Annotated in this window: 46 protein-coding genes and 1 pseudogene (1 of these 47 running past the window's edge); 33 read left to right on the forward strand and 14 right to left on the reverse strand. The window is 57.8% G+C overall.

The window, feature by feature from the left end; translation table 11 throughout:
- From GDA65_18290 to GDA65_18310, 5 genes are all read right to left on the reverse strand, one after another.
- Nucleotides 1-3,038, reverse strand: a 3,038-nt coding sequence (locus GDA65_18290) for a hypothetical protein (protein ID MBA5864634.1), incomplete at its 3' end; no start/stop codon positions are given.
- Complete coding sequence (locus GDA65_18295) at nucleotides 3,035-5,461, reverse strand: S8 family serine peptidase (protein ID MBA5864635.1); 2,427 nt, start codon at nucleotides 5,459-5,461, stop codon at nucleotides 3,035-3,037. The genes GDA65_18290 and GDA65_18295, both read right to left, overlap by 4 nt.
- Nucleotides 5,462-5,474: 13 nt before the next feature.
- A complete protein-coding gene (locus GDA65_18300) occupies nucleotides 5,475-8,795 on the reverse strand; it encodes a hypothetical protein (protein MBA5864636.1) in 3,321 nt (1,106 codons plus the stop codon).
- The gene (locus GDA65_18305; GenBank protein ID MBA5864637.1) at nucleotides 8,780-11,038 is read right to left on the reverse strand and encodes a hypothetical protein; all 2,259 of its coding nucleotides are present in this window, start codon (nucleotides 11,036-11,038) and stop codon (nucleotides 8,780-8,782) included. The genes GDA65_18300 and GDA65_18305 overlap by 16 nt, the downstream gene beginning before the upstream one ends.
- Nucleotides 11,039-11,231: 193 nt before the next feature.
- Nucleotides 11,232-11,708 carry a DUF3015 domain-containing protein gene (locus GDA65_18310; protein MBA5864638.1) on the reverse strand — a complete coding sequence of 159 codons (477 nt, stop codon included), beginning with the start codon at nucleotides 11,706-11,708 and terminating at the stop codon, nucleotides 11,232-11,234.
- Between the two features lie 541 nt (nucleotides 11,709-12,249).
- Between GDA65_18310 and GDA65_18315 the strand changes: the two genes are divergently transcribed.
- The 5 genes from GDA65_18315 to GDA65_18335 all read left to right on the forward strand — a co-directional run bounded on the left by GDA65_18315 (nucleotide 12,250) and on the right by GDA65_18335 (nucleotide 16,662).
- Nucleotides 12,250-12,483 carry a hypothetical protein gene (locus GDA65_18315; protein ID MBA5864639.1) on the forward strand — a complete coding sequence of 78 codons (234 nt, stop codon included), beginning with the start codon at nucleotides 12,250-12,252 and terminating at the stop codon, nucleotides 12,481-12,483.
- Nucleotides 12,484-12,525: 42 nt separating this feature from the next.
- Complete coding sequence (locus GDA65_18320; protein MBA5864640.1) at nucleotides 12,526-14,358, forward strand: glycoside hydrolase family 15 protein; 1,833 nt, start codon at nucleotides 12,526-12,528, stop codon at nucleotides 14,356-14,358.
- Between the two features lie 141 nt (nucleotides 14,359-14,499).
- Complete coding sequence (locus GDA65_18325; protein ID MBA5864641.1) at nucleotides 14,500-15,279, forward strand: TetR family transcriptional regulator; 780 nt, start codon at nucleotides 14,500-14,502, stop codon at nucleotides 15,277-15,279.
- An 89-nt stretch (nucleotides 15,280-15,368) separates the two neighbouring features.
- Nucleotides 15,369-15,815: a DUF5069 domain-containing protein gene (locus GDA65_18330; protein MBA5864642.1), complete on the forward strand. Its 447-nt coding sequence runs from the start codon at nucleotides 15,369-15,371 to the stop codon at nucleotides 15,813-15,815.
- Nucleotides 15,816-16,062: 247 nt separating this feature from the next.
- Nucleotides 16,063-16,662 (forward strand): phosphatase PAP2 family protein, encoded by a 600-nt coding sequence (locus tag GDA65_18335; protein MBA5864643.1) that lies wholly within the window; start codon nucleotides 16,063-16,065, stop codon nucleotides 16,660-16,662.
- 4 nt (nucleotides 16,663-16,666) lie between these two features.
- Here GDA65_18335 and GDA65_18340 read toward each other — a convergent pair whose 3' ends face one another.
- The 7 genes from GDA65_18340 to GDA65_18370 all read right to left on the reverse strand — a co-directional run bounded on the left by GDA65_18340 (nucleotide 16,667) and on the right by GDA65_18370 (nucleotide 25,503).
- Nucleotides 16,667-17,677: a hypothetical protein gene (locus GDA65_18340; GenBank protein ID MBA5864644.1), complete on the reverse strand. Its 1,011-nt coding sequence runs from the start codon at nucleotides 17,675-17,677 to the stop codon at nucleotides 16,667-16,669.
- A gap of 182 nt (nucleotides 17,678-17,859) precedes the next feature.
- On the reverse strand, nucleotides 17,860-18,801 hold the full coding sequence (locus GDA65_18345; GenBank protein ID MBA5864645.1) for a cation diffusion facilitator family transporter: 942 nt from the start codon (nucleotides 18,799-18,801) through the stop codon (nucleotides 17,860-17,862).
- 133 nt (nucleotides 18,802-18,934) lie between these two features.
- Nucleotides 18,935-20,719: an ATP-dependent zinc metalloprotease FtsH gene (hflB, locus tag GDA65_18350; GenBank protein ID MBA5864646.1), complete on the reverse strand. Its 1,785-nt coding sequence runs from the start codon at nucleotides 20,717-20,719 to the stop codon at nucleotides 18,935-18,937.
- A 115-nt stretch (nucleotides 20,720-20,834) separates the two neighbouring features.
- Entirely contained in the window at nucleotides 20,835-21,701 is an 867-nt protein-coding gene (locus tag GDA65_18355; protein ID MBA5864647.1) for a hypothetical protein, read from the reverse strand.
- Entirely contained in the window at nucleotides 21,698-23,701 is a 2,004-nt protein-coding gene (gene metG / locus GDA65_18360) for a methionine--tRNA ligase (GenBank protein ID MBA5864648.1), read from the reverse strand. The genes GDA65_18355 and metG overlap by 4 nt, the downstream gene beginning before the upstream one ends.
- Before the next feature lie 61 nt (nucleotides 23,702-23,762).
- Nucleotides 23,763-24,794: a DNA polymerase III subunit delta' gene (gene holB, locus GDA65_18365; protein MBA5864649.1), complete on the reverse strand. Its 1,032-nt coding sequence runs from the start codon at nucleotides 24,792-24,794 to the stop codon at nucleotides 23,763-23,765.
- Nucleotides 24,781-25,503, reverse strand: a complete 723-nt coding sequence (locus GDA65_18370) for a dTMP kinase (protein ID MBA5864650.1) — start codon at nucleotides 25,501-25,503, stop codon at nucleotides 24,781-24,783. The genes holB and GDA65_18370 overlap by 14 nt, the downstream gene beginning before the upstream one ends.
- A 135-nt stretch (nucleotides 25,504-25,638) precedes the next feature.
- On the opposite strand from GDA65_18370, the gene GDA65_18375 reads away from it, so the two are divergent.
- The 17 genes from GDA65_18375 to glgA all read left to right on the forward strand — a co-directional run bounded on the left by GDA65_18375 (nucleotide 25,639) and on the right by glgA (nucleotide 41,656).
- A complete protein-coding gene (locus GDA65_18375) occupies nucleotides 25,639-26,313 on the forward strand; it encodes a DUF502 domain-containing protein (protein ID MBA5864651.1) in 675 nt (224 codons plus the stop codon).
- Nucleotides 26,314-26,364: 51 nt separating this feature from the next.
- Nucleotides 26,365-28,005, forward strand: a complete 1,641-nt coding sequence (gene glmU, locus GDA65_18380; protein ID MBA5864652.1) for a UDP-N-acetylglucosamine diphosphorylase/glucosamine-1-phosphate N-acetyltransferase — start codon at nucleotides 26,365-26,367, stop codon at nucleotides 28,003-28,005.
- Nucleotides 28,006-28,014: 9 nt separating this feature from the next.
- Complete coding sequence (glmS, locus tag GDA65_18385) at nucleotides 28,015-29,847, forward strand: glutamine--fructose-6-phosphate transaminase (isomerizing) (GenBank protein ID MBA5864653.1); 1,833 nt, start codon at nucleotides 28,015-28,017, stop codon at nucleotides 29,845-29,847.
- Nucleotides 29,848-29,990: 143 nt separating this feature from the next.
- Nucleotides 29,991-30,284 (forward strand): Asp-tRNA(Asn)/Glu-tRNA(Gln) amidotransferase subunit GatC, encoded by a 294-nt coding sequence (gatC, locus tag GDA65_18390; protein MBA5864654.1) that lies wholly within the window; start codon nucleotides 29,991-29,993, stop codon nucleotides 30,282-30,284.
- Nucleotides 30,285-30,309: 25 nt separating this feature from the next.
- On the forward strand, nucleotides 30,310-30,675 hold the full coding sequence (locus GDA65_18395; protein MBA5864655.1) for an aspartate 1-decarboxylase: 366 nt from the start codon (nucleotides 30,310-30,312) through the stop codon (nucleotides 30,673-30,675).
- Nucleotides 30,675-32,150 (forward strand): Asp-tRNA(Asn)/Glu-tRNA(Gln) amidotransferase subunit GatA, encoded by a 1,476-nt coding sequence (gene gatA, locus GDA65_18400; protein MBA5864656.1) that lies wholly within the window; start codon nucleotides 30,675-30,677, stop codon nucleotides 32,148-32,150. Before GDA65_18395 ends, gatA begins: the two co-directional genes overlap by 1 nt.
- 18 nt (nucleotides 32,151-32,168) lie before the next feature.
- Nucleotides 32,169-32,570, forward strand: coding sequence for a DUF948 domain-containing protein (locus tag GDA65_18405; GenBank protein ID MBA5864657.1), 402 nt, complete (start codon nucleotides 32,169-32,171; stop codon nucleotides 32,568-32,570).
- A complete protein-coding gene (locus tag GDA65_18410; GenBank protein MBA5864658.1) occupies nucleotides 32,560-32,880 on the forward strand; it encodes a YtxH domain-containing protein in 321 nt (106 codons plus the stop codon). The genes GDA65_18405 and GDA65_18410 overlap by 11 nt, the downstream gene beginning before the upstream one ends.
- Nucleotides 32,881-32,882: 2 nt before the next feature.
- Nucleotides 32,883-34,310 carry an Asp-tRNA(Asn)/Glu-tRNA(Gln) amidotransferase subunit GatB gene (gene gatB / locus GDA65_18415; GenBank protein ID MBA5864659.1) on the forward strand — a complete coding sequence of 476 codons (1,428 nt, stop codon included), beginning with the start codon at nucleotides 32,883-32,885 and terminating at the stop codon, nucleotides 34,308-34,310.
- An 81-nt stretch (nucleotides 34,311-34,391) separates the two neighbouring features.
- Nucleotides 34,392-35,678 carry a phosphopyruvate hydratase gene (locus GDA65_18420; GenBank protein ID MBA5864660.1) on the forward strand — a complete coding sequence of 429 codons (1,287 nt, stop codon included), beginning with the start codon at nucleotides 34,392-34,394 and terminating at the stop codon, nucleotides 35,676-35,678.
- A gap of 5 nt (nucleotides 35,679-35,683) precedes the next feature.
- A complete protein-coding gene (locus GDA65_18425) occupies nucleotides 35,684-36,046 on the forward strand; it encodes a hypothetical protein (protein ID MBA5864661.1) in 363 nt (120 codons plus the stop codon).
- Nucleotides 36,043-36,927 (forward strand): GTPase Era, encoded by an 885-nt coding sequence (locus GDA65_18430; GenBank protein ID MBA5864662.1) that lies wholly within the window; start codon nucleotides 36,043-36,045, stop codon nucleotides 36,925-36,927. The genes GDA65_18425 and GDA65_18430 overlap by 4 nt, the downstream gene beginning before the upstream one ends.
- A gap of 106 nt (nucleotides 36,928-37,033) precedes the next feature.
- The gene (mgtE, locus tag GDA65_18435; protein MBA5864663.1) at nucleotides 37,034-38,371 is read left to right on the forward strand and encodes a magnesium transporter; all 1,338 of its coding nucleotides are present in this window, start codon (nucleotides 37,034-37,036) and stop codon (nucleotides 38,369-38,371) included.
- A gap of 27 nt (nucleotides 38,372-38,398) precedes the next feature.
- Entirely contained in the window at nucleotides 38,399-39,184 is a 786-nt protein-coding gene (recO, locus tag GDA65_18440) for a DNA repair protein RecO (GenBank protein MBA5864664.1), read from the forward strand.
- 58 nt (nucleotides 39,185-39,242) lie between these two features.
- Nucleotides 39,243-39,599: a DUF971 domain-containing protein gene (locus tag GDA65_18445; GenBank protein MBA5864665.1), complete on the forward strand. Its 357-nt coding sequence runs from the start codon at nucleotides 39,243-39,245 to the stop codon at nucleotides 39,597-39,599.
- A gap of 47 nt (nucleotides 39,600-39,646) precedes the next feature.
- Nucleotides 39,647-40,108, forward strand: a complete 462-nt coding sequence (locus GDA65_18450) for a hypothetical protein (GenBank protein ID MBA5864666.1) — start codon at nucleotides 39,647-39,649, stop codon at nucleotides 40,106-40,108.
- An 18-nt stretch (nucleotides 40,109-40,126) separates the two neighbouring features.
- Complete coding sequence (glgA, locus tag GDA65_18455) at nucleotides 40,127-41,656, forward strand: glycogen synthase GlgA (GenBank protein MBA5864667.1); 1,530 nt, start codon at nucleotides 40,127-40,129, stop codon at nucleotides 41,654-41,656.
- Between the two features lie 32 nt (nucleotides 41,657-41,688).
- Here glgA and GDA65_18460 read toward each other — a convergent pair whose 3' ends face one another.
- A complete protein-coding gene (locus GDA65_18460; GenBank protein MBA5864668.1) occupies nucleotides 41,689-42,177 on the reverse strand; it encodes a hypothetical protein in 489 nt (162 codons plus the stop codon).
- 660 nt (nucleotides 42,178-42,837) lie between these two features.
- Between GDA65_18460 and aepX the strand changes: the two genes are divergently transcribed.
- Nucleotides 42,838-44,472: a phosphoenolpyruvate mutase gene (gene aepX, locus GDA65_18465; GenBank protein MBA5864669.1), complete on the forward strand. Its 1,635-nt coding sequence runs from the start codon at nucleotides 42,838-42,840 to the stop codon at nucleotides 44,470-44,472.
- 112 nt (nucleotides 44,473-44,584) lie between these two features.
- Entirely contained in the window at nucleotides 44,585-45,712 is a 1,128-nt protein-coding gene (aepY, locus tag GDA65_18470; protein MBA5864670.1) for a phosphonopyruvate decarboxylase, read from the forward strand.
- A 213-nt stretch (nucleotides 45,713-45,925) separates the two neighbouring features.
- On the opposite strand, the gene GDA65_18475 is transcribed toward aepY, so the two are convergent.
- Complete coding sequence (locus tag GDA65_18475) at nucleotides 45,926-46,537, reverse strand: hypothetical protein (protein MBA5864671.1); 612 nt, start codon at nucleotides 46,535-46,537, stop codon at nucleotides 45,926-45,928.
- Between the two features lie 483 nt (nucleotides 46,538-47,020).
- Between GDA65_18475 and GDA65_18480 the strand changes: the two genes are divergently transcribed.
- The 9 genes and pseudogenes from GDA65_18480 to lhgO all read left to right on the forward strand — a co-directional run.
- On the forward strand, nucleotides 47,021-47,722 hold the full coding sequence (locus GDA65_18480; protein ID MBA5864672.1) for a polysaccharide export protein: 702 nt from the start codon (nucleotides 47,021-47,023) through the stop codon (nucleotides 47,720-47,722).
- On the forward strand, nucleotides 47,723-48,391 hold the full coding sequence (locus GDA65_18485) for a polysaccharide export protein (protein ID MBA5864673.1): 669 nt from the start codon (nucleotides 47,723-47,725) through the stop codon (nucleotides 48,389-48,391).
- A gap of 13 nt (nucleotides 48,392-48,404) precedes the next feature.
- Nucleotides 48,405-49,973, forward strand: coding sequence for a hypothetical protein (locus GDA65_18490; protein ID MBA5864674.1), 1,569 nt, complete (start codon nucleotides 48,405-48,407; stop codon nucleotides 49,971-49,973).
- Nucleotides 49,970-52,321, forward strand: coding sequence for an AAA family ATPase (locus tag GDA65_18495; GenBank protein MBA5864675.1), 2,352 nt, complete (start codon nucleotides 49,970-49,972; stop codon nucleotides 52,319-52,321). The genes GDA65_18490 and GDA65_18495 overlap by 4 nt, the downstream gene beginning before the upstream one ends.
- A complete protein-coding gene (locus tag GDA65_18500; GenBank protein ID MBA5864676.1) occupies nucleotides 52,305-53,372 on the forward strand; it encodes a TIGR03013 family PEP-CTERM/XrtA system glycosyltransferase in 1,068 nt (355 codons plus the stop codon). Before GDA65_18495 ends, GDA65_18500 begins: the two co-directional genes overlap by 17 nt.
- A 7-nt stretch (nucleotides 53,373-53,379) precedes the next feature.
- Nucleotides 53,380-54,309: a DUF3473 domain-containing protein gene (locus GDA65_18505; protein ID MBA5864677.1), complete on the forward strand. Its 930-nt coding sequence runs from the start codon at nucleotides 53,380-53,382 to the stop codon at nucleotides 54,307-54,309.
- A gap of 501 nt (nucleotides 54,310-54,810) precedes the next feature.
- Nucleotides 54,811-55,704: pseudogene (locus tag GDA65_18510) on the forward strand (ABC transporter ATP-binding protein).
- Nucleotides 55,705-55,881: 177 nt separating this feature from the next.
- The gene (gene rfbF, locus GDA65_18515; protein ID MBA5864678.1) at nucleotides 55,882-56,652 is read left to right on the forward strand and encodes a glucose-1-phosphate cytidylyltransferase; all 771 of its coding nucleotides are present in this window, start codon (nucleotides 55,882-55,884) and stop codon (nucleotides 56,650-56,652) included.
- Between the two features lie 6 nt (nucleotides 56,653-56,658).
- Nucleotides 56,659-57,671, forward strand: partial view of an L-2-hydroxyglutarate oxidase gene (lhgO, locus tag GDA65_18520; protein MBA5864679.1) — the 5' portion only. The gene runs 184 nt beyond the window's last position; 1,013 of the gene's 1,197 nt are visible here — the first part of the coding sequence; its start codon is at nucleotides 56,659-56,661; its stop codon lies beyond the right edge, outside the window.

Genomic DNA, 57,671 nt, shown 5'->3' on the forward strand with positions numbered 1-57,671 from the left:
GGCTGCGCCAACTGCTCATCCTCGCGCAAGTCTTCATACTGGGCCAGGGCGAAGGGCTCCGTCACCGGCGTCGTGCGCCAGGGTTGTGCCCCCGCGCGATCGGTGAGCGAGACCGTCACCGTCGTGGGCCCGCCAATGAGCGGGGCTGTGCCCAACTTCGTGATGGGTCTGTTCAATGGTGCGATCCGCTCGCGTACTGTCAGCTCCGCCCAGGGATGCACGCGCAGGCCGTTGGCCGGGGGCGGCGTCTCCCGGATCGTGACGACCGGCGCGCTGCTGCGGGGCACGGCTCCGCTCCAATTGCGCCGGTCGGCCAACGCAGCCGCGATCAAACCTATGACATCCACGGCCGCCGGCAGCGGCGGGGCGGTCTTGCTGCCGAACGTCCGCGCAAAGTGCACCGACACCGAGAAGAACAGCAGCTTGATCGAGGCCTTGCCCTCCACATGCCAGGGCGTCGGCCCGGCCAATCGCCCCTTAAACGAGATTCCCATCAACAGGCGGCCGTGATACCGCAACGCCAGTGCCGCCCCGACCGCCACCTCGAAGGCTACAGGGGCGAGTTGGAGAATGGCATCGAAGCCGAGCATCCCGTCGAAGCTGAACCCGCCACCGGCCGCATGGAGATCCACCCGGGCGCCGAACTGCACCGTGTTGGAGGTGACGGCCAGATAGGCCTGGCAGCGCAACTGGAGCGAATCGCCATCGGCGAGCTGCAGCGCCAGCCGTTGTAACGCCGGCAGCCCCGGTGGCGGCGCAAAGCGCGGATGGAAGCCGCCGATGGCCAGCACGAATTGCGGCTGACGGCCCCAGCCCGCTCGCAGCGCCATGTCGCCCGTCAGCGTGAATTGCAGAATGCGCGAGTCATAGAGCGTGGCATCCAACGAGACGGTCTCGGCACTGAGATCCAACACGCCCAAAGCATCCATCCGAATCTGCACGAGCGGATGGGTCTGGTTCGGCAACAGGACTTGCAGCCGGCCCAGCACCACCACCCGGATCGGCGCGGGCAGTTCGACCAGCAGGGCCAAGTCGAGCGTGAGCAGGGTGGGGCTCCCCCAGCGCAGTTGCACCATCGGCCCGACGACATGGCGGCCGGCGGTCGGCGGGAAGACCCGGCGCAGGTCGCTGAAGATCTGGGGCGCATTCCGCAAGGGATCGGGTGGAAACAGAATCGCATTCAAGGTCCCGGTCTTGAGCCCTTCGCGGAGCACATCGGTACGGACGGTGCGGTGCAGCGCGACCAACCCCCCGATGCCGGTGAGGGTGAAGCCCAAGCCGATCGGGATCGGCGCGAAGCCTTCGGCGGTCAGGATCACGATCAAGGAATAACCGCGGCTGCCGTCGGGGAGTGTGGTGGTCAGCAGCCCCAGGGCTTTGATGGCCAGGGTCTCGGCCAACTCGAGCTGCACCATGCCGCTGTATTCGGCGCGCTGCGGATCGAAGCCCAGGAAGCCGCCGCCGGTCACCCCCGGCGTCGTCAGCGCCAGGCCGATTCCGGTCGGGGGCTGAAAGCCGAGGGAGAGATCGAGCGGCCCAAGGTTCCCGCCCCCCGGTGGGAGACGGAGGGTCGCAGCGAATCCCACCTGATCGATGGTCGCGGTGACCGGGCCAAGTTTGAGGTTGGCGCTCGTGGCGGCCACGATGTCGATACCTTGGCCGTTGCCGCTGCCGGAGGTCCGGACTGCGAGCCGCAGCAACTCGATCGAAATCATATTGAGCAGGGTGACGTGCAGGGGCAGGGTCGTTTCGAATCCAACTCCCCCTTGCAGCGAGAGCCCGCGACGGAATGACCACTCACCGGCCAGATCGAAAGGAACGGCAAGACCATTCTTTGGGAAAACCTGCGCGAGAAAACCATCAGTGTTGGAGAAATCAACCACCACCTCGCCCTGCTCCACGGCGAAAGCAATCGTCGGGTCGACTGAGGCGCGAGCCGGTGCGCCCGAGTCGACATGCAGGCCCAGTTTCACGGAAGACCGAATGTTCTGCATGGCCAAGCGAGAGCCTTCCGACGAGCCGATCACGACAAAAGGGTCAGCCTCGCCCGTACGGGCGAACTGAGCCCCCACAGTCACGTCTATCGCGGTGCCTGCCGGCAACTGGAAATCGAGATCCAAGGGCGGACGAATGGAAGCGGTCAGATCACTACTGACGCGGACGACCGTGTCGAAGGTCACCTGCCACGCGCTCTCGGCGATGGTGTCGCTGCGCTCGATCGAGGCCGGTGCCCGCAACGTCACGTCGAGGCCGGGCGGCGAGAATGTCGGGTTGACCTCTGCGTTGAATCCGAAGGCTTCCAACAGCGCCGGCTCACCGGCCGGCTGCAGGATCTCAGCGGGAATGCCGAATTTCTCGTTCAGCAACCTCTGCAACATCCTGAACAGCGTCAGGCCGTCGAACGACGGCGCGCCCCAGCCATAGACTTCACGCAACAATCCCGCCGGGTCGGTGAAGAGCTGCAGCAGGCGAGGGAGGTGCAGGGTCTTCCGGACGTAGGGACCTTGAAGCGATCCCTCCGGCAGGCCTGGCTCGTCGACGACCTCGATCGCGCCGGTGCCGAGCAGCAGTAGAGCTACCTGAGGGAATCGGACTTCGAGGTAGTCGGCCACCAAACGGTGCAGGAGGCGTTCCGGGAACAGACGAGCGAAGGCGGCGAGTTCAGTCTTGTGTTGAGGTGAGAGGGCTGCGTCGTTACCCAGTGTTTGGAGGGCCTGCACCACTCTCTCGGTGCCTTGGAGCGTCGCGCGCAGTTGCTGCAGCAAGGCGGCGACGGTGGAGGCGATGGCTGCGCGATCGTCCTGCGTCACAGCTTGGGCCAAGTCGTTGATGAGGGGGTCTAGTTCGGCGGCAGCCGTGGCTGTGGCCGTCAGCGCGTCAGTCAGCGCGGTCGTGTCCGGCTCCATCTCGAAGACGCGCAAGCCCAACCAAGGCAGCATGTCGTCCAGCGTACCGGTTTCGGCACGCTGCACCAGCGGTTCGAATACCCGCGCGAGTTCACCGGCCAATTGTTCGAGCGATCCGACGGCTGTACTCATGGTTGCGACATGGTCCGTGATCCAATCGGGGCCGTGAAATTCTCCGTCAGCAGCATGGACACAAACGAGTGGTACCGGTCGAGGCTCTTCCGCAGCCTTGGACTACCTTGTCTGGCCAGCAGGTCCAGGCAGCGGTCGAGGTATCGCGAGGCCGATTCTTTCTCGATCGGCGGCGGACCGTCAATGGTCCTCGTGCCGTGGATGAGGCGTCGCAGGAGCGCCGGTCCCGCCGCGCGATGCCACATGGTCGCGATGCGCCGGTTGCTGTTGATCAGGCGCCGGGTTTCGCTGAAATGTCGGCTGATGGCGGCGGCGACGTGTTCGCCTTCCGGGTAGTCTTTGAGCCGCTCGCGGAGCGTGTGGAGCCAGGAGGTGAGCGGTGCAGGATTCCCGGTGAAAGCCGAAGCCGTTGGCTCGTGTTGGAACGACTCATCGGAGCCGGACGGCGGAAGGATGCGAGGTATTCCGCCGCCTCCGCCACCTCCACCGCCTCCCGCGGCTGCCGCGCGCACGGCATCGATGGCAGCTTGGATGTTGAGTTTTCCGCCACCCCATGTCGCATCCCATCCGCCGGCCGGTCTTTCGCGCGCTGTTGTCTGTAAGTGGCGCACGATGTCGGCTCTGGTGAGCCGGGGATTTTCCTCCAAGAGCAGCGCGATCGCTCCAGCCACATGGGGAGCGGCCATGCTGGTGCCGGTCAGGTCCTCATAGAGACAGCAGCAGGCATCCGGGCAGCAATCGCAACAGCGGCCGCGCAAGTTGGCGGCATCGGCCTTGGCGGATGTGATTTCTAATCCCGGCGCCGCGATGTCCGGTTTCTGGTTGGTCGCCGTACCTCTGGCGACGGGGCCCCGGCTGGAGGAAGAGACGATCCCGGTTGATGGCCAGCAATCGCAGCGGCTCGTGCGCGAGGCGTGGTTGGCAACCGTGATGACCTGGGACGCGGTGCCTGGAATGCTGAGCGTGGCGTCGAGACTCGCTCGAACCTTCCCGTCGTCAGGAGTTTTGGGCGGAAGAAACCAGGGCGTGTTCGTGCCGCGTTCGATCCAGCAGTGAAACTCGACGGCCCCGGCATTGGGGTTCGCGAGGGTCAGCTTCCACGAACCATCGAGGATGTGTCCGCGCCGGGAACGTGCGATGGTCATGCGAAAGTTATTATTTCGGTCGTGTTCACCGTTGATGGTCCCATCGATCGAGACGCGAGTCTGTCGGTTGGCGGCAGCCGCGGGATTGGCGATAAACGGCGGCGCGGCGGCATTGGCTGGAAGGTCGGTGCCATGGTTCACGACACCGCTGGCGGCGCCGCCTGGCGCGGTGACGGTCAGGTTGAGCGTGCCGGCCCGGTCGTACCAAAGGTCCAGCAGCGCGTCGGACCTGCGACCCTTCGGCATCTCGAATTCAACTTCCAGATTGCCATTCCCCGGCACGCGACCTTGCACATGTCGGAGCATGCCGCCTTCGTTGCCGGCCGATTTGACCACGATCTGCGGATGGTGCAGGAAGTCGCCGGTTTCGACGTGGGCATCGATCGCCAACTCGACGCCGCTCGTACCGTCATGTGGCCCCAGGTTGTCGCCCTGGCTGATGTTGATGACTTTCGGTTTGTCGATGCTGCCGAGAAAACTGAAAATAAAGTCGATCGCTTCGATGAGGCGTTGGTTTTCGCCGATCTCCTCTTCGTCGGTATAGTCGTATCGAACGACGATGAGTTCGGCCTCCGGAGCCACGCCCACATAGGTTTGGCTGACGTGGCAGCAGGTAGGAGGTCTGCCGTTGCCTGCCGCGATGCCTGCGACATGCGTGCCGTGGCCCTCCCGGTTGTTGCTTGCATCGACATCCTTGGTGCGCACCCTGGCCCGGCCCTTGAGTGCGTTGGTGAGTTGCTCCTGGTTATAGACGACGCCGATATTGTTGGGGCCCCTCGTGTCACCCGCTCGGAAAGGCAACATTTGATCCCAAATCGCGAGAATCCTCGATTTCCCGTTCGCATCGACGAACGAGCCGTGTCGCCAATCGATGCCGCTGTCGATGATGCCGACGACGACGCCCTTTCCCTTGCGCGAGGGCACTCCCGTATGCACGGCGGTGGCGCGGATTTCCTTCAAGCTGAAGTTAAGTTCGCGATGCATGCGGCGCGGTCCCTCCACGGTGGTGACGTGGGGGATGGCTGCGAGATCGTCGAGCCGGTCGTAGGCGATGACGCCGGTGGCGATGCTGTAGCCTTTGCGAGGATGACGGACGAGCGTGCGCTGTACGAAGCCGATGGCGGTGAGGTCGTTCACGTTGCCGGTGAACCCGACGATGACGCCCACCTGCTCACTTTTTGCGCGGGCGCGTGTTTTCGGCACGGCTGCGGCTGCCGCACCGGCGGCCTGTTTGGTACGAAGTTTCGACCGTAGTCCGGGATCGAGCTTTTTATTCATCGTGGCATCCTCGTCACCGTTCTATCAGTACGGCAGTCTTCCCCCGCCGCCGTTTACGGGCCGGGGCCTGGCCGGCGGCGCCGAAGCGGGCCACCCGTGCCAGCACCGCCGCCGAGAGCACATAGCCCGGCTTCGGCCGCTCCGGCGGCCGCGTCGGATCCAGCAGCACGGTCTCATAGGCAATCGGCGCGGTGAGGCCGGCCTCGTCGTCCACCGCCAGGTCGTCGGCGGCGACCGTGAGACCCCCGTCTAATGGGACGAAGCTCGGCTGCGCCAACTGCTCATCCTCGCGCAAGTCTTCATACTGGGCCAGGGCGAAGGGCTCCGTCACCGGCGTCGTGCGCCAGGGTTGTGCCCCCGCGCGATCGGTGAGCGAGACCGTCACCGTCGTGGGCCCGCCAATGAGCGGGGCTGTGCCCAACTTCGTGATGGGTCTGTTCAATGGTGCGATCCGCTCGCGTACTGTCAGCTCCGCCCAGGGATGCACGCGCAGGCCGTTGGCCGGGGGCGGCGTCTCCCGGATCGTGACGACCGGCGCGCTGCTGCGGGGCACGGCTCCGCTCCAATTGCGCCGGTCGGCCAACGCAGCCGCGATCAAACCTATGACATCCACGGCCGCCGGCAGCGGCGGGGCGGTCTTGCTGCCGAACGTCCGCGCAAAGTGCACCGACACCGAGAAGAACAGCAGCTTGATCGAGGCCTTGCCCTCCACATGCCAGGGCGTCGGCCCGGCCAATCGCCCCTTAAACGAGATTCCCATCAACAGGCGGCCGTGATACCGCAACGCCAGTGCCGCCCCGACCGCCACCTCGAAGGCTACAGGGGCGAGTTGGAGAATGGCATCGAAGCCGAGCATCCCGTCGAAGCTGAACCCGCCACCGGCCGCATGGAGATCCACCCGGGCGCCGAACTGCACCGTGTTGGAGGTGACGGCCAGATAGGCCTGGCAGCGCAACTGGAGCGAATCGCCATCGGCGAGCTGCAGCGCCAGCCGTTGTAACGCCGGCAGCCCCGGTGGCGGCGCAAAGCGCGGATGGAAGCCGCCGATGGCCAGCACGAATTGCGGCTGACGGCCCCAGCCCGCTCGCAGCGCCATGTCGCCCGTCAGCGTGAATTGCAGAATGCGCGAGTCATAGAGCGTGGCATCCAACGAGACGGTCTCGGCACTGAGATCCAACACGCCCAAAGCATCCATCCGAATCTGCACGAGCGGATGGGTCTGGTTCGGCAACAGGACTTGCAGCCGGCCCAGCACCACCACCCGGATCGGCGCGGGCAGTTCGACCAGCAGGGCCAAGTCGAGCGTGAGCAGGGTGGGGCTCCCCCAGCGCAGTTGCACCATCGGCCCGACGACATGGCGGCCGGCGGTCGGCGGGAAGACCCGGCGCAGGTCGCTGAAGATCTGGGGCGCATTCCGCAAGGGATCGGGTGGAAACAGAATCGCATTCAAGGTCCCGGTCTTGAGCCCTTCGCGGAGCACATCGGTACGGACGGTGCGGTGCAGCGCGACCAACCCCCCGATGCCGGTGAGGGTGAAGCCCAAGCCCACCGGGATCGGTGCGAAGCCGTCGGCGGTCAGGATCACGATCAACGAATAGCCGCGGCTGCCGTCGGGGAGTGTGGTGGTGAGCAGGCCCAGGGCTTTGATGGCCAGGGTCTCGGCCAACTCGAGCTGCACCATGCCGCTGTATTCGGCGCGCTGCGGATCGAAGCCCAGGAAGCCGCCGCCGGTCACGCCCGGCGTCGTGATTGCTAGGCCCAGGCCGGTGGGAGGCTTGAAGCTCGGCGACAGGCCGAAGAGGCCAAGGTTGCCTTCCTGGAAGGACAGGGCGACGGTGACACCGATCCGTTCGACGGTTGCGGTGACGGGGCCAAGCACCAGGCGGGCGTTCACACTGGTTTCCGTGTCGATGCCCTCCTCGCCTACGTCGATGCCGATGTGGGCCGCGTCCAGCTTCAAGGGGCCGATGGCCTGCTGCAACGGCAACGCCACGTGGAGTCCGCCGCTGCCGGAAAACGACAGTCCCTCTCTACTGCTCCAGCGCAACGTGAGGTCGAAGGGGGCCTGGACAGACTGCCCGACCGCGCCTTGGATGAAGTTGTCTGCATCTGCGAGCGAGAGGTCGAAACGGAGCCCCAGTAGCGCAAGTTCCACGAATGTGTCCATGCGGGTGGCCGAGGAGGCATCGAGGCCGCCCGCAACGGAAAATTGCTGATATCGGAGGGCCGAGCCGCCGGGTAACCGAACCAACGGTTTGAACTCGCTGGTTGATTGGCCATGCCGCAGGCCCAGCGTGAACCGGCCGTTGAGGGCATCGGCGATCCCGGCTCCCTTGCGCAGGGTGAGATCCTGCCCTGGCCTAAGGATCACAGCCAGCCGTTTCAGCACCGCCACGTCGCCGGACCATTCGATGCGGGTGTCTTCCAAACGTGGAAAGGGGACCGTGCCATCCGCGCGCCCTTGAATGATGGGGGCGAGGCCGAGTCCGGCATCACTCACACCGGCCGATGTGGGAGCGGCGCCAAAGAGTGAGAGGCCCAATCGCACCCCGAATGCGGCTCCGCGTTCCTCGTGCAGGAAGGTGATGAGTTGTGGCGGTGGGTTGGAACTCGATCCGGCTCGTCCCAGCCAGGCTTCTTGCGCCAGCGGACTCAGGGGTTGGATACGACTCCGTAGCCCCAGCGTTTGCAGCAGCTGGCTTAACCTGGTGAGGAAGGTCATCGACTGGAAGTCGGGCGTGTGCCAGCCGTAGGCTTCGGTAAAGAGCTCATCGGGGCTCGTGATCGCTACCTTGAAGAGGTGATAGTTGATCGTGGCGCGGACGTGTTCGACCTGGAACGTTGTTGGATCCGCGGCGTAGTAAGGATAGTCGATGATGTTCAGCAGGTGGAGGACGGCGTAACTGAGCGGCGAGGCCTGGGCCAGGAAATTCGCGACGAGAAAATCGAAGAGGCGTCTCGGGAGTTCCTTATGGATCTGCGTGCGCTCTACGTAGTCGCCGAAAGCCGCCAGTCTGGCGGGTAGGGTCTGCGCCAAGTCGTGAATCTGCCTCGTGAGGGCTTCGATCGCGAGCGCGAGGTCGGCGATGCGGCCTGCCATGGCCAGGTCGTCGTTCCATTCGGCATCGGACGCGCCGAGGACTGCGTCGAGCTTCGTGAAAAAATCGCCGAGATCGAGTGCGGCCAAGCCGATGTCGTCGAGGCCGGGCGGCAGGTCCCAGCCCAACAGTTTCAGAAACGCGCGCGCCTCCTCGACATCGCCCTGGACGATGTCGAGGTACGACAGCAGTCGCCCGATCCCGGCGGTGGCGTTCTGGACTAGATGATCGGCCACGGGAGCAGATCCTTCTTGTCGTCGACCTTGCAGGTGTTGAAATCGAACTTCTGCGCCTTGTTCCGCAGGGTGGAGGTGCGGATCTTTAGACTGCGGAGATATTCCTTCGGATCGGTTTCAGGCTTCCAGGGCAACAGGTGCGGCGCATGGTCGGCCGGAGGCGCCAAGTCGTTCTTGATGGCCTCCACATGCCGTGTGGCGGCGGCGTCCCAGTCGGCGACCCAGGTCGTGGCGGCGGGATCGGCCGGAAGGTTCTTGAGGTGATCCGGTAGCGAACTGAACCCTAAGTGTTCCTGCCACAACTGATGGCGCAAGGCCTTGACCACGCCGTTCTCCGGCAGGCCGGCAATGCCGCTGTACATGACCACGTTCAGTTCCACGCTGCGCGACGGCTGACGTGAGCGGCCGGGGAGGGCGTGCCGCGCGGTGCGTGTAAAGACGTCGGCAATCAGTTGGGGAATGTCGGCCACGTCGCCCAACGTTTCGCGGATGGTCTCCAGCGTCTCCTTGAAGTCGAAGATCAGTTTGTAGGCGACGAAGAGCAGGATGAGCAATGTCTTGAGATCGAACAGGATCTGTTTGAAGACAAAGAAAAAGAGACGCCAGAACAACTCCCAGAGAAATTTGCCCGGATCATTGATGAGCATCATCTTTTCGATGGCACGGTCGAGGAGGGCGCCGGTGATGATGAGGCCGATCTCGTGGTAGTTCATCGAAGTGCCGTCGAGGTTCGCGCTTCCCACGGTTGCCCATACGTCGTCGATGATGGCGGTCTTGCTGTGCACGTACACCGGCATCACGTCGTAGCGCCGCGGATTCCCCGCGCCGCCGCTGCCTGCTTGCTCCGATCGGCTCCAGAGGGTGTAAACGCCCAGGTGATGCCCCCCAGTTTTTGCGGCGCTGCGGAGTTGGTTGACGTTGTCGATCTGGCGATCCGGGTAGCCCGGCAGGTCGGGGCGCAGGTTCAGGACCAGAATGATCTGCAGGCGCGGCTTGGTGGTGTCCTTCATCCTCGCGATGAGCGCATCGACGATTTCGTGAGAGGTGAAGTATTGGTTCTCGATATAGATGTAGCGCTGAGCATTGGCGATGGCCCGTTCGTAGGCTTCGAGGATGCCGGTTTCGCCGTACGGCAGGTCTTCATCGCTGGGGTGGATGCGTTTGATCGAGCCGCCCGGTAGCGTGCGCAATACTTGCACCGAGGCCACGTCGCCGTCGGGTGTGACCGGCAGGTCGGGAAAGGTCTTCGGCGGAGGGATGAGCATCGGTTTGCCGGTCGCATTCCAGATGCTCGCGAACGTCTTTTCGATGTGGGACACCGCCGGGCCCTTGAGGTCGGTGTTGACGTCGTGCATGAGCGAGCCCTTGTGGCGCGCGTCGCGGATGGCATGGCTGGTGTCGCTGAAGTAGTACTGTTTGAGCGGTGACCCCATGAGGATGGCGTGGTCCCCATCCACCACGATGGCCTTGGCATGCAGCAGGGCGAAGCCCTTGTTGAAGGCATTGGTGCGTACACCCGGCGTCTGCCCGAAGAACTCCGCCACTTCGGTCACGGTGTCCTCCGCGGACAACGGCAGGTTCGTGACCAGAATGTTGACCGGTTTCCCGCCCTTATTCTTGAGTACCTCTTCGAGTGTGGTCTCCGCCGCCTGTTTGCAGCCGGTGGTTGGAGGATTGAGCGGGTTGAAGCTGCTTTTGAACTTGGTGAGGAAGCCGTTGTCGACGTCGAAAAACAGCGTCATCAGATTGATGGATTCAGTGGCGCCCTCGGCGGCATCCGTCACCGCGGGGAACATCTTGGCTCCGTCGATCAGGTGGGTGATGCGATTGTGGTGATAAAGCGCGACCGGGTTTCCGACGGAGGGATTCAACGTGGTGTGGGTGACAAGCCAGCCCTCGATGTTGTTGCGGTGGATGGTGATGGTGCCGACTTCGTGGTTCGAGTCGGTGACATCTGTCGCTTCCTTGGTTTCGTGCAGGAGGCGCGTGCCGACGAGCGCCGGGTCCGTGTGGATGGGGCCGAATATCTGGGCAACGAGGTCGGGATTCCGATCGGCTTTCCAGGTGCGGTAGGCGTCCGGTGAGTAGGAAATGAGAAAGGTGCCGTCGCCTTCTGTCTTGCCGACGCCCAGCACGTCGTCTTCGTTGAAGAAAGGATCGAAGTCGAGCGCGCGAACGGTCAAGCCGGCGATGCCGGCGCCCCGCTCATCGATGACGCGTCCATGGATGCTGATGTTGGCCATAGGTTCCGTCAGGTGACCGAAACCTACGCCGCTCGTGCGAACCTGTCAACCGTCGAGGCACGTGGCAATACGTGTATTTAGGCGGGTGGATACGGGTTGTCTGTCAGGTTGAGGCATCGGTGCAATGAACAGGACCTCGCCTGCGCAGGAGGTGTGAACAGCGCGCCTCCCGGGACACCGGAATCGCAATCACTTACTTGGCGGGGAAGGGCATGCCGTAGCCTTTCGCCCAGGCCAAATCGACGACCAGCTTGGCCGATTGGGATGGCGCTAATTGCTGGTCGAAGAGCGCGGGATAGGAACCGATCATCGTCGCCTGAAAATCTGTCCACCGGTCTGCGGAGACGCCCGTGAGACTGGCTAACGACGCCAAATATTCTCCCTGGCCTCGGGCGATGTCTGTGCGCAAGTTGTCGTGCGTCTGTGTCGCAAAAATAGTGGCCTTTTTCTTGGCTCTCAACATCCGTCCATCCGTCAAGGCGCCCGGCGTCGTGCTGGACGTGAATTCGGTCGTGGGGTCGAGAAATTCCTTGGTCGCGCCAGAGGTGCCGTCGGTGAGTTGTGTCGTGGCGTCGAAGGGCGCCTTGGTCAACTCGACGGTGGCGTCTGTCATACAGCCGCCGAGGATGAGGAGCAATCCAGGAATGAATGTAACGCGTGTGGTGATCATATGAAGCCTCCTCGGTTCGCCCAGAATGTGCAGGTGGTAAGTACCACATTGCGAGCCATGGCCGACCCTAGGAGGAGCCCTAGTTGTGCGAGCCGTTGGCGGACTGGAGGGGCAGTCTGTGCACAGAACGGTGTGGATTTACCTGATGGGACCGCAAGCTTGGCGTAAGTATCTGCCACCGTGGTCCGCGCTCCACACAAAGGCGAGAAAAGTAAAAATTGCTCGTACGGTCCGTTTCGATTTGATGTCGGGCCGTAGTCAACGCAAACATGATGAGGCCAGATCTTGAACTGTGCCAGTTGATGGCGTAGATTCCGCCGCACGGCCTGACCATTGTGCCTGGAATATGCGGAGGCCATTCATCACGTCACGGCCCGCGGCAATGCCCGCCAAGACATCTTCCTCGACGACGAGGACCGACGGCGGTTCTTGAGCATGCTGGAGAAAGGCGTCGTCCGTTGTGATCTCGTACGGCATACCTACTGCCGGATATACAACCACTTCCACCCGCTTGTGGAAATACCTGGTACGGAGATTCCTCTTGGGCAACGCGTTGCTGCCCGTCCGGCTCCGTGCCATCCGTATCCAGCGGGATGCCATCATTCGCCGGACCTCTCCCGGCCATGGGGACAGCCTGGCTGAAATCGGCCTTGGCGCGCATGCACGCGTTGATCATCAGCCGTATCGCGAACGCTGCGACTGGCGGGCGCGCATCACACAAGATTTGACCCGTATGTGTCTCGTAAAGCGCTGGGCGAGATCACGGCAATTTTGATATTGTCGAACGACGTTGAACGGATGATATGAGGGATGTCCCATGGCCTATCAGCCTATTGAGAACTACGGCATCATCGGTAACATGCGCACCGCAGCCCTGGTGGGGCGAGACGGCAGCATTGATTGGCTGTGTTTTCCGCATTTCGATTCCCCCAGTGTCTTCGCGGCCATTCTCGATGACGCCAAAGGCGGACGGTTCAGCATTGCTCCGAAAGCGGCGCGATTCACCATCAAACAATTCTACTGGCCCGAGACCAACGTGCTAATCACGCGCTTTCTTTCCAGCGAAGGCGTCGGGGAAATCGAAGACTTCATGCCGGTCGGTGTCGAGGGGCCCGCCCTGTACCATCAGCTGATTCGGCGGGTCAAAGTGGTCCGAGGGAAGATGACGTTTTGTCTCACCTGTCATCCGGCCTTCGATTATGCGCGGACTCCACACGAAACTCACCTCAACTCAAACGGGGCGGTGTTTTCGACGGCGGCGCTGACGTTGGGATTGGCGACGACCCTTCCGCTCAAACAGGACGAGCAGGGAGTCAGTGCTGAGTTTACATTGCAGCGGGGAGAACATGCGGTCTGTGTCCTGCGGGAAATCGACCAAGGGGACCAGTGCGGGGCCGCACTGTCGGACAGCCACGCCGTCAACATGTTCGAAGCGACGGTGCAGTTTTGGCACGACTGGTTGTCGCAGAGCCGTTACACCGGACGATGGCGCGAAATGGTGTCCCGATCGGCCTTGGCCTTAAAGCTACTGACCTTCGAACCGACCGGCGCGATCGTTGCCGCTCCGACCTGCAGTTTGCCGGAACAGATCGGCGGGGGCCGCAATTGGGACTATCGCTACACCTGGATCAGAGACTCTGCCTTCACCGTCTATGGATTGCTCCGCATCGGTTTTACCCGCGAAGCCGCAGCCTTCATGCACTGGTTGAACGAGCGCACCCGCAACGAGAGCGAAGCGCCGGGTCCGTTGCAAATTGTCTATGGCATCGATGGCCGAACCGATTTGACTGAACTGGTCCTCGACCATCTGGACGGGTACAGGGGATCGAAGCCGGTCAGGATCGGCAACGGGGCCTATCAGCACCTGCAGCTGGATATTTACGGTGAACTGCTGGACTCCATCTACTTGTGCGACAAATACGTATCCCCCATTTCCTACTTGGGATGGTCTCATGTTCGAAGTTCGCTCGATTGGCTCTGCCAGAACTGGACGCGCGAGGACGAGGGCATTTGGGAAGTGCGTGGTGGCCGACGTCACTTCGTCTATTCCAAACTCATGTGTTGGGTGGCGTTGGACCGAGGCTTGCGCCTCTCGCACAAACGTTCGCTGCCGGCTGACCACCGCAAATGGCTGACCATGCGGGATCGCGTGTACGAGGAGATCATGACCAAGGGGTGGGACGAGTCACGTGGCTCCTTTGTGCAGTCGTACGGCAGTGATTCGCTGGATGCGTCCAACCTGATCATGCCACTGGTCCGCTTTATTTCGCCGACCGACCCGCGGATGCTCAGGACACTGGAGGCGATCAACCGTCCGCCGGTCAATGGGGGGCTCGTTTCCGACGGCCTCGTCCATCGCTACGACGCCGCGACAGGTATGGATGGACTCGCGGGGACGGAAGGTACGTTCAACATGTGCAGTTTTTGGTTGGTCGAAGCGCTCACGCGAGCCGGACGAACCGACCGCCGAAAGTTGAATGAGGCGCAGCTGCTGTTCGAGCGGATGCTTGGGTATGCCAACCATTTAGGCCTGTACGCGGAGGAAACCGGAGATAGCGGAGAGGCCCTGGGCAATTTTCCTCAGGCCTTCACGCACCTGGCGCTCATCAGCGCCGCTTTCGATCTAGATCGCGCATTGGATGGGAACTGAGCCTTGTGATGGGTCATTGCTAGGAGTCAGGACTTGCATTGTCTATTGCTCTCCACGTTCCGTACCATTCGCAGCGCTCCATCACGTCATAGCCCGCGATAAGGCCCACCAAGCCATCTCTCTCGACGACAAGGACTGGTGGTGGTTCTTCGACGTGTCGGCTCGATGCCAACGGTGTCTCGCAAGACGCGGTCATTCACCGCGCCCATCTTGGGCATGGGGACAGTCTGTGTGAGATCAGCCGTACGGTGGAGATGCATGAATCGACTGGCAATCGTAAATTTATTCTTGATCGACCGATCAATAATAAAGTATACACCTCCTACGAGTACGTATATGCCACGCCCTAAAGCGTTTAACCCAGAAGAAACCCTTGAGAAAGCGATGCATGTCTTCTGGCACAAGGGGTATGAATCAACATCGATGGAAGACTTGTTGGAGGCTATGGATCTCAACAGCGGGTCGCTTTATGCCGCGTTCGGCAGTAAACGAGAACTGTTCCTCAAGGCCATGGACCACTATTGCAAGGAAGGTGGCGTCGGGGGGCGGTTTTCCATTTTGCAGCAACCGGGCCCTGCATTGCCTTTGATCCGCCGGTTTTTTGAAGCCATGCTGGAGTTTATCCTGTCCGACCCCCTGCGGCGCGGCTGCCTCATCACTAACACGGTTGTGGAAATGGCTCCGCACGAGAAGGAGATCAGAAAGAAACTTTCGAGCAAACTGCATGCGGTCGAAGAGGCACTCTACACGTTGCTGGCACGTGCGAGTCAGGAAGGTGCGCTGGCCAAGGAAAAAGACCCGCGCACGTTGGCACGTCTCCTCGTCACAGTCATGCAAGGCATGCTGGTGATGATTAAAGCCGGCTCGCCAGCTGGAGCGGTACGGCAAACCGGTGCGGCAGCGCTGTTGATTCTGGAGTAACCCGCTTTCTCCTGGGGTCCACGGGCGGCTAACATTTCGGCCCACGGCGGGCGGCCTTAGCCTTACACCATCGATGAAGGAGTGGTGCGATGAGAGTCGAGGGTCTTCGCAGTCCGTATCAAAAAGTCGGCGGGCTTTACCATTTCGCCAGGATGTTGGATAAAATTCGGCTTCACCAGGCAGGACAGCTACCGGCCGACTACCATCCCAACTTTGGGTTGCGCGCAGGACTCGACGGGCATCTGTGTGGCTTGCTCGGGATTGAGCATGCGGACCTTTGTGCGCGAGTGCAGCAGGGCGGCAGCGATGAGGACATTGTGGAATGGTGTTTCCAAAGAGGGTTGCGGCCAAGCAAGATGCAGACGCGCATTTGGAACGAATTTGCGCGTAAGTTCGGGTGGAACGATTTGGCCGGGAAATTCTTGGCCAGAGTCAAGCTAGAGAATGGCCTCGACCATCGCACGGACATCGTGACGGCGTTTGACCTCATCGATGTCCTTGAAGGCAATGACCATGAGAGCCCGAACGAACACTAGAAAAGAACATCGAACCGCAAAGCACGCTCGAAACACCTTTGGCGCTCCGCATCGGCGGCTTCGAGCATTTACCAGGGAGGATTCTCAGCAATCGATCGGAACAAGGGAACTAGGAGCCTTGCTCTTGCGATACGACATTCTCACCTCATCAACGGTGAGGGGCATCTGTGCGATCCTCGGTAATCAAGCGAAGCCACACCAGCCAGAACGGCATTTCCTGAATCGCGAAGTATTTGACTGATTCCTCGTGACCCTTTATCGTCGCGCCATGAGCTTGGACGAGATTCTGTTTCATGGCATCAACGGCATGGCCGGGCAGTCGAGTCTGCTTGATCGGATCGGAGTCGAATTAGCCAGGCCGGGCAATTTGCTCTATCCCATATTGCTGGCCGCGGCCTATTGGGCGTGGGTCAATTGGCGGGAATGTATGATCGGCGGGGCGATGCTGGCCGGGGTAGTCGGCGCGACGGATGCGCTCGGGACTCAGTTAAAGGGCTTGGTTCAACGCCCGCGCCCCTGCGTGACTCTGGCCGATGTGCATCAGTTGCTCGGTTGCGGCGGGGCGTTTTCCTTTCCTTCCAACCATGCCGCCAATACGGCGGCGGCGGCGGCGTTTTTCCAGGTGCTCTATCCAAAGTCAGGCTGGATCGGCTGGCCCCTGGTGGCCGCGATCGGCATTTCACGCGTGTACATCGGGGCGCACTATCTCACAGACGTGATCGGGGGCTGGATCGTGGGAGGACTGGTCGGTGCAACCGTCGCGTACTTCCTGCGCCGCTGGTCTCGCTTCCGCCCGGTTACCGAGTCGGCTTCTCCGGCGCCGGCCCAGGCAGGTTCGATTTCCTGACAGGCTATCCGGCCAGACAAGCGAGGAGGGACGCGCGACAGCGTTCCTGATCGTAGTCGCGTCCGATCAACACCAGGACATGGTCCGGTTCATCGAGCAGCATGACCGGAGCAATGGTGCTGGTGCGAGGGGGAAAGAACTGAAACTCATGTAGCTCCGGTTCTCCTTCAAACCGAAAAAATCCCTTCGCGCGTTCCATTCCCTCCGGTATCGACTTCGTCCATTCCATGAACTTTGTGCGGTTCAGCGGTTTCGGTAGCCGCACGGTGGTCACCATCGGGTGATGTGACGCCCGGGGGTCGCGCCTGCTCTCTGCCGAAGGCAATTTCCCAAACGATACGTTCGTTGGAGTGGTCCGTGTCTGGGGCGCCGCGAGCAGGGCCGCCACGTCGAGCCTGGCGTGATTGGTTTCCCACAGCCGGCCGTACGGATTGAGTCGGGTGATGGTCTCGCGGAACTGTTCCCAATGGCCGGGGATGTAGAGATCCCGTTTATTGAGGATCAGGTCATCGGCGTAACGAATTGCGTTGCGGGTGACCAGCTCCGCCATGCCGGTATCGGGCAGGGGTACAGGGTGCAACATGGCGAAGATCCGTTCAAGTTTTGCGATGCGCGATACGTAGGCATCAGTGACGGCATCGACGACTTCCGCCGGGTCGGCCATGCCCGAGCATTCCAGGACGATGACGGTGGAGTCATAGGCCTGCACCAGCTGGGCGATACTCCAGGCCAGGTCGTCTTTCGTATCGCAGCAGATGCAGCCGCCGGCAAGGTTCAACACCTGTTCCGCAATGGTGCCGGCCCGCGGGCCGTCGATACTCACCTCGCCGGCCTCGTTCATGAGCACGCCGACCTTATGCCCCTGGCTGTTCCAATATTCGAGGAGGCGCATGAGCAGAGTGGTCTTGCCGGCGCCGAGCGAGCCGCAGAGCATGTAAAAGGGGATGGGGAGAGTCTGTGTCATGCGGCCCATTGTAGCCGCTGGAGTCCTGTGGCGGCTAGGTGGCGCTATCATGCGCAGCTTTGGCACAAAGATATCTCGCGATCACAGACAGATGGTTGGGCAGGTTTCCCCGCGGATGGTCAAAAAGTCCGCCAGCGCGGCCGCAGCGAGCGAGGAGGCGAGGCGTACCCTTGCGGTACGTTGAGCCTTTGAGCGATGCGAGAACAATGCTGGGGGATTTTTTCACCATCCGCCTAATGGTGGCTGTGCAGAAATTCCGCATGCGAATGCTGGTCGTGGAGTTTCGAGAGGTCGCAGTGGACGGCGTCGGGATGGCAGCATTCGGTTTCCAGTTGAATGGTCAGATGTTTAATCTTGAATTCACTGGTCACCCGGCTTCGGATCGCCTGGAGAAGGTCGGTTGTGAGGGCCTGGTCGCCGCCGTCGACTTGCACGTGGGTGGTCATCATGATAAGTCGCGGTTCGACGGCCCAGATGTGCAGGTCATGGACGTTCTTCACGCCGGGGATGGATTCGATGGTGGCCGCCACGAGCGCCGGGCTGACGCCGGGCGGGGTGGACTCCAGGAGGACCTCAAGTGATTCTTTAAAGAGCGGCCAGGCGCCGCGAATGATCGCCACGACGACGAACAGGCTCACCAGCGGGTCGAGGACGGACCAGCCGGTCAGCATGATGGCCCCTCCGCTCACGACCACACCCAGCGACACCCATGCGTCTCCCAGCATGTGCCAGAAGGCGCTGCGGATGTTCAGGTCATCCTTCGCGCCATGCTGGAGCAGCAGCGCAATGGAGAGGTTGGCCACGAAGCTGATGAGGGCGATCAGCATGACCCAGCCGCCAGGAACTGGTACGGGGTTCAAGACTCGCTGGGCGCCCATGATCGTAATGCCGGTAGCGGTGAGCAGGAGGATGAATGAATTGAGAAACGCCGCGACGATTCCTGCCCGGTGATACCCGAAGGTGCGACTGTCGGTGGCGGGTCTGGCGGTCAACACATGGGCATAGAGGGCCAAAAAGAGCGAGCCTTGATCCACGAGGTTGTGGCCTGCGTCTCCGATGAGGCCGATGCTGTTCGTGAGAAAGCCTCCGATGAACTCCGCCAGGATGATGACCGCATTGAGGGCGAGGGCGATGCGTAGACGTGAGCGGAGTTCATGATAGGTGTGGGAGAGCATCGACTTCAGTGTCTCATGAGAGACTGATGAGGGCAAGCCGTTGTGTGGTCTTCAAGCGGCCGGCGCGGATCGGTGCGGGGGATCTGTCAGGATCGCCGGGAGCGTGTGGAGGTGTGAATTCTGAGATGAGATGTCACTGGGCTGTGGCGAGGGCTTTGAGTTCTTCGCCGCTGATCGTTTCTTTCTCCAGCAGCACCTGGGCGGCGTGCCGCAACGTGGCCTCCTGGGACTTGATCAGATCACGGGCCCGTTCGTACTGTTCGTCGATCAAGAGTCGAACTTCGTAATCGATCTCCCTGGAGGTCTGTTCGCTGTAGTCCCCCGGTGTTTGGGGCGCACCGGTTTGCAGGAAGATCGACTGCCGGTCCCGCTCTAAGCTGACCTGGCCAAGTTTCTCGCTCATGCCGTAGGCTTTCACCATGCTCTTGGCGATATCAGTGGCCTTGCGCAAGTCGTCTTGTGCGCCGGTGGACACTTCGCCGTAGATGACTTCCTCCGCCGCGCGTCCGCCCAGCAGGATGGCGATGCGGTTTTTCAGCTCGGACATGGTCATGAGAAAGCGGTCTTCGGTCGGGAGCTGCATGGTGTAGCCAAGTGCGGCAATACCTCGAGGAATGATTGAGATTTTGTGGACTGCATCGCCGCCTGGAATGGAGAGGGCCATGAGCGCATGGCCGACCTCGTGGTGGGCAACCCGGGCCCGTTCCATTGTATTCAGCACCCGATTTTTCTTTTCCAACCCGCCGATGACGCGCTCGACGGCTTCCTGCAACTCAGAGAGGCTGACGGTGTCCTTCCCGCGACGCACGGCCAGCAAGGCTGCTTCGTTGAGCAGATTGGCCAAATCGGCTCCGACGAAGCCGGGTGTCATGGCGGCAATGGTGTCGAGATCTGCCTGGTTGGCGAGGGTGATGCTGCGGGCGTGGACTTTCAGGATGGCGAGGCGGCCGATCTTATCGGGCCGGTCCACCAGCACCTGGCGGTCGAACCGGCCGGCTCGAAGCAGCGCGGGGTCCAGAATCTCCGGGCGGTTGGTGGCGGCCACGAGAATGACGCCGGCGCGGGAGTCGAACCCATCCATTTCGACCAACAGTTGGTTGAGTGTCTGTTCCCGTTCTTCGTGAGCCATGGGGCCGACCCCCCGGGCTTTACCCAGTGCGTCAAGCTCGTCGAGGAAGATGATGCAGGGCGCCTTGCCCTTGGCCTGCTCGAAAAGGTCGCGGACACGCGCCGCGCCGACACCGACGAACATCTCCACGAACTCCGACCCGCTGATTGAAAAAAATGGCACGCCGGCTTCCCCAGCCACAGCCTTGGCGAGTAGCGTCTTGCCCGTGCCCGGAGGGCCGACGAGCAGAATACCCTTGGGAATCTTGCCGCCGAGGCGCCGGAACTTCTCCGGCGTCTTGAGGAATTCGATGATCTCTTCCAGTTCCTGCTTCGCCTCGTCGACGCCGGCGACATCGGCGAAGGTCACCTTCACCTCATTCTCGACATACACCTTGGCTTTGCTTTGCCCGACCGTCATGAAGCCTTGGCTCTGGCCCATGCGGCGCAGCAGGAACCACCAGACACCGAAGAACAGCACGATCGGCAGGATCCAGGACAGCACATCCCGGAACAGGGTGCTTTCGATCATGCCCGTGACCTTGACCTGGTGCTGCGCGAGGCTGCGCAGCAGATCCGGGTCTTCGATGCGGATGGTATGAAAGACTTTGTCTTCCTTCATCTTGCCGTGAATGACTTGCGGCGAGACCGTCACCTCGGTGACCTTGCCCGCTTCCACGGCGACTTTGAATTCGCTGTAGGGAATTTCGGTGGGGGTAAACAGGGAGGGAAGAAAGGTCTGGATGAGGATCAGAACCCAGAGGGCAATGAACATGTACCAGATGGAGAATTGTCGTTGTTTAGGGTCCATCGTCAGGCATGTACGATCGAGTGATCAGGAGCGTCGATGGTGAACGGCCAGTCAACGAATTGTGACGGCAGCACCTGGTCAGCACATCACGAAACCACCGATTCAGTCAATGGGGTCAATTTTTCTTGGGTCTCAGGCGTTCGGAGAGCACCGGGTACTGCGCCGAGGCCACGCCGAAGTTCCCGGTCGCGACGTCGGCCACGACCACGCGCAGCGTGATGCCGTCGGGGGCGTCTTTGGACATAGGCACGAAAAACGGCGCTTCGAACCGGCTCTTTTCCCCGGCGTAGAACATCTGCAGCCGCTCGACGATGCGGTCTCCGACCAACAGTTCGGCATAGATATGCATCTTGCGGGAATCCCAATCGCTGTGCGGCCGGACCAGGGCGCCGGACAGTGTCCGCACCGAGGCTCGCAGCATCACATCTTCCTTGGCGATCAAGGGCTCGCCCGGCTTGGGGTGCTCGACTTGTACCAGATAGCCATACAGGGGCAGCACGATGCCGTCGTTGGTCAGGTCGTGGCCGGGTATCAATAAGACGGTGGTGCTCGCCCGCTGCAATGAGCGGGGATAAGCCAACGGCCCCTCGGCTGTGATTTCCACCAGCGTCGGGCGGGACAATTCAAGCGTGGCGCTGAACGCGGCGGCCTGGCGGCTGCTATAGACCGGTTCATCCATGAGGTGGGGTGTGCGCATGATCTGGGTCTGGTCGCCCGGTTCACCCTGCTGTAGGCCCGAGGCCAGCAACTGGCCGGTCGCTACATCAGTAATCGTGACGCGCGCGCCGCCGACGTCATGTCCCAGCACCAGGGATCGGTGTGCGACGACGCGCACGAGCACGGTCGTGGGCAGGGGATCGTTGTAGCGGGTTTTGCTCTCGAGTTCGGATTCGGAAGGCTCCGGCGTAAACGCAGCACTCATGCTGCTCAGCAGCACAAGGAGGCCGGTGCCGATCAGCCTGGTGATGGAGGCGCGAATCATTTCACTTTGGTGCCGGGATCCACGTCTTCGACGAAGGTGGCGAGCCCTCGCACGTCGCTGTCGCCCGCCGCGAGGACCATGCCCTGCGATTCGATGCCCATGAGCTTCGCCGGTTTGAGGTTTGCCACGATGACGATGGTTTTTCCGACCAGGGCTTCCGGTTCGTATTTCTTGCCGATCCCGGCGACGATCTGCCGCTGCTCGGCACCGAGGCTGACTTGGAGCTTGAGCAACTTCTCGGATTTCGGTACGCGCTCTGCCGCCAGCACTTTTGCCGCTTTGAGTTGAATCTTCATGAAGTCGTCAATACTGATCTGGGCCGGCTGCGCGGCGGCCTGGGCGGCAGACGGCGTCACGGTCGGAGCCGGGGATTGTGGCGCCGCGGAGGCTGCGATCGGCTGCGGATTTGCGGGTGTATCACTCACGGCTGTGGCTCCTTGTGGTTTGGATTCAATACGGGGAAACAGTGAGGCGCCTTTTTGAGTGGTGCTGCCGGCCAAAGGCACGTCCCACTGCCCGGCGTTTGCCGCCAGCGGTCGGGATAGGTCCAGCGATAATCCAAGTTGCCGGATCATCTGTGCCGCCGCATTGGGCATGAACGGGTAGAGCAGCACCGCCAGGAGTCGAAGGGCGCGGGCGGAGATATTTAGCACCGTGTGCAACTGCGGCTGTGTCTCCGGCTGCTTCGCCAGTTTCCATGGCGCGCTCTTGTCGATGTATTCATCGCAGAGGCCATTGAGGTCTTCGATTGTGAGCAGCACATCGCGAAACTGGAGAGCATTGAAGCCAGCTTCAGCCTTTCCGGGCAGGCGCTTGGCCAACTCCTCGATCCGCTGTTCCAATTCGGGCAGCACGGCCGGGCCCCGCTCGGGGATCGCGCCGGCGCAGGACCGTTCGATCATGGTGAGCGTGCGGCTCAAGAGGTTGCCGATACCGTTTGCGAGTTTGGCGTTGACGGTCGTCACGAGCGCGCCGTGCGAAAAATCGCCGTCTTGGCCGAACGGCACTTCGCGGAGCAGGAAATAGCGGAAGGCATCGGCGCCGAATTGGTCGACCATCTTGTTCGGGTCAACGACGTTGCCGCGGCTCTTGGACATCTTCTCGCCGTCCACCGTCCACCAACCGTGGGCGAAGATGGTCTTCGGGAGCGGTTGGTCCAGCGCCATCAACATCGTGGACCAGTACACGGCATGGGTGGTGAGAATGTCCTTCCCGACCAGATGGACATCGGCGGGCCAGTAACGCAAGCCGGCCGGTTGTCCCTGGGGCAGGTATTCAAGTGCCGACATGTAATTGACGAGCGCATCGAACCAGACGTAGGTGACATAGTCCTTGTCGAAGGGGAGTTCGATGCCCCAGGAGAGTCGCGATTTGGGTCGTGAGATCGAAAGGTCGCCCAGCTTCTGCGTCTGCAAAAACCCGAGGACCTCGTTGCGCCGCGATTCGGGTCTGATGAAATCCGGATGCTCCAGGATGTGCCGCTGCAGCCGTTCCTGGTACTGGCCCATCTTGAAGAAATAATTATGTTCGCTCAGTTGTTCGATCGGTCGTTTGCAGTCTGGGCAGAGGCCGCCGACCACATCCTTTTCCGTCCAGAACCGTTCGTCGAACGTGCAATACCATCCTGTATAGTCTGCTTTGTAAATCAACTGCTTATCATGCAGCTGTTGAAGGTATCGTTGAACCACTGCTTGATGCGGTTTGTCGGTGGTGCGGATGAAGGCATTATGGGAAATGTTCAACCGTTTCCAGAGGTGTGTGAACTGTGGCGCCAGGCGGTCGCAGTGGGTCTGCGGATCGATGCCGGCCTTCGCGGCGGCCTGCTGCACTTTCTGTCCGTGCTCATCCAGGCCGGTCAGAAAAAATACGTCGCGTCCGCGCAACCGCCAGTACCGCGCAAGTACATCGGCAGCGACGGTGGTGTACGCGTGGCCGATGTGCGGCACGTCGTTGACGTAGTAGATCGGGGTCGTGATGTAGAAGGTCTCGTGTGTTGTCATGTTTGGTCGGATGAGGAGATCGTCGGATGAAGATAGCAAGATGCGGATAGGTAAAGCTAGGTTATCGTGAGCGGTCGGCGGTGCCTGGCGGAGTCAGGAGTTGCCGGACTCGCAAAAGGATGGTTTCGAGTGCGATCTGGACGTTGAGGTTCCGATGCGCCTGGCGTTCCATTTTTTCGAGGTCGCTGATGAGCGCCAAGAGATCGTCGATATTGATCTGTGCGGCCAGCGTCTGCATTCCGGCCCGTTGGTCCAGGTTCAGGATATGGTCCGAGCCGGCTCCGACGGCGATGAGCAGCACGTCGCGCAGCCATCGCAGCAGCCAGTCGAATGCCTCTGGTGCCCGGTCGCCCTTGGCTAGCGTTTCCGCGGCAGCCAGCACGGTGGAGAAAGAGTGCAGCCCTTTGGCTGAGAAGATGGCCGCGAATTCCTTCTGGCTGGTTCTGGCCTGTTCGAGATCGCATTCCAACGCCCGACCTAATTGCCCGTCGCTAAGCAGGGCCAAGAAGTGTGCATCGGCTGGAGGAAGTTCGCGTTTCAAAATCACGGCGGCTTCGACCTGCGTTTGTGCCGGTGCGGTAAGTCGCAGCGCCTGGCAGCGCGAGCGGATTGTCGCCGGCAATGCGTAGGGCCGGCTCGACACCAGAATGAACAGACTGTGGTCGGGCGGTTCTTCCAGCGTTTTGAGCAGGGCGTTGGCGGCGCCGATGGTCATGCGATCCGCCTCGTCGATCAGGCAGATTTTTCTCGTGCCGATTAGCGGGCGATAGATCATCTGATGCTCGATGTCTCGGATGGATTCGATCTTGATTTGGGGATTGGCCATCTCCTGATCCGGTTCGATCACCAGAAAATCGGGATGCGTGCGCGCATCCACCTGCTGGCAGGCCCGGCAGGCGCCGCAGGCGTCCGGCTGCCGGCTGTCGGAAACCGTCTCGCAGAGCAGCGTTTGTGCAAGCCGCAATGCAAGGAGACGTTTGCCAATGCGATCGTCGCCGTGGAAGAGGTATGCATGGGCCACACGGTTTTGCAGGATCGCCGAGCGCAGCAGGGTCTTGGCGTGCTCGTGTCCGATGATGTCAGCGAGCGGCATGGCGGACCTGTGTGTGGTGAGAGGGGGTGCTGCGCGGCGTCGCCGTCTGGGCGTCGGTTCGATGGACCCGGTTCAGTAGCGGTGCGACAATCCGGGCGACTGCACGGGCGACAGCTTCTTTGGATGCGCGCGCGGGAACAACTTTCATGCGCGCGGGATAACGCTTCGCCAGGTCGAGAAAACCGGCCCGAACCTTTTGATGGAACCGGAGCGATTCGCGGTCGAGCCTGTTCGTTTCGCTGGCGGACCGCCGCCGAGCCAGGCCGGTGGAGACGGGAAGGTCGAACAGCAGTGTCAGATTCGGCGTCACGGCGTGAGTCGCGAGGCGATTGAGCCGTTCAAGCAAAGACACATTCAGCCCGCGCGCATAACCCTGATAGGCCAGCGTTGAATCGCTGAAGCGGTCACAGAGCACAATGACGCCGCGCGCGAGAGCCGGCTCGATCACCTGGGCAACATGTTGGCGTCGGGCCGCGAGCACCAGAAATGCTTCGGTTTCGGCCGCTACCGGTTCGTCGGCGCGATCAAGGAGGACCGATCGGACTTTCTCCGCGAGCGGGGTTCCGCCCGGTTCCCGGGTCTCGACGGTGACGTGCCCTTGAGTCCGTAGGTATTCTCCCAGGAGTCTGGCCTGGGTGGATTTTCCACACCCCTCGATGCCCTCCAGCGTAATGAACAGACCTCGGGATGGTCGGCCGCGTTGTCTCATCTTTTGGATCTGGAAAATGTTGGAAGAAAGAAGGTCGGATCCTATTCCAAGTGATTGAAAATAGCAAGAAAAGGCTTGCGACGACTGGCAAAAGACCAGTATCATGACGCTCTACCCAGGACCCCTCAGCCACACATGGTACGAGCTTCATTAAAACGTTATTTTCTCACCGGTTTGCTGGTGATGATCCCCATCTGGGGCACCATCCTGATCCTGAAGACGCTCTTTGTCAGTCTGGATGGGATTCTCGGCGACGCCGCCGCCCGGTTGGTGACTCCAGGGTACTACGTGCCCGGTTTGGGTATTATCGCGCTCATCCTGCTCATTTTCATGACCGGACTGTTCGCGGCGAATTTTATCGGCCGCCAGGTCGTGCGGCAGTGGGAGAGTTTGCTCAATCGCGTGCCGGTCGTCCGCGGGATCTACTCCACGATCAAGTCGATGATGGATATTCTGTCGTTCGCGGAGCGCGAGAGTTATCGCCGCGTGGTGTTGATCCAATTTCCGAAGAACGGTCATTACTGTTTTGCGTTTGTGACCGGCGTGACAAAAGGGGAGATGCAGCAGCTTTCCCCGGACCCGCTCGTGCACGTCTATGTTCCGACCTCACCCAATCCCACATCGGGTTATTTTCTCCTGGTGCCCGAGCGCGAAGTGATCGCCGTGGATATCACGGTTGAGGAGGCCATGAAGCTGATCGTGTCGGGAGGGCTCTATACCCCGGCGCAGCCGTCGGGTGCCGCGTCGCAGGCCGCTGGAAAAACCTGGGCACCGATTAAGCAACCCGATGCAGGCGTACAGGTCGGCTGATCGCGACATCGCCGAGCGAGCCCTGTGTCAATTACGTATGGTGACGAACCCATGACTCACGCATCGCACGACAAGGCCTTGTCTTCCTCCATTCCCGGGCTCGGCGTCATCATCATGGCCGCGGGCCTCGGTAAGCGCATGAAATCGGCGCTGGCCAAAGTGCTCCATCCGGTGGCGGGCCGGCCGATGGTCCTCTACGTGTTGGATATCGCCTGCGGCCTGGCGGAGCAGGGGGTGGCTGTCGTGGTCGGGCACCAGGGCGCCGATGTGCGCAAGGTTGTCGAAGCGATCGGCGGGTGCGTGGCTGTCGCGGAGCAGACGAAGCAGTTGGGGACTGGCCATGCGGTGCTGCAAGCGCGGCCCCTGTTCGGCGATGCGGCGCACCGCAGACCGACCCGCTATCTGATTTTGAACGGCGACACGCCGTTGTTGACGGAAGCGACGGTGCGGGAACTTCTCGCGATGCATGATGCGCAAGGCGCGGCCGTGACGTTGTTGACTGCGGTGCTCGACGATGCGTCCGGCTACGGCCGGGTCATTCGTCAGCGTCGCGAGGAATGGCTGCAGGGAGCCGCTGACAACAGGGTTCAGAGCATCGTAGAAGACAAGGATGCCTCTCCCGCTGAGCGACACGTGCGCGAAATCAACGTCGGGACCTATGTCGTCGACGGGGAGTTTCTCTTTCCAGCGCTCGACAAGCTCGATCCCCGGAATGCACAAGGCGAATATTACCTGACCGACATCGTGCAGATGGCGGTGCAGCAGGGGCGCACGGTTTCGGCGTTGCGTTTACGGGACATCGACGAGGGATTGGGGATCAATAGCCGTGTGCAGTTAGCTGAAGCCGAGCAGGTCATTCGCCGGCGGATTCGGACGCACTGGCTGGAGGCGGGCGTGACGATGCGGGATCCGGCGTCCACGTGGATCGATGCCGACGTGACGATCGAGCGCGACACGGTGCTGTATCCAGGCGTGACCCTCGAAGGCCGGACGGTGATCGGGGAGGGCACCATCGTGCACACCGGGACGCGGATTACCGACTGCGTCATCGGTCAACGGGTGGAGATTCTGGACCACTGCATTTTTCGGGAGTCGCAGGTTGACGACGACTCGCATCTCGGACCGTTCGTACATTTACGGCCTGGTGTCCTGGTGCGGCGCAAGGGGAAGGTCGGCAACTTTGTCGAGATGAAGAAGACGGAGCTTGGCGAGGGATCGAAGGCCAACCATTTGAGTTATCTCGGCGATGCGACGATCGGCAGCGGTGTGAATATCGGCGCCGGGACGATTACGTGCAACTACGACGGATACAAGAAATTTCACACGGCCGTTGGTGACGGCGTGTTCATCGGCAGCGATGTGCAACTGGTCGCGCCGGTGACAATCGGCCAAGGCTCCGTGATCGCGGCCGGCACAACGATCACGCAGGATGTCCCGGCGGATGCCTTGGTGATTTCACGCGTGCCCCAGGTGACGCGTGAAGGGTGGGCGGCGCGGCGGCGCGCATTGCAGAGTGGACAGGTCCCGCCTCCCGCTCCTTCCGTGAAGCGCGTGCTGCCTGTGAACGCTAGGCCGACAAAGAAGCGTGTCAAGGTATCCAAAGGGAAGGCGAAGGCCGCAAAGGCCTCGACATCCGCAACGCGGTCCGCCAAGAAGAAGCAACCGGCAGTTCAACGTTCGAAACGGAGGTAACGACACCCTATGTGTGGCATCGTCGGCTACGTAGGAAATCAGGATGCAGTCCCGATTTTGTTGAATGGGTTGTCGAAGCTGGAATATCGAGGGTACGACTCGGCCGGCGTGGCGATCCAACGTGGGGAAAAGATCGACATTCGGCGCAGTGTCGGGAAGCTGATCAATCTTCAAAAATCGCTGGAACAGAAGGCGATTGCCGGCATGTGTGGGATCGGCCATACGCGCTGGGCGACGCACGGGAAACCCTCTGAGCAGAATGCGCACCCGCATCGCTCCGAGAGCTGCGTGCTGGTGCACAATGGCATCATCGAAAACTACGTCGAGCTCAAGCAGCGTCTCGTCAAGGACGGGTACAAGTTTCAGTCGGAGACGGACACGGAAGTGGTTGCGCACCTGATCGATACCCACATGAAGCATGGCAAGTTGCGCCTGGCTGATGCGGTCCGCGCGACGGCGAAGGAGATTCGCGGCAGTTATGCCATCGCCGTGATTTCCGAGCATGAGCCCGGTTTGCTGGTCGCTGCGCGGTCCGGTTGTCCGCTGGTTATCGGTCGCACCGCGGAGGCGTCCTTTGTCGGGTCGGACGTCATGGCGATGTTGTCTCACACCAGGGACGTGACGTTCCTGGACGAGGGCGACGTCGTCGAGGTCACAGCAGGAGGCGTTGCCTTCACGGACCTCGACGGGAGGGCGGTGACACGCAAGAAAACCAAGGTGACCTGGGACGCGTCCGCGGCTGAAAAAAGCGGATATCCCCATTTCATGTTGAAGGAAATTCACGAACAACCCCAAACGATTCTGGATACGATTCGGGGCCGGTACTCGTATGAGAGCGGCGAGGCGGATCTGCCGGATATCGGCCTGACGCCGAAGCAGTTTGCCGACGTGGGGCGGATCTGGATCGTGGCCTGTGGCACCAGCTGGCATGCAGGGCTGGTGGGAAAATACTTGCTCGAGGAAATGGTTCGTACGCCGGTGCAGGTCGATATCGGCAGCGAATTTCGATATCGCGATCCGTTGATCGAGAAGAACGATCTGTTCATTACGATCTCGCAATCGGGTGAAACCGCGGATACCCTGGCGGCGGCGCGAGAAGCCAAGCAGAAAGGCGCGCGCGTTGTGTCGATCGTCAATGTCGTGGGCAGCACGCTGGCCCGTGAGTCGGACGGCGTGCTGTATACGCACTGCGGCCCTGAGATCGGCGTGGCTTCGACGAAGGCCTTTACCAGTCAGTTGGCGGCGCTCTATATGCTGGCCTTGCATCTCGGCCGGGTACGGGGCGTCTTGAGTGCGGCGGATGGGAAGGCCTGGCTGGACCGCCTGGTCACGGTGCCGGCATTGGTGAAGCATGTGCTGGGCCGGGAAGCAGAGATTCTGGCGATCGCGAAGCGGTACTACAAGAAACCGGACTTCTTGTATCTGGCGCGCGGCATCAATTTTCCGATCGCGCTCGAAGGCGCGCTCAAGCTCAAGGAAATTTCCTATATCCATGCGGAGGGGTATGCCGCCGGAGAAATGAAGCATGGGCCCATCGCCTTGATCGATAAAGACATGCCGGTGGTGGTATTGGCGCCCAGGGACCGGTTATATGAAAAGACGGTCAGTAACCTCATGGAGGTCAAGGCGCGCCGGGCTCCGGTGATTGCTTTCGTGGCGGAAGGCGAGCGCGAGTTGGGCAAGATCGCCGATGCGGTGTTCACCATTCCTGATGTGCATCCGCTGCTGTCGCCCATCCTCTTTACGATTCCACTGCAGTTGCTGGCGTATCACATTGCCGTGCTGCGCGGGGAGGATGTGGATCAGCCTCGCAACCTGGCGAAAAGCGTGACGGTGGAATAGTCGGATGATGAACATGGCTTCCCACTGCGTTCTCGGTCGCCCGGCATCCTGCGACGTACCCCGAGGGTACGCCTCGTCGCCGGGCTTCCTGCGGCCTTGTCGGAAGACCATGTGGATTATCCTCTAAGAGCCGAGAGGGAGTCATGGAGATTACAAAGCAGGAAGTTGAAAAAGTGGCCAAGCTGGCGCGGCTGGCGTTGAGCGAGGCGGAGACCACGGCCTTCTCACAACAGTTGAACCAGATTGTGGCCTATGTCCAGAAGCTCAAAACGTTTTCCACGGAGGACGTGGAGCCGACCTCAACCGTGTTGGGGCAGACCAATGTCTTTCGTCCGGACCAGGTGCAGGCGTCTCTCTCGTCTGAGCAGGCATTAGGCAACGCTCCTGATACGGAGGCGCACTGTTTCCGGGTGCCGAAAATTATTCAAGAGTCGTAAGCGACGTAAGGAGTACGAGCCGATTATGTTTCGACAAATGTTGAGGGCGAAGATACATCGAGCGACGGTGACCGAGGCCTGTCTGGAATATGAAGGTAGTCTCACGGTGGATGAAGAGTTGCTGGAGGCGGCGGGTATTCTGCCGTATGAAGCGATCGTGTGTTCCAATCTCAACAATGGCGAGCGATTCATGACCTACGCCATGAAGGGGAAACGGGGCGGGGGCGAGATCGTGTTGAACGGACCAACTGCGCGCAAGGCTGCGGTGGGGGATCAGATCATTATTTTCTGTTACGAATATTATAGTGACGAAGAGATTCAGCGGCATAAGCCGAAGATCATCCTCGTTGACGGAAAAAATCGAATTGCCCGCAAGGTTAAGAAGCGCTGATGGGATTGACGGTTATACATAAAATGACCCTGGCGGAGTTGCAGCGGAAATTTACCGCGGGCGATGTGACGGCCACGGAAATTGTGCGCGCCTACTTTCTGCGGGTGGGGCATGTCGAGCCTAAGGTCAACGCCTATCTCACGCAATGTAAGGAGGCGGCGGTGGCGCAGGCGGAACGGCTCGATCAGTCGTTGAAGGGCTGGCGCAAAACGTCCCCTCTGATGGCCATGCCTTTGGCGGTGAAGGACAACATCTGTACGGAAGGTGTGCGCACGACCTGCGCCTCCCGGATGTTGGAGACCTTCGTGCCCCCCTATGACGCCACTGTGGTCGCGAAATTGCGTGGGCAGAACTATCTGCTGGTCGGCAAGACGAACCTGGACGAATTTGCGATGGGGTCATCCACCGAAAATTCGGCGTTCGGAGCCAGCCGTAATCCCTGGAGCCTCCAGACTGTTCCTGGCGGGTCGAGCGGCGGGTCAGCGGCTGCTGTTGCGGCGGATGAATGTGTGGCGGCTTTGGGTTCGGATACAGGCGGATCGATTCGTCAGCCGGCGGCGTTTTGCGGCGTCGTCGGGCTGAAGCCCACCTATGGTCGGGTGTCTCGTTATGGGTTGGTGGCTTTCGCCTCGTCCTTGGATCAGATCGGCCCCATCACGAAGGATGTCACGGATGCCGCGATCGTACTCGGCGCGATCGCAGGCCATGATCCTCGTGATTCGACGTCGGCGAACGTGCCGGTTCCCGATTATCTCAGGGCGCTCAAACGGAAAGATTTGAAACGCCTGAAGGTCGGCGTCCCCGCCGAATACTTTGCCGACGGCCTCGATCCTGAAGTGGAGCAGGCCGTTCGCACGGCTATTGAAGGGTTACGGGAGCTTGGCGCCGATATCCGCGAGATCAAACTGCCGACGACGGATGCCGCGGTTGCCGCCTACTATGTCATCGCCACCGCAGAGGCCAGCTCGAATCTAGCCCGTTATGACGGGGTCAAGTTCGGCCTGCGGGCAGGCGACAGCAAAGACTTGCTCGATATGTACCTCAGGACCAGGGCGGAAGGGTTTGGCCAGGAAGTGAAACGCCGGATCATGCTGGGGACCTATGTGTTGAGCGCCGGATACTACGACGCCTACTACGGAAAAGCGCAGGCGGTGCGGACATTGATCCGCCGGGAATTTGAGGCCGCGTTTGAGACGGTCGATCTGATCGTGACGCCGGTGACTCCGACTACGGCCTTCAAGTTCGGAGAAAAGGCGCAGGATCCGTTACAGATGTATTTGTCCGACATCTATACGATTTCGGCGAATCTGGCCGGGCTTCCCGCGATCTCGCTTCCTTGCGGATTCAGTGCAGCGGGGATGCCGATCGGGCTCCAGCTGATCGGCCGGCCGTTTGAGGAGGAAACCCTGTTGCGCGGGGCGAATGCCTATGAGCAGGCGACAAACTGGCGGTCCAAGAAGCCGTTGGTGCGGTAAGCCTGAAAGGGAGTCCTTATGATTGTCGAAGTCGCGGCTATTTTGGTTGCTCTCGCGTTCGCGGTGCTGGTCGGGTATCTGGTTCCGCTGCTGATCCAAGTTCGTAAGACGGTTGCGGAAGCCGAGACGTTGGTGACCAGGCTCAATGCCGACCTTCCGGTCCTGGTAACGGAATTACGGGCAATGAGCCAAAACCTGAACGATCTGACCGAACAGGCACGCGGCGGAGTGGAGCATGCGGCCGTGTTATTGCACGCCGTGGGCGAAGTGGGCGAATCGGTCAATCAGGTGCATAGTTTGGTGCGAGGATCCGGAGGGACGTTGCTGGCCAATGTGGCGAGCGTGGTGGCGGGGCTTCGCGCAGCAAAGCAAGTGGTCACGAAACGTTTGAAAGAAGGAGGACATCACAATGGCGGATAATCACGGTTCATCGTCAGCAGCGGTTCTGTTGGGATTTTTGAGCGGCGCGGCATTAGGCGCGGTGGCGGCGATCTTATTGACGCCACGAACCGGACCAGAATCGCGCGAGATGTTACGCGGGTACGCGCGGCGCGCGGAAGATGAGCTGCGGGATTTAGTCGGAGAAGCGGGCGAACGGTTCGAGGGCGCGGTCGAAGAAGGACGCGACTTCATCGAAACGAAGAAAACCGTTTTGCGCGAGGCCTTTGATGCAGGGCGGGAAGCCATGCGGCGGGAGCGGGAGCAGTTCACCAAGGGAGAGCAGAGTTGAGCGTGGCCTACGAAGTCGTCATCGGCGTGGAGGTGCATGCGCAGTTGCGCACGCAATCCAAGTTGTTCTGTCCTTGCGGGACCACGTTTGGTCGAACAGCCAATTCACAGACCTGCCCTGTCTGTCTGGGTTTGCCCGGAAGCCTGCCGGTCATCAATGAAACAGCCGTGGAGATGGCCGTGCGCGCAGGACTGGCGATGAACGGGACGATCGGAGCGCGCAATCGCTTCGCCAGGAAGAACTATTTTTATCCCGACTTGCCCAAGGGCTATCAGATTTCCCAGTACGAAGCGCCGATTTGCGAGCACGGGTGGATCGAAATTGCCGCCGGGGGGACCCGGAAACGCGTGCGTATCAGGCGCGCTCATTTGGAAGAAGATGCCGGAAAGAATCTGCATGAAGCCGGCAGCGGCATGAGCCTCGTGGATTTGAATCGCGCGGGGACCCCGCTGCTCGAGATCGTGACCGAACCGGATTTAAGTTCGTCCGAAGAGGTGGTGGCGTACTTGAAGGCCTTGCGCGAGCTCCTGATGTATCTCGATGTCTGCGACGGAAATATGGAAGAGGGAAGTTTTCGATGCGAACCGAATCTCTCGCTCCGTCCCGAAGGGCAAACGGCTTATGGGACCAAAGTGGAGTTGAAGAACATCAACTCCTTCAAGTTCGTGAAGGATGCGGTTGATTACGAAATCAAACGCCAGACCAAGGTGCTGAGCGAGGGGGGAAAGATTTATCAGGAAACCCGGCTCTGGAATCACGAGCGCGGTGAAACGGCCGTGATGCGCAGCAAAGAGGAAGCGCATGACTACCGGTATTTTCCAGACCCGGATTTGGTCCCGCTGGAGATTTCGGCTGACTGGATCGAACAATTGCGTGAGGGATTGCCGGAGCTGGCCTCGACGAAGCAGCAACGGTTTGTTGCAGACTACGGCATCCCTGAATATGACGCAGGGATTTTGACATCCAGCAAAGCCCTGTCGGTATATTTTGACGCATGCGTCAAGCTGCATCCCCATCCCAAGACCGTCAGCAATTGGGTGATGGGCGAGCTGTTGCGTGAATTGAATCAGGCCGGCATTGAGGCGGATGCGTCGCCCGTGTCGCCCGAACGGTTGGTCGAATTGTTGACCCTGGTCGATCAGGGCGCGGTGAGTTTGAAGGTCGCCCGGGACATCTTTCCGGAAATGTATGCGTCCGGAAAACCGCCGGCGCAGATCGTTCAGGACAAGGGGCTTACGCAGGTTTCTGATGAAGCGGCCTTGGTGACAATAATTAATGAAGTGTTGACGAAAAATCCTGCTCAAGTAGCGCAATTTAAAGAAGGCAAACAGCAGGTGCTGGGGTTTCTCGTCGGCCAGATCATGAAAGCTTCCGGCGGGAAGGCCAATCCCGGCAAGGTGAATGAATTGCTGAAGAAGACATTGGGCTGAGAATTGATGCGAGGCCGGGGAGCGGCGAACTAAACGACAGCAGAGATGGTTGAGTGTGAGTATCTGGAGGAGACTACAAGCATGAGCGGAATCAGGAACGTGAAAGCGCGGCAGATCATTGATTCACGAGGCAACCCCACGGTGGAAGTCGAAGTGCTGCTGGAAAGCGGCGCGCATGGGCGGGCGGCCGTGCCCTCGGGAGCTTCGACGGGCGAGAAGGAAGCGATCGAATTGCGCGACGGCGACAAAAAGCGTTGGATGGGAAAAGGTGTGTCCAAAGCGGTCGCAAACGTCAGCAAGACCATTGCGCCGCGATTGCTGGGGATGGAGGCGTTGGATCAGGCCGCCGTCGATCACGAAATGATCGCCCTGGACGGAACGAAGACCAAGGGGAAACTGGGCGCGAATGCCATTCTTGGGGTGTCCCTTGCTGTGGCCAAGGCCGCGGCCAATGAAACCGGACAGCCATTGTACCGCTATCTCGGCGGGACCAATGCGCGGGTGTTGCCGGTGCCGCTCATGAACATCATCAACGGTGGCGCGCATGCCGACAACCGGCTAGACCTGCAGGAATTCATGATCATGCCGGTCGGCGCTCCGCGTTTCAGCGACGCGTTGCGCATGGCGACGGAGGTGTTTCACACGTTGAAATCCCTGCTGAAGAAAAAGGGATTGAACACGGCGGTGGGTGATGAGGGTGGATTCGCGCCGGACCTACAATCGAACGAAGAGGCATTGGCCTTGATCATGGAGGCGATTGAAGCCGCCGGTTATCGCCCCGGCCAAGACATTGCGCTGGCTTTGGATTGTGCCGCGAGCGAACTCTATGACAAAGGGCGGTATCGGTTGGAGGCCGAGAAAAATCCCGAACGTTCCTCCGAGGAGATGGTCTCGTATTACGGCAAGTTGCTGGACCGGTATCCGATCCTATCCATCGAGGACGGCTTGAGCGAATTGGATTGGAAGGGGTGGAAGATTTTGACGGAGAAGCTCGGCACACGCGTGCAGCTGGTCGGCGACGATATTTTTGTCACCAATGTGGACATCTTCGCCAAAGGCATTGCGGAGGGGATTGGCAACTCGATCCTGATCAAGCTCAACCAGATCGGCACGTTGACGGAGACGTTGGATGCGATCGAGCTGGCCAAGCGGTCGGGGTACACGGCGATCATCTCGCATCGATCGGGCGAAACGGAAGACACGACGATCGCGGATGTGGCGGTGGCGACCAACAGCGGATTGATCAAGACCGGTTCGTTATCCAGGACGGATCGCGTGGCCAAATATAATCAACTCCTTCGTATTGAAGACGAATTGGGTGCAGCGGCTGTGTATCGAGGCCGCACGGCTGTTCCATCGAGGGCCTAACCACCGTGATCATTAAACCGAACCGTGGGCGCGACTGGTTGGATTGGCAGCGGAAGCTCTGTTCTGCCGGCAAGTGGGTAGGGCTCGGAGCACTGTTCGTGATGATGGGCGCACTGTTGTTCGGAGAGATGGGCATTTCCCGGTATCTGCATTTGCGTGAGCATGCGGAACAATTGGATCACGAGCTTGCCGATTTACAACGGTTGAATGGCGAACTGCGCGCGGATTTGGATCGCGTGCAGTATGACTCGACTCGCATCGAGGAGCTGGCTCGCGAGCGGTTGGGCTACGTGCGAAAAGGCGAAACGGTGTATCAACTTGCGCCGCTTGGAGAAAAGGAACGGCTCCCGACCGTGAAAACACCATGAAGTTTGGCAGTGTGGCCATTATCGGGCGTTCGAATGTCGGGAAATCGACCCTCCTGAATCGTCTGCTGAAGGAAAAAATCGCCATCGTGTCTGACAAGCCGCAAACCACCAGGACGCGGATTCTGGGGGTAGCGCATGTGGAAGGGGCTCAGATCGTGTTTCTCGACACGCCGGGCTTTCACGAGCCACGCCACCTGCTGAACCGACGCATGGTGCGGACGACGTTGGAGACATTCGATGATGCCGATGTGCTGTATGTGGTCGTCGAAGCCACATCCCAGCCCGGGCCCGGTGACCTGGCTGTGGTCGAACATGTGAAGCAAGCGGTTGCCAAGCAGGCGCGGCCGGTGGTGCTCGTGATCAATAAAGTCGATCTGGTGAATAAGTCGCGGCTGCTTCCTCTCATGGAGCAGTACCTGCGCATTTTCCCCTGGACAGAAATGGTGCCGGTCTCGGCACAGACTGCCGACAACACCGACCGGCTGTTGTCGGTGACGGTGTCGCTGCTGGCCGACGGCGAGGCGACCTACAGTGAGGATATGATCACGGATCAATCCATGCGGACTCTCGCCGCCGAGCTGATCCGCGAAAAAATTCTTCAGCAGACCTATGAAGAGATTCCGCACTCGGTGGCGGTCGACATCGAAGAGTTTGTCGAAACCAAAAAATTGATCAAGATCGGGGCCGTGGTGATCGTCGAAAAGGAATCGCAGAAGGGTATTCTGATCGGCAAACAGGGCGAGCGGCTCAAGTCGGTGGGAACGGCAGCACGGGAAGATATGGAACGGCTGTTCGGGACCAAGGTGTTTGTGAAAGTGTGGGTCAAGGTTCGCGAATCGTGGCGAGAGGACGAACAAACCCTCGCGGAGTTAGGTTATTAACGATCTCACCATCCAATCGCCGGAACCCGCGCGACTCCCGGACAAGGAGCCGCTCGGGAAAGATGCGTCTCGCGACGCCGCCGGTAACGGTCCGGCCAAATCCGACGTGCGCCTGGTCTCCATCCAACGACTCTTGCGACGGGGAGCGATTACCAATCTGGCAAAAATGCTCGCGCGCATGCATCCGGCGGATATTGCCAACGTCATCGATCACCTTTCCTCGCTGAAAGAAAAGCGTGAAATTTTTGAGTTGGTGCGGGGAGATGTGAAGCGCGGGCAAGTGCTGAGCGAATTGGATGGCGAGAGCATCACGCTGGTGCTGTCCGATCTGCTGCCGTCCGATGCCGCCTGGCTGTTGAAAGATCTCGGCTCCGACGATATCGCGCATATTCTGAGTGTGATTCCGAACGATCGCGCAAAGGAAATCCTGGCGCTGATGCGGACGGAAGACTCCACTGAGATCGCCGATTTGCTGAAATATCCCAAAGGCACGGCCGGCGGCATCATGACCACGGAGTTTTTCGCCCTGTTCGAGGATGCGACGGCACAGGAAGCGATTCGCCGACTGCAGCAGGCGACCGATGCTGAAATGGTCTTCTATATTTACGTGACGGATAAAGAAGACCGGCTGGTCGGTGTGTTGTCCCTTCGTCAATTGCTGACCGTTCCCCCGGCCACTCCGCTCAAGAACATCATGACTCGCGATCTGATCAGCGTCGCGGTCGACATGGACCAGGAGGAAGTATCGCGCCAGGTGGCGAGTTACAACTTGCTGGCGATTCCGGTTGTTGAGAAAGACGGGAAACTGGTCGGCATCATCACCGTCGACGACGTCGTGGACGTCATCCGTGAAGAAGCCACCGAAGATATGTTAAAAATGGCCGGCGCCATTGAGGAGGACGCGATGTTCAAGTCCTCCAGCATGGCCGCCGCTCGTGTGCGCTTGCCCTGGTTGTTTACCAATCTGGTGGGAAGCCTGCTTTCCGGGATGCTGTTGTGGATGTTCCGGTACACGATTCAAGAGGTTGTCGCCATCGTCAGTTTCATTCCCGTGATTGCGGCGATGGGAGGCAACGTCGGTCTGCAGTCCTCCACGCTCATCATTCGGGGTCTCGCGACCGGCCTGGTGGAACTCACCGATGTCTGGAAGATTTTCTTTCGTGAAGCGAAGATCGCCTTCTTGATGGGTATTGCCTGTAGCCTCATGCTGACCGTTGTCGGCTGGTTGTGGCACCAGGTGTTTCTTGGCATGGTGGTAGGGGTGTCGCTCATTACGGCTTTCCTCGTCTCGACCAGCATGGCGACGGTGATGCCGATCGTCCTGAAGCGCATGGGTGTAGACCCTGCGGTCGCCGCCGGTCCGTTTGTGACGACGGCCAATGATATCACCGGGATTGCGATTTACCTCACCTTGGCGACGGTCTTCCTCGAGCAGATTCGATAACGATGCCGTGCGCGCCTCCGCGTTCCCATGTCATTCTCGGCGCAGGGTGGTGAGATGCCGCTGGTAAAGACGGCCGCGATCGTGCTGCATAGTCGGAAGTGGGGAGACGCCGACCGGATTGTCACGTGTTACACGCTACGGCTGGGGAAACTGCGCGGAGTGGCGCGGGGGGCGCGCCGGCTGAAGAGCCGCTTGGGCGGCATGATCGAGCCGTTTACCCTGTGCCAGCTAGATCTGTTTGAAAAGCCCGGGGACTCGTTGTACCGTATCTCGCAGGTGGCTCTCGATGAACCGTTTGCGAAACTTCGCAGCGATTTAGCGTTGATGACTGCTGCCGGGCGGATGGTTAATCTCGTGAGCGCCGTCATGGCCGAGGGCGATGCCGAACCGCGCGTCTTTGAGATGTTGGAATCAGGATTGCGTACATTGCTGGAGAGTCGGGACCCGGTGTGGACTACCTTGTTGTTTCAGATTCGCTTGCTGGGTATCACCGGATTTCGCCCGCAAACCGAACAGTGCGCGACCTGTGGGCACGTGCATCGAACTTTTCTTCCTCACTTTTCCCCGCTGGCCGGGGGGATGGTGTGTGAGCGGTGTGCGAGTCGCCAGCCGTTTCGGTGCACGGCCTTGTCCCGTGGCAGCGTGGCCTTTCTCCAGCAAGCCTTACACATGCAGCCGGCACTGCTCGATCGATTGCACGCGGCGGGGCAAGTGCGAGCTGAAGTCGAATCGGTGATCGAGAGTTATGTCACGGTGGTGGCAGGCCGACGTTTGCCGGCCGTGGATTTCCTGACCGGCGGTGGGCCTGCGTAAGAAGCTACGGTGCTCGTCGCAAGGCCTGCACTCAAGGAGTGAGGGAGCGTTGATCGTTATGAGTGAAACGGTGCTTGAACCCACCGATATGGAATGGATAGAGAAGGGCGTGTTGAGCATCACGTGGAGTGATGGACATAAGGCCCGCTACCCGGTCAGGTATCTCCGGCAGCATTGTCCTTGCGCCGCTTGCACGGATGAATGGACCGGTGAACTGCGCCTCAAGCCCGATGATGTGCCGCTGGTCATCATGCTGCAAGATATTCAGCCGGTGGGGCGCTATGCATTTCAGTTTACGTGGAGTGATGGGCACGATACGGGAATCTACTCCTATTCGTTCCTTCGCCGGTTGTGCCAGTGTGATGTCTGTCAGCCGGTGAAACCGGTGGAACCACGGTCTCGGCGGTTGCTTTGACCGATACGGACGGTGTTCACAGTCTGGAAAAGGAAGGGCTGGATCGAATGAACATCTGTAGACTTGCTTCCGTGGGATTGTGGCTGCTGATCGGCCTCATATCCGTCGCGTGTTCGGGCATACCTCCGCTTGACCAGCAGCAGCGGTTGGTTCAGGCCGGCGACTTTCGAATTCAGCAGTTGACGCCGCCGGCCTTTGTAAGCGCTTGGGGTGAGCCGACGTACACGCATCAGCAATTCACGCATTTTTTTAGCATGCCGGATGGCCGACTCATTCCTCAGGCACGCATGGCGCTTGGCGAAGCACCTCAAGGATGGGAGACGGGCCTGGCTGCAGGGGATGCCTTTTTCATGGCGTATGCGGATCGCGGATACTACCTCGTGTTTCTTGAGGGCGTGCTTGTGTACTATGAAGCGATGACTGCCGAAAAGGTGCATGCGGTCGGTAAAACCTGGAAGTTTGAGTCCCAGTTCAAGACGCGACTTGAATCATCCCCCGGTTTAAAATAAGCGATTGTGTCTTCTCCCATGAACCCGACTCCCGATCAGTCTCCGCTGAAGATTTGTATGGTCGCATCAGAGGTCGTGCCGTTGGCAAAAACGGGCGGCCTTGCGGATGTCGTCGGCGCGCTAGCAATCGAATTTGCCAAGCTGGGACACGATGTCTGCGTCATGTTGCCGGCCTATCGACAGGTTGACGAGCTGGGTTATCAGATGACGGACGGCGTCCGCTTATCTGTTCCCGCTGGGCCTAGCTTGATGGATGTGCGCGTGCAGGAAGTGTTCGCGCCGCCGTTAGATGTGAAAGGCCATGGCCGCTTGCGCGTATTCGTTGTTCGACACGATCCGTTCTTTTCACGGTCTGGCCTGTATCAAGAAGCCGGCCGCGATTATCCCGACAATCTGGATCGGTTCGTCCTTTTCTGCCGGGCCGTGATGGAGATGGTCATTCATCTCGGTGAACACGAAGGATGGCAGGCGGATCTTCTGCACCTTCACGATTGGCAGGCCGCCCTGTGTGCGGTCTTTCTGCGGACGCAGTATCAGGGGCGGCCGTCGTTGAGCCGCACCCGTAGTGTGTTGACCATTCATAATCTGGGGTATCAGGGATTGTTCCCCGCCGCGCAGTTTTCCTCGACAGGACTGCCGTTGCACCTGTTCACGCCTGCCGCGCTCGAGTTTTATGGGCAGGTCAATGTGCTAAAGGGCGGGCTTGTCTTCGCCGATCTGCTGATCACGGTCAGCCCGAACTACAGTCAGGAAATACAGACGCCCGAATATGGGTGCGGGCTGGAGGGAGTCATCACCGAGCGGAAAAATGTGTTGTCTGGAATCGTCAATGGGATCGATACGGATAGCTGGAACCCGGCTACGGATCCCAACTTGATTGCGCCCTATAATGTCTCCAACCTCTCGGGGAAGGCGCGCTGCAAGAAGGCGCTTCAACGGGAATTGGGGCTTCGTCTGCTGAAGGAGCCGCTGCTGGGAGTGATTGCCCGGCTGACCAGCCAAAAAGGAATCGATCTCGTCCTCGACGTGCTTCCCGATCTTATGGAACTCGATGTCCAGGTCGTCATTCTCGGCACAGGGGAGCCTCACTATGAACAACAGGTGCGCGAGTGGGCGGAACGCTATCCCGGAAAAATTGCGGTCCGGAATGTGTTTGATGAGGGGTTGGCCCATCGAATTGAGGCCGGCGCGGATCTGTTTATCATGCCTTCCCGCTATGAGCCTTGCGGCCTCAGTCAGTTATACAGTCTGCGGTACGGGACGGTTCCCGTCGTGAGAAGGACCGGTGGGTTAGCCGATACGGTCGTGAGTTATACGCCGCGAACCTTCAAGGAATCGCGTGCCACCGGTTTCAGTTTTACGGATTCCAATTCTGCGTCGCTGCTCACCTCTTTGTTGCTCGCGCTGTCTGTGTATCGGAAAAAAGCGGATTGGCAGCGCCTCGTGAGGACAGGAATGGGACAGGATCTCTCATGGAGTCGATCTGCATTCATCTATCTGCAATTGTTCCGAGATGTGGTTTCTCGGGAAGGCGAACAGAAAACCTAGGTGCGTCTGCTGGACAGAGTGCGCATGAGGGGTTATCGGAGAGCAGCCTGAAGCGTCAGTTCCAGCTGAGTAAGCCGTTCCCGTGCTTGTGTCGTGTAGTAGGCATAATCAGATTCTACGTGGCCGTGTAACACCTCGCGAAATTGGTTTCTCGCCACGTCCAAATCACCGGCTGACATAGCCAAATTCCCCGCATGCAAACTGCAGGATGCCGCCATGGCGTGAACATCCACCGCCAGGCGCGACGCAGGCTGGCTGACCATATTTTTCAGACCGGCAGGCAGGATGGTGTCGAGCGATGAACGCGTAGTCTGAGCACGGCTGACGTCGCGTAACTTGGTTGAGTCTTGCAAGGCCAACTGGCTATCTTCGGCCGAGAGACAATGGGTGTAGGTGCTCCAGACGTCCATGAATCTGACATTGTCATAACGCACGGAGGTGAGAGCCGGGTTGGATTGGCACCCCACGGCGAAGAGCGCCATGATCAACAGGACAATTTGCCGAGTCATTCCGTGTCGCATGGTGCCAGTCTCTTCCACATGCCCCGGTCCGCTCTCGTTATTCATGAGCAGTGAATGAGCAAGTCTCGCGCCACTCATTTACCGTGTAAGTCGTTGAAATAATAGTTATGTGTTCTCGTCAGCAGGGAAGGTCCTGTCGCAATTAGATTCCACTGTGGGGAATATGACACGGATCATGGGGCGCGGGCCCCATGGAGACGGATGGATGAAAACCGCTGATTGTCGGTTCATCTCGAGGATAGATCCTGAAAGAGCCCGGACGCTGTGCCCGTATTGCGAAAGGTGGTTGGGTTTGTTAGCGCGTTTCCAAGATGAGGTGCATTCTGGATGTTGCCCGCTGTGACCTGGGAGTTTACGAATGGCGAGGCGCGGCAGAGCGTGGCTGACGACACTCGTTCACCGAACTCCTTGCACAGAAGAATCGGTAGCGCCTGTGCTTCCGACTCGGCTACTATCTGCCCATCGTGACGGAGGTGTAGGCACTGGTATCTGATGAAGTGCGCCTACACGACTCATGCAAGTCGGCAGGGAGAGTCCTTCCTCCTGGCGAATCATCGGCGACGACGAATATTGTGGGACTTGATAGCCATCCGTATGATACGAAGAATATTCCGATCGACGGACGAAAGAGAAATCCTTTGAGGAAAGGTTCCTCCGCTAATGGATTCGAGACCATCCCTGACTAAAACCCGCCAATTCCGAAATTTGCTGCTCTCCGAGCGGCTGGAGTTCATTTGCGAAGCGCACAATGGCCTCAGTGCCAAAATTGTGGAGGAGGCAGGGTTTCCCGGCATCTGGGCTAGTGGGCTCTCCATCTCCGCCCAGTTCGGCGTGCGTGACAACAATGAGGCGAGTTGGACTCAAGTTCTTGAGGATCTGGAATTCATGTCCGATGCCACCAAGATTCCAATCCTGCTCGATGGCGATACGGGATACGGCAATTTCAATAACATGCAGCGGCTCATCCGTAAGCTGGAACAGCGCAATATTGCCGCGGTCTGCATCGAAGACAAACTATTTCCTAAGACCAACAGTTTTTTGAAGGGCGATGCGCAGCCGATGGCCGATATGCACGAATTTTGCGGCAAAATCAAAGCCGGCAAGGACGCGCAAACTGATCCCGATTTCTGCATTATCGCCAGAGTGGAGGCGTTTATTTGTGGCTGGGGTCTGGCGGAGGCGTTACGTCGGGCTGAGGCCTATCATCAGGCAGGGGCCGACGGGATTCTCATTCATAGCGCGCTCTCGGTCCCGGATGAGATTCTGGCGTTCAAGCGGGAATGGGGAAACCGATGTCCCGTCGTGATCGTCCCAACGAAGTATTATTCCACGCCTACGGATGTCTTTCGGCAACATGGTTTTTCTATGGTGATTTGGGCGAACCACATGCTGCGGGCGGCGGTGTCGATCATGCAGAAAACGGCGCGGGCCTTGAAACAGAGTGAAAATCTGCTGTCCATCGAAGACAAGGTGGCTCCGGTGTCAGAAATATTCCGTTTGCAGAATGCCGCGGAGCTTTTGGAGGCTGAAGAACGCTATCTTCCCAGGGGGGCTGAGGGCACGTCTGCGGTGGTACTGGCCGCCTCCCGAGGCGAAGAATTGGGGGGGCTGACGGAAGAACAGCCCAAGACTATGGTCAAGATTCAGGGGGCGCCGATTCTGTCTCACATCGTCGATGCGTACAATGCCGTCGGGATGAAGGATATTCTCGTCGTACGCGGATACAAGAAAGAAGCCGTTAACCTCCCCAACCTGACCTATGTCGACAATGCGGAATTTTCACACACCGGTGAGTTGGCCTCCTTGTCCTTAGCGTTGCGCTCCAGGAAGGGGCTTTTTCAGCCGACGATTATTTCGTATGGCGATGTGTTGTTCAATAAGTATATTCCGCAGGCGCTGTGCCAAGAGCCTGATGATTGTGTGATTTTCGTCGATAGCAACTGGCAGGACCAAACGAGTTATGCCCGATTAGGAGGTTTTGCCGAGTGCACGCTTCCGAATTCGCGGAGAGCCTTCAATGCGAAAGTCTATCTCAAGCAGCTAGGAAACCGGATTCCGGCTGACGCGATTCATGGAGTTTGGATGGGGTTTCTTAAGCTCTCTTCCGCCGCCGCCTCTGATATCAATAATGTCATCTTGGACCTGCTCAGTGACCCGGAGAACCGCATGGCGGGCATCCCTCAGTTGCTGCAGGAACTGCTGCGGCGAGGATATCCTATCCGGGTGTTGTATACCGTCGGACATTGGCTGGATATCAATAGCCTTGACGATGTGGTGCAGGCCGGAAATTTTTGATGCGCCCGCAGTCGTACCGGCCGATGGGGCTCCTCAGTGGATTCAGCAGGCAATCTGTCAAGGGGATGGCTGGTTCGCGTGTTCATGTCGTCTTGGTCTGGAGAAGTAGGGCATGATTGATCCTCGGAAATTTGTCGAATGCCTACAGGCAAACAGTGTGGAATTTTTCACCGGCGTGCCCGATTCGCTGCTCAAAGAATTCTGTGCCTGCCTGGAGCAGGTGCCGGAGGCCGGCCAGCACATCATCAGCGCCAATGAGGGAGGCGCAGTGGGGCTTGCGTTGGGCTACCATCTCGCGACAGGAAAAATACCCTTAGTATATTTGCAGAATTCTGGGCTAGGGAACATCATCAACCCGCTCTTATCCCTGGCTGATGCGGAGGTGTACTCAGTGCCCCTCTTGCTTGTGATCGGCTGGCGAGGCGAGACGGGTGTTCATGACGAGCCCCAGCATAAAAAGCAGGGGCGTGTCATGCTTTCCATGCTGGAAGCTATGGAGGTCCCGTATTCCATTTTAGGACCGGAAGTGACAGATGCCGAGGGCTCGTTAAGGGATGCACTGGCCTCTGTCCGAAAGAACAATGCGCCGTTCGCACTGGTGATTAAGAAGGGGACATTTAGCACTTTTGCCGGCGACACGAGAAAATCGTCCGCGTTCGAAATGACTCGAGAAGCGGCGATTCAGCAGGTGCTGGAATTTTTGGATGAGCGTGATGTCGTGGTATCTACGACGGGCATGGCCTCTCGGGAAGTATATGAATACAGGGTCAGAGCGGGCGAGGGCCACGAGCGGGATTTTTTAACGGTGGGCGGAATGGGGCATGCTTCCCAGATCGCTCTGGGCGTTGCCCTTCAACGACCGGACCGCGTTGTCTATTGTCTGGATGGAGATGGCGCTCTTCTCATGCACATGGGAGCTCTTCCAATTACTGGAGTGCTGAAGCCAGGAAATTTTAAGCATATTGTGTTGAACAATGGGGCGCACGATTCTGTTGGTGGGCAGCCGACGGTAGGGTTTAATATTGATATTCTTGGGATCGCCCGTGCCTGCTCCTATCGAATGGTCGTTCACGCACAGACACCGCAGGAGCTGCAGTCCTGTCTCCAGGAGTTGAAGCGATCGAAGGGCCCTTGCCTATTGGAGATTCGGATACGCTGTGGGGCCAGAAAAGATCTGGGGCGCCCTGCAACTACTCCAGTTGAGAACAAGCACGCCTTCATGGATTTTATCCAAAGCTGATCTCTGAAATGGGCGGAGGAGGTAGCACGTGAGGGGGCGAGGTTCAGATTTTTACCGAGGGAATTTGGTCAACTGCTTGCGTCGGCGTAGTCGGGAGCTTTCCTGCTCAATTGTCGAATGATGGGTGCTAATGTTTCGGAACATAGGCATGGCCGATGTCAGAAGGATGTGGCCGGAGTCTATCGCCCTCGTGAAGTGGGCTGACCTTGAAAGCTAGGACTTGAAGATCTGGACGAGGACCCCTGTTCGGGTTGTAGAGTTTGTTTTTCGCATGATGTGTTTGATGTGTTCTTTGACCGTCTGTTCTGTAATGTTGAGCGCGTTCGCTATTTCCTTATTGGTCCATCCTTTAGCAAGATTTTCAACCACCGATTGCTCTCTATTTGTAAGCTGGAATCGTTCTTTGGCCTGATCAGTATTGAGTTGTTGCCGACGTCCCAACTCTTCCAGTGTGACAACAAGGCGTGCATATTGGATACCGCCTCGATCGGGAAGGCCAAATCCTCGCAGGAGCACAGGCTGGTTTGGGTTTCCCGTGATTTTTTTGACCTCGAATTGCTCCCAGTCCTTTGCTTCCGTGCGAACCTGGAGCGCTTTCAGGACTTCTGTGCAGAGCTCGGTAAGGGCGGAGGGGAGCACTCCTTGAGCCGCTTTAGCTGGAGCGCCTCCGTTTTCGGCCATATTAATGAGCTTGGACAGTTCAGCGGCTTGTCGGTTCATATGCAAGAGCTGCATGGAGGAGGATAACACGACGATTCCGGCGCCTGAGCGCTGGTCAGCCAAGTTGTCCGCGGTGTCTTGCGAGGTGATAGCGATTTGAGCCACGGCGATACTCCGTAAGATGCTGAATGTTCCTCGACAACCGGTCGTTTTCTGGTAATCTACAAGATGTCAGTGTTACTAGTAATGCTACATAATACTTTCGAGGTAGTCAAATTGTACCTTCAGGGGGGCGGTCCGTGCATCATTGGTATTGTCCAGTGAGACTATTGATTCTATACTTCAAAACGGTCGCAGACTGCTTTAGTATAAGAGTAAATTTCAATTCGCTAGTCAGCTGTCCATCCCTCGCAGTTGATCGCTCTAACAAGGCACGCGTTACCATAAACCGTTAGCTGCCAGATTGGTTTTCGCCAATTAAACAATGAGTTGAGGTGATGTACCGGCATCAATCAATATGGGCGATGCGATGTTTCTGTGATCGACATTGACAGTTCTTCGTATCAATCTGATCGTAGTGTTCACTGGTTTGGGTACTATTTGAGATTGCTGCAATGGTCAACCGGAATTCCTTCAGGAGAATAAGTCATGAAAGCTAAGATCGTATTTGGCGTGATGATCCTTGCTGGAAGTTGGGTCACTCTGGCGTTCGCCAGCCCCTTTGACCAGGTGCCTAAAGTCACTCTTGTAGCCGGTGCTTCTGCAGTGACGCCTCCTTCGGGTATGCGCCATGGAGGAGATGGAGCAGAGAAGTCCTCCCTGACTGTGACGCCGGATTACATCATGGGGCCGGAAGATGTCCTGGAAATTACCGTATGGAAAAATGCGGATCTCTCTAAGCAAGTCCAGGTTCGGCCTGATGGAAGGATTTCTCTTCCCTTGATTGGCGATGTTTCAGCGGTAGGGCGAACCGCTGCACAGCTGACTGAAGAAATCTCTGCACGCTTGAAATCTTATATGGAGAACCCGACTGTCTCAATTCTGGTCCGTGAAGTGAACAGCTATCAGATTTATGTCCTGGGAGAGGTGAATGCGCCCGGGAAGTACCCTTTGAAGAGTAAGACCACGCTATTGCAAGCCATAACCATTGCTCATGGATTTACTCAGGTGGCCGCCCGCAATAAGATCGTCGTCTTTCGATTTGGAAAAGATGGTGAGGGGTTGAACAAAATCAAGGCAAGTTATGACGACATCGTCCTTAGAGATGGGTCGGATCAAAACATCGAACTCAAGCCGGGAGATCAAATCGTGGTTCCCTCTGAAACTATGGTTGTATTGCCATCCAGGTAAGTGCAGGTGATCGGGTTGTACCGACGAGCCAAAGGAGTTAGGAAAGTGAAAACTTTCGGTTGCAGATGGTTGCGGGGGGGGGTATGTATTGCTGTTTGTGTGCTCCTCACTCTTCCTGGGTGCTGGATAGGCAATGAACAAATAGATTTTAACGTTACCTATATTCCACCAAATGAGTTTTTGTTAGGCCCTGAAGATGTTCTTGTTGTAAACGTATGGAGAAATCAGGAGCTCTCTCGGGAAGTCATTATCCGACCTGACGGGAAGATTTCCATGCCATTGATCGGTGACGTGCAGGCGGCTGGCATGACCTCAAACGTGTTGGCAAAGCGTATTGCTGATGGACTTGCTGAGTTCATGTCGAATCCCACAGTCTCAGTCCAGGTCAAAGAGGTCAATAGCTACTACGTGTATGTTTTGGGAGAGGTCTCTAAACCAGGTAAGGTGCCTCTCAAATCATATGCTACGGTTTTGCAAGGCATATCATTGGCTGGCGGTTTTACGACGTTTGCCTCGAGAAATAAGATTCATGTATTGCGAGTTGTTCCAAATGGTCAAGGTCAACCGAAGCAGGTTCAGATTCCCGTTCCATATGAAGACATTCTGCAAGGTAAGAATTCGGAGGGAAATTTTTTCCTCAAGGCTGGTGATGTCATTGTTGTGCCGTGATCAGTTTTTGAGGATGCGTAAAGTTGCATTGATGTGTTTGGCACTAGTTTTTGTGTCGTGCTGGTACGTGTCTAAATCTGAGGCTCAGCAAATCCGTGTCGTGCCGTCAATTGCCGTCCTCGAACAATACGACAGCAACGTCTTTTTTACTCCGAAATCTCAGTTGGCGGCAGGAACGAAAGCCGATGATCTGATTACGACGTTCACGCCGCAACTGAACTTTATGCAGAACAATAACCTCGTAAAAACGAATCTCTCGCTGGGTGCAATTATTCAGAAGTTTGCGCACAACTCCGAGCTTGATAACGTGGGGTTTAATGCGTCGGCTGGAGTTGATCTTTCTCAGGCCGTGAATAGGGTTTTGCCGAGGATGAAAGCGTTTCGAGTATTTGGGACGTACCAGTATAGCCCCTCGGCTCCCGCCTTTGGCGCTGGCGGCCTCGGGGGAGGATTTGGAGGCAGCGGAGGGTTCGGGGTGGGTGGTGTCGGAATTTCAGGACCAGTTGACTCTGGACTTCTTACCCAACGCATTAGGACCACCATGTATAGTATTGGTCTTGCTGATTCGTATTCCCTTTCCCCGACCACGGACTTCCAAACTACGTACACACATTCGAAGCTGAGTTTTGGAGGTTCGTTTACGCCGACTTCCGCGACGACAGGTCAATCACCACAAACGGTATTTGACACAAGCACACATTCCATTACAGCTGGCCCGTCATCAAGGATCACAGCAATTGATACGTTGACGGTTAAGTACACGTTTACCCAAACTTCGCAGGCGCAGTTTGGCGATTTTACGATGCACGGGGGAAATGTTGGATGGGGGCGTGCCTGGACAAAAGAATTAAGTTCTTCACTCAGCGGTGGGCTCACGCTTATCGAACCAATTCCAGACTCCTCCGCTGCTGGCGGGCAGCGACGAGTGCCAGCCACTATGTTTCCAACTGGAGGTTTTAGTTTGACGTATGCTTCGGGCTCGTCCTTTCTCCGAAAATTGGGCAGCGACATCCAGGAAGTGACGGGGGCTGGCGCGTCTCCCTCACTGGGTGGAAGCTTCCTTCCCCTTCTTTCTGGAATGAACATGCCGGGAGGTATTGCGGCACCTGGATCGTATCGAATAACCCTTCTGTATAATTTAGGTGTGTTCCCTAGCTTTGTGCAATCTGCGGGTCCGATCTATACGCATACCGTTTCCTTGGCAGGTGCGGCGGGCCTCACCGACAAACTGACGGCTCAAGGGATTTTCAATGTTGCGCGAAGCAGTTTCACTTCTGATGCGATTGGCACGACATTTACGACCTACGGAACGACCGTATCCTTAAATTATCTCATTACGCCCACATTTACCGCGAGACTTAGCCATCAGTGGTTGATGTTTGACAATCAAACCAGCGGTCTTAGTGCAGGGGATTTAGGATTCTCCAAACATGTAGTACTGCTGGGTTTTACATACGCTTATGCCCCGCGCGGTGATTTCTTCCGTTCCGGTGCCTTTTGGGAAGGTGCTTCTAGTACTTCTTCGTCTGTGGATGCAGGCGCTGGCAAATCTGGATCAGGAGGAGTGGATACAAAGAAATGAACACGCGCACCTTATCTCCAGAGGATTATTGGCGAGCGGTTGTCAGTCGGAAGTGGCTGGTAATTTCCGCGATTTTGGTATCGCTGAGTATCGCTGGCGCGGTGTGCGCGCTCATGCCAAAGATGTATCAGTCGGCAACAAAGATGTGGTTTGAAGGTGCAAAGATCGAGGAGTCAATAGTGAGTGGGCCCAATCCTGCCGGAATATATTCCCCCACTCTCGATGACCGCGTTATGGAAGTGCGGCAGTTTGTGATGGGGCGAAAGACGCTCGGACAAATTGCTGGAGAATTCGGCCTGTTCGGGTATGAAAAAGATCATCCTGAGGGGGCAGAGTCAGAAAATGCGGTTCGAGCGATGCGCGGATCTATCAAGGTTGAGCCTACTAAAGACAAGCTGTTCATCACTCTCTCGTTTTCCAATGAAGATCCAATCATTGCTAGGGATGTAACGTCACGACTCAGCGATCTTTTCATCGAAGAAACGCTCAAGGACCGGGAGCGAGGAGTGGAGGCGGCAGAGGATTTTCTCGGGCTTGAGTTGAAACACGCGAAATCTGAGCTTGAGGCGAAGGAAAAGGTCATTTCAGAGTTCAAGCAACTACATCTTGGCGAACTTCCTCAACAAATAGATGCCAACCTCCGTAAATTAGACCGGCTGCAGGAAGATATGCGGTCGCAAAGTGAGCAGTCACAGAGCTTGGCGAGTCGCTTAGTACAGATTGACAAATCGATTAAAGATTATGAGGAGACGGGGGAAATAGGCAGTGATTCTCCTGCTGGAGGGGCAAGCAAGCGGAATAAAGATCCGCGGTTGGGTAGGATCAAGGAATTGGAGCGGCGGCTAGTCGAACTCTCATCAATGTATAAAGAGACATATCCTGATCTCGTACAAGTTAAGGAGGAGATCAGGAAGCTCAAGGAGATGACGTCTGCTCAATATCGTGATCTGTTGCCTGAGAGTGACGAAGCGGATGAGCCAAGTGCGACTAAAAAATCCAAGCGAAAGGCGATTGATCCGTACCATGCCGAACTGTTGAAGCAGAGAGAGGATATTGTGCTTGAATTGGATGCGGTCAAGCGCCGCCAAGCTCATATCTCAAGTGAAATTTCTCAGTATGAGCGGAGAGTGGAGCATACCCCTGAGCGGGAGCAGAAGCTGAAGACCCTTGAGCGAGACTACGAAAATCTTCAGAAAAACTATCAATCACTCCTAGACAAAAAACTCAGTGCGGGGATGCAGAAGAGCTTAGCGCAGGGACGTAAGGGGGCTAAGTTCAGCATCGTGGATCCTGCCTATACCCCTGTTGTGCCTGTTGTCCCTAACATTCCAATAATTATGGCCGCGGGACTGGTCTTGGGCTGTGCCTTAGGATTCGGAGGAGCGGTAGGTCTAGAACTCATGGGGCGAGGATTCCGATCTGCTGAGGAAGTAGAGGTTACCTTGGGGCTGCCCGTAATCGCATCTATCCCTCTCTATGAAAGCGCCTTTGGGGGATCAATGCAAACTGTTCGAGCGCTCTCTGGAAAAAACCGTGCGTCGGCATTGTTACTGCCTGGTAATACCCAGAGAAGCGGCGACGATACTCCGATGTCAGGGGGCCTTACGGCTCCAAGCATTCGAGGTAGGGGGCAAAATGGGCAATTACATAGTCCAACTCCAGGGCTGGAATTGGTCTCAATGTGGCGCCCACTTTCCTTCGTGGCTGAGCAGTATCGTGTGGCGGCAACCCGTCTTGAGTTAATGACGGGAGACCGAAAAAGCACCGCCATTGTTGTAACGAGTGCAGTAATGGGAGAGGGAAAGTCGTCCACAGCGCTTAATTTGGGCTATGTCTTGGCCAAAGATCTCGACCGCCGAACCATCGTGATCGATTGTGACCTCAAACGGCCGATGCAGCATATTTACGCAGGAGTTTGGCAGCATCCGGGTTTGGTGGAAGTGTTACGTGGCACGAAAGTCGTTGAGGATTGTGTTCAACGATTGGGTGAGTCGGGCCCGTGGATTCTTCCCGCGGGGTCGGTTGGAGATAATCCGCTCGCGCTTTCAAAGATGCACCAGCTGGCGGATTTAATTACTGATCTTAAAGAGAAGTTTGACTATGTCATCATTGACGCACCGCCCGTACTGCCGCTTGCAGATATGCAAGTTCTCGCGAGCATGGGCGATCTTCTCGCTTATGTTGTGAAGGCAAGCATGACCGGGCGTGATGTAGTGCAGAAAGCACTGAAAGCCATCGGTGACACCACGAATGTTGGGGTTATATTAAATGGGTTAGACGCCCACACGACTCCTTACTATATGCAACAGGAGTATTATCGCGAAGCGCATCATGAACAGCTCAAGTAAGTCCGAAGAAGAGATTAGCCTAGAGCCCTTGGCTACCCACCGGCCAATTGTTTCCGTGTCAGTCAGCTTTCCAAAGTTCACACGTCGTGTGTTGATCCTTGGGGTCGGGCCCCTCGCCAGAGACCTTTGCCAGACATTACTGTCAAAGCGTACCGGCTTCACCGAAGTAGTAGGATTTCTTGATAAGGATGCCAGTCGTGTCGGTGAGCGATTGGTGAATCCAAGCATAATCGGTACCTACGATCAATTATTTGAGATTGCGGAACGGTATCAGGTTCATACTGTTGCAGTCTGTCTAGAAGATCGTCGTGCGGTGTTACCGGTTCAAACACTGCTAGATATGAAGGCGATGGGCCGTGATGTGGTCGATGGCCATTACCTGTACGAGGAGGAATCCGGACGTCTTTCGATCGACCATCTAAAGCCCAGCGCTCTTATTTTCTCAACCGGCTTTCGACGTCGATTGGTCACCATGCTTTTAAAGCGAGCTCTCGATGTTGTGGTTGCAATCATTGGGATGATCGCGCTGTTGCCGCTTGTAGTGGTTCTGGCAGTGCTTATCAAGCTGGATTCATCTGGCCCTGTTTTTTATAGACAAATGCGAGTTGGGTTGCGGGGCCGTCCGTATATGATTTGGAAATTCAGGTCGATGCGCCAAGATGCTGAACAAAGCGGGGCACGATGGGCATCGAGTGAAGATCCACGCGTGTCGAGGGTAGGTCGTTGGATTCGAAAGTGGAGACTGGACGAACTCCCTCAGTTGATCAATGTTATGAAGGGGGAGATGAGTTTGGTTGGCCCAAGGCCTGAGCGGCCGGTATTTGTCCAGGAATTAAGAAATACCATACCGTATTATGATTTGAGGCATACCGTTCGTCCGGGAATTACCGGTTGGGCGCAAACACGTTTTCGTTACGGAGCGTCGAAAGAGGACTCACACGTCAAACTTCAATATGATCTTTTTTACGTAAAGAACTTGTCACTGGCTTTGGATCTGCGCATTGTTATTCATACAGTCAAGGTCATGTTGATGGGTGAGGGGGCGCGGTAGAGGACCTATGCCTGACTCAATTGCGAGACATTCTCTTTCATTCGATGTCGAGGAACATTTTCAGGTTTCAGCTTTCGAATCTCCAATGAGACGGCGGCATTGGGAGCAATTTGAAAGTCGCGTGGAGAGTAATACAGAAAAATTGCTAGGCTTGTTGAATCAGAGAGGTGTTCATGCCACTTTTTTTGTTCTTGGATGGGTGGCAGAGCGATATCCTTCTTTGGTTAGGAGAATTGCATCCGCAGGACATGAAATTGCCTCGCACGGTTATGCTCACGAGCTCATAACAGCACAGACGCAAATTGCATTTCGAGAGGATATTCGAAAGGCCAAAGGAATTCTCGAGGGTATTCTTCAGCAGCCGGTGCTGGGCTATCGTGCGCCGAGCTTCTCTATCACGAAGGATACAATGTGGGCGATTCAAATTCTTATTGAAGAAGGGTATGTCTACGATTCAAGCATTTTTCCTGTCGTGCATGATCGTTATGGAGTCCCATCCGCAAATCCGCAGCTGCATCAATTGTCGACTCCAGCAGGGCTTTTGTGGGAAGTGCCGCCTTCTACTGTCAAATGTTTAGGGGTCAGATTACCTATTGCTGGAGGAGGATATTTTCGCCTCTACCCATATGCGGTTCTGCGAGCCCTCTTGCGCAAATTAGAAGGGGAGGGCTGTCCCTTAGTGATGTATATGCATCCATGGGAATTTGATCCGGATCAGCCAAGAATGGAAGGATCAATACTGTCAAAAATACGGCATTATCTGAATCTTGATAAGACAGAAAGCCGAATGCGAGCGCTTCTGCAAGATTTTTCCTTTGCTCCGATCCGACGTGTGTTTCCACAAATCGAACAGATACAAGGCCGTAGTGTGAGTGCTCCTGCCGCCGCAGGAAATGCAGCGAGCCATGCAAGCACCTCCGCTGCATTTTTGAACTAAAGTAGAGGCCTCATTTCCGTAATTGCGTATAGAACTGGTAACGGTACCGTACGGGGAATCTTCTTTAAGCGGACATTATTCCTTGAGAGTATAAAGAAGTCTTGCGATACTCTCGCTTGTGTTGAACTTCGGTGTTCGGATGGGGCAATGGGTCGTCCCTTTGGTTAATAGTGACGGGGGGAATTTCCTGTTCAATTCACTTCCTTCTCAGTGTTGTTCCGGGTCGGTGTTCTTCTTCCAAAGACAGTATCCAAAAGGTTGATAGTTCAGTTGCCTGCCAAGAAGCAGCGGGTGCTACAAAGATAAAGGCAGTTCGTTCCGCCTGACAAGACTCCTTTTTCGACCTACTGTGCTACTCTTATATTGGATATATCGTCGGCGCGTATCCATGTCTTCTTATGGGACTATTGTGTCATCGCGTAGGCTGTGCTTCTCGGACTATGCGAATTGAAAGATTGGCTGTGGGAATCCTCCTGCCGTTTGTTACCAACACGTGCAATTGGGAGTAACGTCGGCATGAAGCTGGAGGAGATTGCCCGGAAGTTCGATGAAATCGTGGCCTTCGCCGAGGTGGAACGGTTTATCGATACGCCGGTCAAACATTACTCGAGCGGGGTGTATGTCCGCTTAGGGTTTTCCGAGCTGGTCCACATGGAGCCGGACATTCTGATCGCCGATGAGGTGCTCGCCGTGGGTGACGTGCGCTTCCAGAAGAAGTGCATGGGCAAGATGGAGGATGTGGGGCAGCATGGGCGGACAGAGATTCTCGTCTCCCGCGACATGCCGGCGATCACGCGCATGTGTTCGCAGGCCATTCTGCTGAACAAGGGGACGGTGGTGGAGGCCAGGCCGGCGCATGACGTGGTGAATCACTATCTGCATGCCGGACATGCCCAGCCCTGTGCCGAATGGCCGAACCCGGCTCAAGCCCCGGGCAATGACTCGGTCCGTTTGAGAGCCGTGCGGGTTAGATCCGAAACGGGACAGGCAACGGATGTCATCGATATTCAAAACCTGTGCGAGTAGAAATTAAGGATGACATCCTCAAGCCAGGGCAGATGGTTGGTGCACAATTCGGTTTTAATACTGAAGAAGATGTGATCGCGCATCGCGAACGATCGAGACCCCGCGTGGTCCAGACGTCCTTGTGAGGTGGGTCGGTGTACCAGTACTGCTTGGATTCCAGGCAACTTTCTTTCTGAAGGTACGATGATTATTGGGGGCGGGCTTTTCTCGGAAGACCTTTGGCATGCGCATTGCGACGTGCCAAGAGTTGTGGGTTTTCGTGTAGTCGATCCAGGGACGGGTGATACGGCCAGGGGCGATGTGACGGGACGTTGGGAAGGAGCAGGAAGACCCTTCCTGAAGCGGACTACCGACCACGCGCCTTTGTAGCGGTTCGACAGAACATGCACGTTCACCATTGCTCCATGGGAGTGTTGGCGGAGCGAGGTAGGGTTTGACGGAATGGCCAATGCGTCTCAATCGATGGAGCATAAAAATCCCGGTTGACGAAGCGAGTTGTTGACAAGTTGAACATAGCCGTAGAGCTTGATTCTTGGAGGTATGCACATGAAGGCGGTGATTCTAGCTGGTGGATTGGGAACTCGATTGTCCGAAGAAACCGTCCTCCGTCCAAAACCAATGGTCGAAATTGGTGGGAAACCGATTCTTTGGCACATCATGCAGATACACGCGGCTCATGGAATCACTGAATTTGTGGTGGCATTAGGGTATAAGGGCGAAATGATCAAGGAGTATTTTCTAAACTTCTTTGCGATCAACAATGACTTGTCCGTTGATCTTTCGACGGGCGCGACGACAATCCATGATGGAAACCAACCGAAGTGGGTCGTGCATCTTGCTGATACCGGACAGACGACTATGACCGGTGGAAGGGTAAAGCGGCTGCAGAAATGGCTTCGCGGTGATGATTCCTTTCTCCTCACCTATGGCGACGGTGTCGCCGATATTGATATGAGCAGGTTGCTGGAATTTCATCGCTCGCACGGTAAGCTGGCAACGATGACGTCGGTTCGCTCTCCTGCCCGGTTTGGGCGTATCGGCTTTGAAGGGGATCGTGTAACTGAGTTTTTTGAAAAACCGGAATCCGGTGAAGGTTGGATCAACGGGGGGTTTTTTGTGCTCAGTACCAAGGTGTTGGACTTTATCGACGGTGATGACACCGTGTGGGAGCGAGACCCAGTCGAACGACTGGCGCACGCTGGTGAAATGATGGGTTTCAAACATTACGGGTTTTGGTCCTGCATGGATACCCTAAAGGAAAAATCGTATCTTGAGGAGCTGTGGAACTCCGGAAAAGCCCCTTGGAAAGTTTGGTAACCACAAGTGGTAGCTGATTTTCTGATCATCGGAGGCGGGGTTATCGGTCTGAATATCGCCCGCCATTTGAGACGGCTGTATCCTGGATCATCAGTACACCTTTTAGAGAAAGAGGTAGATTGCGGATTGCACGCCAGCGGGCGCAATAGTGGTGTTCTGCATGCGGGATTTTATTATTCTCCGGATAGCCTTAAGGCAAAATTTACATGGCAGGGGAATCGTCTGCTGACAGAATATTGCGAATCAAAGGGAATCCCTCTGAATAAATGCGGAAAGCTCGTCGTGGCCAAAGATCTGGCCGATCATGCGGGGCTTGATGAGCTTGCCCGAAGAGGACAGTTGAATGGAATTCCGCTGGAGTCGATTTCAGAGGCAGAGGCCAAGACGATTGAGCCGCGAGTGAAAACCTGTGAGCGAGCCTTGTTCTCTCCAGCGACGTCTACGGTGGACCCTACACTAGTGATGGAAGCGATGAAGAACGATGCGCTCAAGGAGGGCGTGCGGATCCACTGCGGAGTCCGTTATCAGAAATGTTCGCAGAATCGTGTGGTGACGACGGCGGGGGTTTTTGAGGCTGGGTACGTAGTCAATGCCGCAGGACTTTATGCCGATCGTATTGCTCGAGAGTTTGGATTCTCGGAACACTACCGCATTCTTCCGTTCAAAGGTCTCTATCTCTATTCCAGCGAACCTGCCAAGGCGATTCGAACAAACATCTACCCCGTACCCGATTTGAAAAATCCCTTCCTCGGCGTGCATTTCACCGTGGCCGCAAGCGGAAAAGTTAAGATCGGGCCTACTGCCATACCGGGACTCTGGCGTGAGCATTACGGTGGAACTGCGAATTTCCGCTGGGATGAATTAGTTGAGGTGGCGCTCAGGGGCATGGGGCTTCTGGTGTCATCGAATTTTGATTTTAAGACCCTCGCGATGCGCGAAATCACAAAATACTCCAAAGCCACGATGGTGTCACTGGCCAGTCAGTTAGCCGAGGGAATCGAGCCGGAGCACTATCAAGT

The sequence above is a fragment of the Nitrospira sp. CR1.1 genome (assembly GCA_014055465.1).
In the GTDB taxonomy this organism is placed as follows: Bacteria; Nitrospirota; Nitrospiria; order Nitrospirales; family Nitrospiraceae; genus Nitrospira_A.

Bases quoted from the DNA above. Each gene is read 5' to 3' on its own strand.
- GDA65_18295 (MBA5864635.1), bottom strand. From the start codon at position 5,461: ATGAATAAAAAGCTCGATCCCGGACTACGGTCGAAACTTCGTACCAAA.
- GDA65_18305 (MBA5864637.1), bottom strand. From the start codon at position 11,038: ATGGCCAACATCAGCATCCATGGACGCGTCATCGATGAGCGGGGCGCC.
- GDA65_18310 (MBA5864638.1), bottom strand. From the start codon at position 11,708: ATGATCACCACACGCGTTACATTCATTCCTGGATTGCTCCTCATCCTC.
- GDA65_18320 (MBA5864640.1), top strand. From the start codon at position 12,526: ATGGCCTATCAGCCTATTGAGAACTACGGCATCATCGGTAACATGCGC.
- GDA65_18330 (MBA5864642.1), top strand. From the start codon at position 15,369: ATGAGAGTCGAGGGTCTTCGCAGTCCGTATCAAAAAGTCGGCGGGCTT.
- GDA65_18340 (MBA5864644.1), bottom strand. From the start codon at position 17,677: ATGATAGCGCCACCTAGCCGCCACAGGACTCCAGCGGCTACAATGGGC.
- GDA65_18345 (MBA5864645.1), bottom strand. From the start codon at position 18,801: ATGCTCTCCCACACCTATCATGAACTCCGCTCACGTCTACGCATCGCC.
- hflB (MBA5864646.1), bottom strand. From the start codon at position 20,719: ATGGACCCTAAACAACGACAATTCTCCATCTGGTACATGTTCATTGCC.
- GDA65_18355 (MBA5864647.1), bottom strand. From the start codon at position 21,701: ATGATTCGCGCCTCCATCACCAGGCTGATCGGCACCGGCCTCCTTGTG.
- metG (MBA5864648.1), bottom strand. From the start codon at position 23,701: ATGACAACACACGAGACCTTCTACATCACGACCCCGATCTACTACGTC.
- holB (MBA5864649.1), bottom strand. From the start codon at position 24,794: ATGCCGCTCGCTGACATCATCGGACACGAGCACGCCAAGACCCTGCTG.
- GDA65_18370 (MBA5864650.1), bottom strand. From the start codon at position 25,503: ATGAGACAACGCGGCCGACCATCCCGAGGTCTGTTCATTACGCTGGAG.
- GDA65_18375 (MBA5864651.1), top strand. From the start codon at position 25,639: ATGGTACGAGCTTCATTAAAACGTTATTTTCTCACCGGTTTGCTGGTG.
- glmU (MBA5864652.1), top strand. From the start codon at position 26,365: ATGACTCACGCATCGCACGACAAGGCCTTGTCTTCCTCCATTCCCGGG.
- glmS (MBA5864653.1), top strand. From the start codon at position 28,015: ATGTGTGGCATCGTCGGCTACGTAGGAAATCAGGATGCAGTCCCGATT.
- gatC (MBA5864654.1), top strand. From the start codon at position 29,991: ATGGAGATTACAAAGCAGGAAGTTGAAAAAGTGGCCAAGCTGGCGCGG.
- GDA65_18395 (MBA5864655.1), top strand. From the start codon at position 30,310: ATGTTTCGACAAATGTTGAGGGCGAAGATACATCGAGCGACGGTGACC.
- gatA (MBA5864656.1), top strand. From the start codon at position 30,675: ATGGGATTGACGGTTATACATAAAATGACCCTGGCGGAGTTGCAGCGG.
- GDA65_18405 (MBA5864657.1), top strand. From the start codon at position 32,169: ATGATTGTCGAAGTCGCGGCTATTTTGGTTGCTCTCGCGTTCGCGGTG.
- GDA65_18410 (MBA5864658.1), top strand. From the start codon at position 32,560: ATGGCGGATAATCACGGTTCATCGTCAGCAGCGGTTCTGTTGGGATTT.
- GDA65_18420 (MBA5864660.1), top strand. From the start codon at position 34,392: ATGAGCGGAATCAGGAACGTGAAAGCGCGGCAGATCATTGATTCACGA.
- GDA65_18430 (MBA5864662.1), top strand. From the start codon at position 36,043: ATGAAGTTTGGCAGTGTGGCCATTATCGGGCGTTCGAATGTCGGGAAA.
- recO (MBA5864664.1), top strand. From the start codon at position 38,399: ATGTCATTCTCGGCGCAGGGTGGTGAGATGCCGCTGGTAAAGACGGCC.
- GDA65_18445 (MBA5864665.1), top strand. From the start codon at position 39,243: ATGAGTGAAACGGTGCTTGAACCCACCGATATGGAATGGATAGAGAAG.
- GDA65_18450 (MBA5864666.1), top strand. From the start codon at position 39,647: ATGAACATCTGTAGACTTGCTTCCGTGGGATTGTGGCTGCTGATCGGC.
- glgA (MBA5864667.1), top strand. From the start codon at position 40,127: ATGAACCCGACTCCCGATCAGTCTCCGCTGAAGATTTGTATGGTCGCA.
- GDA65_18460 (MBA5864668.1), bottom strand. From the start codon at position 42,177: ATGCGACACGGAATGACTCGGCAAATTGTCCTGTTGATCATGGCGCTC.
- aepX (MBA5864669.1), top strand. From the start codon at position 42,838: ATGGATTCGAGACCATCCCTGACTAAAACCCGCCAATTCCGAAATTTG.
- aepY (MBA5864670.1), top strand. From the start codon at position 44,585: ATGATTGATCCTCGGAAATTTGTCGAATGCCTACAGGCAAACAGTGTG.
- GDA65_18480 (MBA5864672.1), top strand. From the start codon at position 47,021: ATGAAAGCTAAGATCGTATTTGGCGTGATGATCCTTGCTGGAAGTTGG.
- GDA65_18490 (MBA5864674.1), top strand. From the start codon at position 48,405: ATGCGTAAAGTTGCATTGATGTGTTTGGCACTAGTTTTTGTGTCGTGC.
- GDA65_18495 (MBA5864675.1), top strand. From the start codon at position 49,970: ATGAACACGCGCACCTTATCTCCAGAGGATTATTGGCGAGCGGTTGTC.
- GDA65_18500 (MBA5864676.1), top strand. From the start codon at position 52,305: ATGAACAGCTCAAGTAAGTCCGAAGAAGAGATTAGCCTAGAGCCCTTG.
- GDA65_18505 (MBA5864677.1), top strand. From the start codon at position 53,380: ATGCCTGACTCAATTGCGAGACATTCTCTTTCATTCGATGTCGAGGAA.
- rfbF (MBA5864678.1), top strand. From the start codon at position 55,882: ATGAAGGCGGTGATTCTAGCTGGTGGATTGGGAACTCGATTGTCCGAA.